Genomic DNA, 56017 nt, shown 5'->3' with positions numbered 1-56017 from the left:
CGGAACCCGGCTGCCTGCGGTCAGGGCGCTGGCGGAGCAGCTCGATGTGGCACCCCATACGGTGGCGAGGGCGTATAAGGAACTTGAGGCGGCCGGCGTCGTGGCCACCCGGGGGAGGAACGGCACCGTTGTGTGCGCCAGGGACGAACGGCTCGGCGGCCTGTCGGCCGCGGCTGCCACGTATGCTGCAGCCGCGAAAGCCCAAGGCGCCTCCTTTGCGGAAGCCGTGCAGCTGCTCGCTGCAGCCTACGACGGCACGTGAGGATCACCGCGTGGGTGTTCGAAGAAGTTTTCGATTAGCATTAGTGGGTGCCTAAAGCCGTAGCTGAAGAATCTGACCTCCAATCCGTTGAAGTTTCGCTCGCCCCATCCGCAGCGCCCAAGCGTCCGGACCTGTCCCGCCTTGTGGTGAAGGGGGCGCGGGAGCACAACCTGCGCAACGTTGACCTGGACCTGCCGCGCGACGCCATGATCGTCTTCACCGGGCTGTCCGGCTCCGGCAAATCATCCCTCGCCTTCGACACCATCTTCGCCGAAGGCCAGCGCCGCTACGTGGAATCGCTCTCCGCGTACGCCCGCCAGTTCCTGGGGCAGGTGGACAAGCCGGATGTCGACTTCATTGAGGGACTCTCCCCGGCCGTCTCCATCGACCAGAAGTCCACCAGCAAGAACCCCCGCTCCACAGTGGGAACCATCACCGAGATCTACGACTACATGCGCCTGCTGTGGGCCCGCGTAGGCCGGCCGCACTGCCCTGTCTGCGGTGAGCCGGTAGCCAAGCAGACGCCGCAGCAGATTGTGGACCAGTTGCTGGAACTGGACGAGGGCACCCGTTTCCAGGTCCTGGCCCCCGTGGTGCGCGGCCGGAAGGGGGAGTTTGTTGACCTCTTCAAGGAACTCACTGCCAAGGGCTACTCGCGCGCCCGCGTGGACGGCAACCTGGTCCAGCTCAACGATCCGCCCAAGCTGGGAAAGCAGTTCAAGCACACCATCGAGGTGGTGGTGGACCGACTGGTGGTCAAGGAGGGCATCAGCCAGCGGCTCACCGACTCCATCGAAACAGCCCTGGGCCTGGCCGAGGGCAGGGTCCTCGCCGAATTCGTGGACCTGGAAGCCGTCGATCCCCACCGGCTCCGGGCCTTCTCCGAGAACCTGGCGTGCCCCAACGAACATCCGTTGGCCATTGACGAAATCGAGCCCAGGTCCTTTTCCTTCAATAACCCCTTCGGCGCCTGCGCGGCCTGCAGCGGCATTGGCACCAAGCTCGAGGTGGACGAGGAACTGATTGTCCCCAACCCCGAGCTTTCGCTGTCGGAGGGCGCCATCGCTCCCTGGTCCCTGGGCACGGCCACCACCGAATACTGGAACCGGCTCCTCGAAGGCCTGGCGAAGGAACTCGGGTTCTCCATGGATACGCCGTGGGAAAAGCTGGGCAGTGATGTCCGGCAGACAGTGCTGCACGGCAAGGACCACAAAGTGGTGGTGCAGTACAAGAACCGGTTCGGCCGCGAACGGAAATACAGCACCGGCTTCGAAGGTGCCATCCAATACGTCCACCGCAAGCACGGCGAGACGGACTCCGAGTGGGCCCGCGACCGCTACGAAGAGTACATGCGGCAGATCCCCTGCCCTGCCTGCAACGGCGCCCGCCTCAACCCGGCCTCCCTGTCGGTGCTCATCAACGGGAAGTCAATTGCCGACGTCGCCGCCCTCCCCATGCGGGACTGTGCCGACTTCCTGAACAACCTGGTGCTCACGGGCCGCGAAGCGCAGATTGCGCACCAGGTGCTGAAGGAGATCCAGGCGCGGCTGACCTTCCTCCTGGACGTCGGGCTGGAATACCTGAACCTCGAGCGGCCGTCCGCCACGCTGTCCGGCGGCGAAGCACAGCGTATCCGGCTGGCCACCCAGATCGGTTCCGGGCTGGTAGGTGTCCTGTACGTGCTGGATGAACCGTCCATCGGACTGCACCAGCGGGACAACCGCCGCCTGATCGACACCCTGACCAGGCTGCGCGACATGGGCAACACGCTCATTGTGGTGGAACACGACGAAGACACCATCCACGTGGCCGACTGGGTGGTGGACATCGGACCCGGCGCCGGCGAACACGGCGGCCAGGTGGTCCACTCCGGGTCCTACAAAGAGCTGCTCGAGAACACCGCTTCACTGACCGGGGACTACCTGTCCGGGCGCAAGAAGATCGAGGTCCCGAAGAAGCGCCGGAAATACGACAAGAAACGTGAACTAAAGGTCATTGGCGCCCGGGAAAACAACCTCGTGAACGTCGACGCTGCGTTCCCGCTCGGTCTTTTCACCGCCGTCACCGGTGTCAGCGGGTCAGGGAAGTCCACCCTGGTCAATGAAATCCTGTACAAGGTGCTGGCCAACAAGCTCAATGGCGCCAAGCAGGTTGCCGGCCGGCATAAAACCGTGCAGGGCCTGGAACACCTGGACAAGGTGGTGCACGTTGACCAGAGCCCCATCGGCCGGACACCGCGTTCAAACCCGGCCACCTACACCGGCGTCTTTGACAACATCCGCAAGCTCTTCGCGGAAACCACTGAAGCGAAGGTCCGCGGATACCTTCCCGGACGCTTCTCCTTCAACGTCAAGGGCGGGCGGTGCGAGGCATGTTCCGGTGACGGCACGCTGAAGATCGAAATGAACTTCCTGCCGGACGTTTACGTGCCCTGCGAGGTGTGCCACGGAGCGCGCTACAACCGCGAAACGCTGGAAGTCCACTACAAGGGCAAAACCATCGCGGATGTCCTGAACATGCCCATCGAGGAGGGCGCAGAGTTCTTTGCGGCGTTCTCTCCGATCGCCCGCCACCTGAACACCCTCGTGGACGTGGGGCTTGGGTATGTCCGGCTGGGCCAGCCCGCCACCACGTTGTCCGGTGGCGAGGCCCAGCGCGTCAAACTGGCCGCCGAACTGCAAAAGCGGTCCAACGGCCGCAGCGTCTACGTCCTGGATGAGCCCACCACGGGCCTGCACTTCGAGGACATCCGCAAGCTGCTGATGGTGCTGCAGGGCCTGGTGGATAAGGGCAACACCGTGATCACCATCGAGCACAACCTGGATGTCATCAAGAGCGCCGACTGGATTGTGGATCTCGGGCCGGACGGCGGTTCTGGCGGCGGCCAGATTGTTGCAGCCGGCACGCCGGAGCAGATCTCAAAGTCAACCACCAGCCACACGGCGGCCTTCCTCGCAGAGATCCTGCCTTAGGCAGCCACCCTGGCAGGGGAAATATTCCGTGTCGGGAATGCGAGTTTCAGGCATCAGTGCTGTCATGAGAAACTAACCCGGTGACTCAAACAACAGTGCCCGTGATCTTTGACCTGGACGGCACTCTTGTCGATCCGGCCGGTGGAATAACCGATGGAATTGCTTCAGCCCTTCAGGCGCTGAGTCTTCCGGTTCCCGGCCAGGACCTGCTCGAAGCGATGATCGGCCCGAAGCTGAGCGACTCGCTGCTGAACGTGGCCAAGGTCCCGGCGGATCTGCTCGACGAAGTAATCCGCCGCTACCGCGAGTACTACGTGGCCACCGGCATCGGCCAGAGCCGCCTGTACCCGGGTATCCGCGAAGTCCTCGAGTCATTTGCGGCGGCGGGCCGGCCGGTGGCCGTTGCCACGCAGAAACCCCAGGGCCTGGCCCGGACGGTCTTGGGGCACCACGGCATCGATGGACTTTTCCAGGCCATCCACGGCTCAGCGGACGACGAGTCCGCGGTAGACGGGGTTCCAATCGGCAAGACCGGGATCATCGCCGCCGCGCTGAAGGACCTTGGCACGCAGCATGCCTTGATGGTGGGGGACCGGGCACAGGATGTTGCGGGTGCCGTTGCCAACGGCCTGGACTGCATTGGCGTGGCCTGGGGGTTTGCCCCGGACAACGAACTGGAGAATGCCGGAGCCGTTGCAGTGGTGGCCACCGCGGACGAGCTGGTGACCACCATCGACCGTCTTGAGTCCGTCCACGCGGCCGCCATGAGCGAGGTGACCAACGATGGAAATGTTTGAAGCAGTCCGCTGGACCACGCGGAGCCTGATTGCCGGCACCTGCCGGCCCACTGTCGTCGGCATCGAGAACGTGCCCGCCGACGGGCCCTTCATCGTGGCACCCAACCACCTGTCGTTCTTTGACAGCGTCATCGTCCAGGCGCTGATGCCCCGTCCCGTGGCATTCTTCGCCAAGGCCGAGTACTTCACCACCGGCGGCGTCAAAGGCAAGGTCATGAAGGCCTTCTTCGAATCCGTGGGTTCAATCCCGGTGGAGCGCGGTGAACAGGCCGCCAGCGTCCAGGCGCTCAAAACCCTGATGGACATCCTCGAGTCCGGCCGGGGAATCGGAATCTACCCCGAAGGCACCCGATCCCGGGACGGCATCCTTTACCGCGGCCGCACTGGCGTGGGCTGGCTGGCTCTGACCACCGGAGCCCCTGTGATCCCGGTGGGCCTGATCGGGACTGAAAACCTGCAGCGCGCGGGTGAGAAGGGGGTCAGGCCGCAGCACTTCACCATGAAGGTGGGGGAGCCCCTGTACTTCGACAAGACCGGACCGGACCATTCGCTTCCTGCCCGGAGGGAAGTCACGGACCGCATCATGGACGCCATCGCCGAACTCAGCGGCCAGGAACGCTCCGGCAGCTACAACCAAAGCAAAATCGCCGAGTAGCGGGCCTCCGGAGGTGCTGGCCCGCACATCCTCCCGTGCCCTGAGGACCATCGCACCCTGCGCGCCTCAGTAGACTGGATAGGTGGCAAATCCAGCAAGTTACCGCCCGCAAACCGGCGAGATCCCCACCAATCCCGGGGTGTACCGGTTCCGTGACCCGAACGGACGGGTCATCTACGTGGGCAAGGCCAAAAGCCTCCGGTCCCGGTTGAACTCGTACTTCGCCAACCCGGCCGGGCTCCTGCCCAAGACCTATGCCATGGTCCATGCGGCCAGCAGCGTGGAATGGACAGTGGTGGGCAGCGAACTGGAATCGCTGCAACTGGAATATACCTGGATCAAGGAATTCAAGCCCCGGTTCAACGTTGTTTTCCGGGACGACAAGACCTACCCCTACCTCGCCGTGACCATGGGCGAAAAGTATCCGCGGGTCCAGGTGATGCGCGGAGACAAGAAAAAGGGCACGCGCTACTTCGGTCCGTACACCGCGGGGGCCATCCGGGAAACCATGGACACCCTCCTCCGCGTCTTTCCGGTCCGCAGCTGCAGTGCGGGCGTGTTCAAGCGCGCCGAGGCCAGCGGCCGGCCCTGCCTGCTGGGCTACATCGACAAGTGCGCCGCGCCCTGCGTCAGCAGGATTTCGCCTGATGACCACCGGGCCCTGGCCGAGGATTTCTGCGCTTTTATGGGCGGCGAAGCCAAGCGCTTTATCAGCAAGCTGGAAAAGCAGATGGCCGAAGCCGTGTCCGAGCTGAACTACGAACGGGCGGCACGGCTGCGCGATGACATCAGCGCGCTTCGCAAGGTCTTCGAACGCAACGCGGTGGTCCTCGCCGAAGACACCGACGCCGATGTCTTTGCCCTCCATGAGGACGAACTGGAAGCCGCCGTCCAGGTGTTCCATGTCCGGGGCGGCCGGATCCGCGGCCAGCGTGGCTGGGTGGTGGAGAAGGTGGAGGACTCCACCACTCCTGATCTGGTGGAGCACCTCCTGCAGCAGGTGTACGGGGATGAGGACCAGAGCCATGGGAGGCTGCCACGGGAAGTGCTGGTGCCCGTCGCACCCAGCAATGAGGCGGAGCTCACGGTATGGCTCAGCGGAATGCGCGGCGCCAAGGTGGACATCCGGGTGCCGCAACGCGGGGACAAAGCCGCGCTGATGTCCACTGTCCGTGAAAACGCCGAACATGCCCTCAAGCTCCACAAGACCCGCCGCGCCGGTGACCTCACTGTCAGGTCCCAGGCGCTGCAGGAACTCCAGGAGGCCCTGGACCTGCCCGTGCCGCTGCTGCGCATCGAATGCTTTGACGTTTCGCACGTGCAGGGCACCAACGTGGTGGCCTCCATGGTGGTGGTGGAGGACGGGCTGCCCAAGAAGTCCGACTACCGGAAGTTTTCCATCACCGGTGCCGCGGCGTCCGATGACACCGCAGCCATGCATGACGTCCTGACCCGGCGGTTCCGGCACTACCTGAAGGACAAGTCGGCGCAGGTGGACGAATCGGTCCTCAACGCGGGCGGGGCAACTGACGATGCAAACGCGGCAGGGGCGGAACTGGTCCAGGCAGAATCCGGCCAGACAGAACGGGCCAAGGCAGAACCCGGCCTGGCAGCCGTCCCGGAGGACAGCGCCCTGCTGGACACCACCACGCCGGCGCCGCGGGCCAAGTTCGCCTATCCGCCCAACCTCGTGGTGGTGGACGGCGGCAAACCCCAGGTCAATGCAGCGGCACGCGCACTCGAAGACCTCGGCATTGATGACGTGTACGTGGTGGGCCTGGCCAAACGGCTGGAGGAAGTCTGGCTGCCGGACAGCGATTTTCCGGTGATCCTGCCCCGGACGTCCCAGGGGTTGTACCTGCTGCAGCGGATCCGCGACGAGGCCCACCGGTTCGCCATTTCCTTCCACCGGCAAAAGCGTGGAAAGGCCATGACGGTTTCCGCGCTGGACGGCGTGCCGGGACTGGGCGCCTCCAAACGCAAGGCCCTGCTCGCGCACTTCGGCTCGGTCAAAGGCGTCAAGGCAGCGTCGGCGGCCGAACTGTCGGAAGCGAAGGGCATCGGTCCAGCCCTGGCCAGCGCCATCGTGAACCACTTCTCGGGGAGCGGACCGGAAGCGTCGCCGGTGCCGGCCATCAACATGACCACCGGTGAAGTCCTCGAAGGCTGACGGAGGACACCGGCACGCCGAAATGCGCAAAACTCAAGAGGATCAACCAAAATCCGGCCGCGTCTGCTGAAACTTGGCGGACTCCACCGATTCTTAGCTAGGGTTGGGGAGGGGTGCGGGCCAACGCGGGCCGTCCCCACCAGGCAACTGAAGAAACGGGGCGGACTTAATGGCAGACACAACGGCGGAATCCGGAGCAGGCGAAGACGGGATGCAGCCCGTCAAGCCGCTCGAAGCGGAACTGCTGGTGGTCACCGGGATGTCCGGAGCGGGGCGGAGCACGGCTGCTGACGCGCTGGAGGACCACGGCTGGTATGTCGTGGAAAACCTGCCGCCCCAGATGCTGGGCACGCTCGCCGAGCTCGTCTCGCACGCCCCGCAGTCCATCCCGCGGCTTGCCGTGGTCATCGACGTCCGCAGCAAGGGTCTTTTCGCAGACATCCGGGCGGCGCTGGGAGCACTGGCGGCCAGCGGCGTCACCTTCCGCGTCCTCTTCCTCGACGCCAGCGACAACGTGCTGGTCCGCCGCTTCGAGCAGGGCCGCCGGCCCCATCCGCTCCAGGGCGGCGGCCGGATCCTCGACGGCATCGCTGCCGAACGGGAGCTGCTGCAGGAACTTCGCGACAGCTCCGACGTCGTGCTGGACACGTCGGGCTACAACGTCCACGGCCTGGCCAACGCCATCACCGAGCTCTTCAGCGAGACCGGCCCCGTGGCCCTGCGGCTGAACATCATGAGCTTCGGTTTCAAGTACGGGCTGCCCGTCGACGCCAACTATGTGGCGGATGTCAGGTTCATTCCCAACCCGCACTGGGTGCCCCAGCTCCGCCCGCATACCGGCTTGGACAAGGACGTCAGCGACTACGTCCTCGAAGCCGAAGGTGTCAAGAACTTCGTGGACCGCTACGTGATGGCGCTGGAACCGGTCCTGGACGGCTACCGCCGCGAGAACAAGCATTACGCCACCATCGCCGTGGGCTGCACCGGCGGCAAACACCGCTCGGTGGCTGTCGCCGTCGAACTGTCCAAGAAGCTGGCCCAGTTCCCGCGCGTCACCGTGACCACCACGCACCGGGACCTGGGCCGGGAGTAATGTCGCTGTTCACCGGGGCCCTGCCGCTGGTTCCGCCTGCCGGAACGGCGGCCAACCAGCAGGACAAAGGGCGCAATGTTGTGGCACTCGGCGGCGGCCACGGCCTGTCGGCCTCCCTCTCGGCGCTGCGCCTGCTCACCAGCGAGCTCACCGCCATCGTCACTGTAGCGGACGACGGCGGATCTTCCGGGCGTCTGCGCGACGAGTACGGCGTCCTCCCGCCCGGGGATCTGCGCATGGCCTTGTCCGCCCTGTGTGACGACACGGACTGGGGCCGCACGTGGCGGGACGTGATGCAGCACCGCTTCCGTCCCGGCAAGGGACCGGGCGGCTCCCTGGACGACCACGCAACCGGCAACCTGCTGATTGTCACCCTGTGGGAACTGCTCGGCGACGCAGTTGCGGGGCTGCGGTGGGCGGGGGCGCTGCTCGGTGCCCGCGGCCAGGTCCTGCCCATGTCCACCGAGCCGTTGACCATCGAAGGCGATGTCCGGGTCACCGCGGCGGACGGCACCTCGCAGCTCCAGACGATCCACGGCCAGGCGCGCTGCGCCGTTGCCGGGTCCCTGGAAGCGGTGCGGCTGCTGCCCGAAGCGGCCCCCGCCTGCGTTGAAGCACTTTCGGCCATCGAACTGGCGGACTGGGTGATCCTTGGCCCCGGATCCTGGTACACGTCGGTCCTGCCGCACCTGCTGCTCCCCGAGATGCGCCAGGCGCTGTGCCACACCCCGGCCAAACGCCTCCTGACCATGAACCTGGCCACGGACACTAAGGAAACCTCCGGCATGACGGCCGCCGACCACCTCCACGTCCTGCGGCGCTACGCTCCCGATTTCAGCATTGATGTTGTCCTGGCCGACCCCGCCTCGGTTCCCGACCTGCCGGAGTTCGAGAAGGCCGCCGCGATGATCGGAGCCGAGGTGGTCTTGGGTAAAGTAGGGGCGTCGGGCCGCCGACCCGTCCATGACCCCCTCCGTCTGGCAACGGCGTACCACGACATTTTCGGGAACAGTTAGGAAGGTGCCATGGCACTGACAGCATCAGTCAAGGAAGAACTTTCCCGTCTGGACATCAAAAAGTCATCAGTCCGGAAGGCGGAAGTCTCAGCCATGCTGCGCTTCGCCGGCGGACTCCACATCATCTCCGGCCGGATCGTGATCGAAGCCGAAGTGGACCTGGCCTCCACAGCCCGCCGCCTTCGCGCGGCCATCGCCGAAGTCTACGGACACCAAAGCGAAATCATCGTTGTCTCAGCCGGGGGTCTGCGGCGCGCCAGCCGCTACGTGGTCCGTGTTGTGCGCGACGGCGAGGCGCTGGCCCGGCAGACGGGCCTCCTCGACGGCCGCGGCCGGCCGGTGCGGGGGCTGCCCTCCGCCGTCGTCAACGGCTCCGCAGCCGATGCCGAAGCGGTGTGGCGCGGCGCGTTCCTGGCCCACGGCTCGCTCACGGAGCCCGGGCGGTCCTCTTCGCTGGAGGTCACCTGCCCCGGCCCGGAGTCCGCGCTGGCACTGGTGGGCGCGGCCCGCCGGCTGGACATCCAGGCGAAGGCGCGCGAGGTCAGGGGAGTGGACCGCGTGGTCATCCGGGACGGCGACACCATCGCAGCCCTCCTTACCCGCATGGGCGCCCACGACGCCCTGATGGTGTGGGAGGAGCGCCGGATGCGCAAGGAAGTCCGGGCAACGGCCAACCGGCTCGCCAACTTCGACGACGCCAACCTGCGCCGCTCAGCCCAGGCTGCCGTGGCCGCCGGCGCGCGGGTGGACAGGGCGCTGGAAATCCTCGGCGACGACGTCCCCGAGCACCTGAAGTACGCCGGCGAACTGCGGGTCGCCCATAAGCAGGCCAGCCTCGACGAACTGGGCCGCCTGGCGGATCCGGTGATGACCAAGGACGCCATCGCGGGCAGGATCCGCCGGCTGCTCGCCATGGCGGACAAACGTGCCCTTGACCTGGGCATCCCCGGAACGGACGCCAATGTGACGCCTGAAATGCTGGACGAGTAACAGGCCCATAGAATCAAAAAGATTCCGGGTGCCAGATGCCCGGATGCACAATCCGAGATGTACCAACCGGACCGAGTGTCCACGATGATGGAGGATTTTGTGACCGAGTACGTACTGCCTGAACTCAGCTACGACTACGCCGCCCTGGAGCCGCACATTTCTGCGCGGATCATGGAGCTGCACCACAGCAAGCACCACGCCGCTTACGTGGCCGGCGCCAACAACGCCCTGGCCCAGCTGGCCGAAGCCCGCGAGAAGGGCGACTTCGCGAACATCAACCGGCTCTCGAAGGACCTCGCGTTCCACACCGGCGGACACGTCAACCACTCCGTCTTCTGGAACAACCTCTCCCCGGACGGCGGCGACAAGCCCGAAGGTGAGCTCGCTGCGGCCATCGACGACGCTTTCGGTTCCTTCGACGCATTCCGTGCCCAGTTCTCCGCGGCCGCCCTCGGCCTGCAGGGTTCCGGCTGGGGCTTCCTGGCCTACGAGCCCATCGGTGGAAACCTGGTCATCGAGCAGCTGTACGACCAGCAGGGCAACACGGCACTGGGCACCATCCCGCTGCTGATGCTGGACATGTGGGAGCACGCCTTCTACCTGGACTACGTCAACGTCAAGGCCGACTACGTCAAGGCGTTCTGGAACATCGTGAACTGGGCCGACGTCGCCAAGCGCTTCGAGGCTGCACGCACCAACGCCACGGGACTCATCACCCTCCCGTAGTGATCAGCGCTACACGCGCCTGTAACAAACTTCACATTCGGACTTAAACCAACCGCAATGTGGACCGTCCGCCCCCGCACTTGCGGGGGCGGACCCAGTTAAACGTAAGATAGGTCACGGAAGGCGGTTAGCCTTCAGCAATGAGGCTGGTCGCCCTCCGTCTGTAAATCATCTCTGCCCAATGGCGTGCGGGATCTGTTAGTTGGCTTGAACGCCCGCTCAACTAGTTGTGCTTCTCAAAGCACCAAGGAGACTGAAAAAGTGACGACCCGTATTGGTATCAACGGCTTTGGCCGTATTGGCCGCAACTACTTCCGCGCAGCCCTGGCACAGGGCGCGGACCTGGAGATCGTTGCAGTCAACGACCTCACCAGCCCCGAGGCCCTCGCCCACCTGTTCAAGTACGACTCCGTGGGCGGCCGCCTGAAGGAAACCATCGAGGTCAAGGACGGCAACATCGTCGTCAACGGCAACGTCGTCAAGGTCCTGGCAGAGCGCGATCCCGCCAACCTCCCGTGGGGCGAGCTGGGCGTGGACATCGTGATCGAATCCACCGGCTTCTTCACCAAGGCCGCCGATGCGCAGAAGCACATCGACGCCGGCGCCAAGAAGGTCCTGATCTCCGCCCCGGCATCGGATGAGGACATCACCATCGTGATGGGTGTCAACCACAACCTGTACGACAACGCGACGCACCACATCATCTCCAACGCGTCCTGCACCACCAACTGCCTTGGCCCGCTGGCCAAGGTGGTCAACGACGAGTTCGGCATCGAACGTGGCCTGATGACCACCGTCCACGCCTACACCGCAGACCAGAACCTGCAGGACGGCCCGCACAAGGACCTGCGCCGTGCGCGCGCCGCAGCCGTCAACATGGTGCCCACGTCCACCGGTGCAGCCAAGGCCATCGGCCTGGTCCTCCCCGAGCTCAAGGGCAAGCTGGACGGCTACGCCATCCGCGTTCCCGTCCCCACCGGCTCCGCCACCGACCTCACCGTCACCGTCTCCCGCGAGACCACCGTGGAGGAAGTCAACGCCGCCCTCAAGCGTGCCGCTGAATCCGAGGAACTGCAGGGCTTCCTGACCTACACGGACGAGCCCATCGTCTCCTCCGACATTGTCGGCGACCCTGCCTCGTCCATCTTCGACTCCGGCCTCACCAAGGTGATCGGCAACCAGGTCAAGGTTGTTTCCTGGTACGACAACGAATGGGGCTACTCCAACCGGCTCGTTGACCTTACGGAGCTTGTCGCGTCCAAGCTGGGCTAGGGTTAGACACATGACATCTCACACCCTCAACGAACTGATCGCTGAAGGTGTCCGCGGGCGGTACATTCTGGTTCGAAGTGACCTGAATGTGCCGCTCGACGGCTCTACAGTGACTGACGACGGCCGGATCAAGGCCTCACTGCCAGTCCTGCGAAAGCTCACGGACGCCGGTGCCCGCGTGCTGGTAACAGCCCACCTCGGCCGCCCCAAGGGCGCCCCGGAGGAAAAGTACTCCCTCAAGCCTGCGGCCTCCCGCCTGGCCGAACTGGCCGGCTTCAAGGTCACGCTGGCCGGGGATACCGTGGGCAGCTCCGCCAAGGAAGCTGCCGCCTCCCTCCAGGACGGTGAAGTGCTGGTCCTGGAGAACGTGCGCTTCGATGCCCGCGAAACCAGCAAGGACGACGCCGAGCGCGGCGCCTTCGCTGACGAGCTGGTGGCCCTGACGGGCGATAACGGAGCCTACGTGGACGACGCCTTCGGGGCCGTGCACCGCAAGCACGCCAGCGTCTACGACGTCGCCACCCGGCTGCCGTCCTACCTCGGCGACCTCGTGCACACCGAGGTGGAGGTTCTGCGCAAGCTCACCGCGGACACCCAGCGCCCCTACGTGGTGGTGCTCGGCGGGTCCAAGGTCTCGGACAAGCTGGCTGTCATCGACAACCTGCTCGGCAAGGCAGACACCATCCTGGTGGGCGGCGGCATGCTGTTCACGTTCCTTGCCGCGGCCGGGCACAAGGTTGGCTCCAGCCTCCTCGAAGAAGACCAGATCCCCGTGGTCCAGGACTACCTGAAGCGGGCAGCGGATGCCGGCACCGAATTTGTGGTGCCCACGGACGTGGTGGTGGCGGAGAAGTTCGCCGCCAACGCCGCCCACGAGACCGTCGCCGCCGACGCCATCGAGGGCAGCAGCTTCGGTGAGCAGGGCATCGGCCTGGACATCGGACCCGACTCGGCAGCCGCTTTCGCCGACCGGATCAAGGGTGCCAAGACCGTCTTCTGGAACGGCCCCATGGGTGTGTTCGAATTCGAGGCGTTCTCCGCCGGTACCCGCGCCATCGCGCAGGCCCTCACCGAAACCGGAGCTTTCACGGTTGTGGGCGGTGGCGACTCAGCCGCCGCAGTCCGCACCCTCGGGTTCGCCGATGACCAGTTCGGCCACATTTCCACCGGTGGCGGCGCCAGCCTGGAATACCTCGAAGGCAAGGAACTCCCGGGGCTCAGCGTCCTGGATCGGTAGAGCGTCAATGCTCTTTCGTCCTCCGGCCGGCAGGTTGCCCCGCGGCAGCCTGCCGGCCGCACACTTATTCTGACTTTTTTGGAGAACACGTGACATCGTCAACGAACGGCGCTTTTGACCGCAAGCCCTTCATCGCGGGCAACTGGAAAATGAACATGGACCACGTCCAGGGCATCACCCTCCTGCAGAAGCTTGCCTGGACCCTCTCGGATGCCAAGCACGACTACAGCCGGGTGGAGGTTGCCGTCTTCCCCCCGTTCACCGATCTCCGCGGCGTGCAGACCCTGGTCCAGGGCGACGACCTGGATGTCGCCTACGGCGGCCAGGACCTTTCCCAGTTCGACTCCGGCGCCTACACCGGCGACATCTCCGGCCAGTTCCTGAACAAGCTGGGCTGCAAGTACGTCCTGGTGGGCCACAGTGAGCGGCGGACCATCCATAAAGAATCTGACGACGTCCTCAATGCCAAAGTCAAGGCTGCCTTCAAGCACAACCTCGTTCCCGTGCTCTGCGTGGGCGAAGGCCTGGAGATCCGACAGGCAGGCACGCACGTCGAGCACACCCTTGCCCAGCTCCGCGCCGGCGTCGCCGGGCTGAGCCCCGAGCAGGCCGCCGAGCTTGTGGTGGCCTACGAGCCCGTCTGGGCCATCGGAACGGGCGAAGTTGCCGGGCCGGCAGATGCACAGGAAATGTGTGCCGCCATCCGCGCCGAGCTTGAGTCCCTGTTCGATGCCGCAACTGCTGCCAAGACGCGTCTCCTGTACGGCGGTTCGGTCAAGGCCAACAACGCCGCCGCCATCCTGAAGGAACGCGACGTGGACGGCCTGCTGGTGGGTGGCGCGAGCCTCGATCCGGCCGAGTTTGCTAATATTGTCAGGTTCGAGAGTCACCTGGTGACGGACTAGTCCGTCCCGGCGCGCACACTCCCGTCATTCCAACTTTCTGAAAGGCCGTCGTGGACGTTCTTCATGTCATTCTGCAGATCCTCCTTGGCATCACCAGCCTCCTGCTGACGTTGCTGATCCTCCTCCACAAGGGACGGGGCGGCGGACTGTCCGACATGTTCGGTGGCGGCATGAGCTCTGGCTTGAGCTCCTCAGGCGTGGCAGAGCGCAACCTGAACCGGTTCACCATCATCCTCGGCGTCACGTGGGGCATCGTGATCATCGCCCTGGGACTGATCATGCGCTTCACCGGCAGCGGCGACTCCTGATTCCCGCCTAAAAGGTTCGGCGCGGGCACTGCCGCGGCGCCGGTCCGCGAACTAAACTGTGGCTGTCGGTTCTCCGGCAGCCACAGTTCTGTTTAACACAGGCAGGAGTCTCGATGATTCATCCAACATCAGGTTTCCGGGGCACCCGGGCGGGCGCAACGGCGGGAACAGGGACCAGCCTGGAGACCGGAGCCCACGGGAACGACCTTCCCCGCATCCGGATCTCGTACCTGTGCGCCAAAGGACACGAAACGCAGCTCGTCTTCCTCAAACTCCCCGAGGACCAGATCCCGGCCGTGTGGGACTGCCGGCACTGCGGGACGGCTGCAGCCCGGGACGGCGTGGCTCTTGCTGACACGGACATCCTGGAGGACGGCTACAAGAGCCACCTGGAATACGTTAAAGAGCGGCGCTCCAGCCAGGACGCCGAAGACCTCCTGGCTGGAGCGCTGGAAAAGCTACGCGCCCGCAGCGTCCTTCCGGACGAGCTGATGCGGGACGCGTGAGGCGGCGTTTTCGTCGATCAGCCACAGGGTTCGTGATGTGCCACGCGGACCGGCAGCGGGAACCTGGACGGGATTGGCGCCGGCAAGGGCCAGCCCCACAGCGCCGGCCTTGTCCTCACCGGCCACCACCATCCATACTTCGGCAGCCGTATTGATGGCCGGCAGTGTCAGGGACACACGCAGCGGAGGGGGTTTGGGCGAATTGCGGACGCCCACCACGGTGCGGGTTTTCTCCCGGATGCCGCCCTGCTCGGGGAAGAGTGACGCGATGTGTGCGTCCGGTCCCACGCCCAGCAGGACAACGTCCAGGCGGGGGAGCGCGGAAGGCTCCTCCGGCCGGTCATCGGACATGTCGGATGCGTGTTCCTCGGCGGCGGCCTCGCGCAAGCGGCGCGCATAGTCCTCCGCTGCCTCCTCCGGGCTGCCGAACTGGTCGGCTGAGCCGGGCTCGTGGACACGGTCAGGGTCCACCGGGATGTGCGAGAGCAGCGCGTCGTACGCCTGTTTGGTGTTCCGGTCAGCATCATCCGAGGCGACGAACCGCTCATCTCCCCACCAGAAATTGACCTTCGACCAGTTGACTGCGGGAGCAGCCGGAGAGTCAGCAACAGCCTTCAGCGTGCCGATGCCCACCGTGCCGCCGGTCAGCACCACGGTGGCTTCACCGTACTTGTCCTGAACATCAACAAGCTTGGTAATCAGGCGGGCCGCAATGGCCGCCATCAGCACCGACGAATCCGGATGGATGCTTACTCTTGGCTCAACGCTCACTGGGTCGGACGCTCCTTAGATTGGTTCGTGGCAGTCCCATAGTAATCACTTCGCCGAAGACTTCGTCCGGGTCCAGGCGTCGCAGCTCCTCGGCCAGGCAGTCGCGGAGGCTGCGGCGCGGCAGCGAGATCCGCTGGGCGGGCTGGCCCGGCTGGGTCAGCTCGGCCACGGACAGTCCCGGGCGGAAGAGCTGGACGTCGCCGCCGGGGCGAGTGAGCCGGACCCGGCGGATACCGGTTCCGGCGGGGTCCGCCACGATGGTCACCGGCGCCTCCAGGGCAAGGGTGAGCCACGCCGCGAGGAGGATGGTGGACGGGGAGTCCGAGGCACCCTCGACGGCGACCGCGGTCACCGGCGAGGAGTCCACTTCGTCCAGGGCCGCCGCGAGCTGGATCCGCCAGTTGGTCAGGCGGGTCCAGGCCAGGTCCGTATCACCGGCCCGGTAGGTTTTGTGGATCCGGGCGAGTGCCGCCTGCGGGTCGGGTTCGTTGGCGGAGTCGGTGATCCGGCGGTGCGCGATCCGCCCGATGGAGGTTTCGCAGGCGTTTTCCGGGGCGCCGTGCGGCCACCAGGCCACGATCGGCGCGTCCGGGAGCAGCAGTGCCGCAACCAGGGACTCGGACTCGTGGGAGAGCTGGCCGTAGCCGCGGAGCACGATCACCTCGGACGCGCCGGCGTCACCGCCCACCCGGATCTGGGCGTCCAGCCGGTCTTCGGCGTCGGCTCCAGCGTCGGCGAGAACGATGATCCGGCAGGGGTGTTCCCGGCTGGCATCGTTGGCCGCCTCGATTGCTTCTTCTTCGAGGCCGGACTTGGTGACCACCACGAGGGTCAGCACCCGGCCCAGGGCGATCACGCCGCCCTGCTCGCGCAGCGCCATCAGCTTCTTGGACACGTTGGAGGTGGTGGTGTCCGGCAGGTCTACGATCATGGCCTTCTCCAGGTTCGTCCGTCGCGGGCCAGCAGCTCATCGGCGCTGGCCGGGCCCCAGGAGCCGGGGGCGTAGGGTTCGGGCTGTTCGTCCAGGGTGGCCCAGTAGTCCTCGAACGGGTCAAGGATCTTCCAGGACAGCTCCACTTCCTCATGCCGCGGGAACAGCGGCGGCTCGCCCAGGAGCACGTCCAGGATCAGCCGCTCATAGGCCTCGGGGCTGGATTCGGTGAAGGAGTGGCCGTAGCCGAAGTCCATGGTCACGTCGCGGACTTCCATCTGCGTGCCCGGCACCTTGGAGCCGAACCGGATGGTCACACCTTCATCGGGCTGGACCCGGATCACCACGGCGTTCTGGCCGAAGTCATCCTCCCCGTGGTCACGGAACAACAGGTTGGGTGCACGCTTGAAGACCACCGCGATCTCGGTCACGCGCCGGCCCAGGCGCTTGCCCGCGCGCAGGTAGAACGGCACACCGGACCAGCGGCGGGTGTGGATGTCCACCCGGATCGCCGCGAAGGTCTCGGTGGTGGAATCGGCCGGGATGCCCTCTTCCTCCAGGTAGCCCTGGACCTGCTCGCCGCCCTGCCAGCCGCCGGTGAACTGGCCGCGCGCCGAGTGCGTGGACAGGTCCTCGGGGAGCTTGACGGCGGCGAGGACCTTTTCCTTCTCCGCGCGCAGGTCATCGGCGTTGAACGAGATCGGCTCCTCCATCGCCGTCAGCGCCAGCAGCTGGAGCAGGTGGTTCTGGATCACGTCCCGGGCCGCGCCCACGCCGTCGTAATAGCCTGCCCGGCCGCCGGTGCCGATGTCCTCGGCCATGGTGATCTGGACATGGTCCACGTAGTTCGCGTTCCACAACGGCTCGAACAGCTGGTTCGCGAACCGCAGCGCCAGGATGTTCTGGACCGTTTCCTTACCCAGGTAGTGATCGATCCGGAACACCGCATCCTGCGGGAACACGGACTCCACAATGTCGTTCAGCTTCCGCGCCGACTCAAGGTCGTGCCCGAACGGCTTCTCGATCACCACGCGCCGCCACTTGTCCCCCTCGGCCTGCGCCAAGCCGTGCTTGGACAGCTGCCGGCAGACCTGCTCGAATGCCTTCGGCGGGATCGACAAATAGAACGCATGGTTCCCGCGGGTACCGCGGACGTCGTCGAGTTCCTTGATCGTCTCGCCCAGACGCTCAAAGGCTCCGTCGTCGTCAAACTCACCCTGGACAAAACGGATGCCCTCGGACAGCTGGTTCCACACCGCCTCATCAAAAGGCGTGCGCGCGTAGGACTGGACGGAGGCCTTCACCTGGCCGGCGAAATCCTCATCAGTCCACTCCCGGCGCCCAAAACCCACCAGTGCAAAGCTCGGCGGCAGCAGCCCGCGGTTGGCCAGGTCATACACAGCCGGCATGAGCTTCTTGCGGGCAAGGTCACCGGTAACTCCGAAGAGCACCAGCGAGGACGGGCCGGCAATCCGGTTCAAACGGCGGTCACGGGGATCCCGGAGCGGATTACGCAGCGTTTTGCCGGGACGCGTCCCGGGCGACCTGCCGTATTCAGTTTCTGGCATGTTGCTTTGTGCCTTAGCTTTCGGTGACGGAGGCTGACCTGGCGGACAGCGCAGCAATGATGTCCTGCAACTGTGCCACACCGGCTGCCCGGTTCGTCAGGTGCAGGCGAAGCACGGGACGTCCGTGCTCGCTGAGGACCTGGGCATCGCCCGCGGCCTGCGCGGCAATCAGTTCCCCGAAGGTGAAGGGACGTTCCGGGATGGCAAGGTCCTCCGCCGCAGCAGCGGTGACCTGCAGGAATACACCGATCGCCGGACCGCCTTTGTGGAACTGGCCGGTGGAGTGCAGGAACCGGGGGCCCCAGCCGAACGTCACGGGACGTCCAGTGACGGCAGCGAGTTCGTCGCGTACACCTTCCAGCTCCGCGAATGCCAGACGGTCAAAGTAGGCCTGGACACTGAGGTAGCTGTCCGCCTCGAGCGTATCCAGCAGCGCCTTGACGGCACCCTCCGCAGTGGAAGCATTGCCGAGCCACTCGCCGCCACGAACCTCGATGGCACCGTCAACGAAGGCTGCCGGCGTGGGCTCCGGCTGTGCGTCCAGCAGGCCGCGGGCGGCTACCTTGGCGGCCTCCACGTCCGGCTGGTCGAACGGGTTGATCCCCAGCAGGCGCCCGGCCACGGCCGTGGCAAACTCCCAGACCATCATCTGGGCGGCGAGCCCGCCGGCGATGGCAACCTGGTTCTCACCGAGTTCGACGTCGGCATCCGCGGCCACCAGGCGCACCACCAGCACGTCATCGGCGCCCGTGGTCACCTCCGGCGAGTTGGGACCAGCCACCACCGGCAGGACACCGGTGCCGAGCTTGCCCGTGGACTCGGCGATCAGCTGCTCGGCCCAGTCGGCGAAGCCCACTATGCCCGAACCGTCCTCGGCGATGACGATCTTGTTGCGCAGCGGGCTGGTCCCGCCCAGCGCGGTCCCCAGTGCCAGGCCGATGTTCTCGGGAGCATCCTCGTTGAGGACCTCGGCTGCTTCCTCGGCCTCGTCCAGGAAGGCCTGGATGTCCACGCCGGCCAGGCCCGAAGGCACCAGGCCGAACGCGGTCAGTGCGGAGAAGCGGCCGCCCACGTTGGGGTCGGCGTTGAAGACGGCCCGGTAGCCGGCCTCGCGGGAGGCCTTGTCCAGCGGGGAGCCCGGATCGGTGACGATGATGATCCGGCTCGGGGCGTCGATGCCGGCGTCGTTGAACGCCTTCTCGAAGACCCTCCGCTGGGAATCAGTCTCGACGGTGGAACCGGACTTGGAGGAGACCACTATGGCGGTCTCTTCCAGCCGGTCCGCCAGGGCAGCACGGACCTGGTCCGGGTCCGTGCTGTCCAGCACAGTCAGCTCGACGCCGGCGGTGCCGGCGATGACCTCCGGAGCCAGCGACGATCCGCCCATGCCGCAAAGCACAATGCGGGTCACCCCCTCGGCCCGGAGGGCGTCACGCAGTTCCAGGATCTCGTTCACCAGCGGCTGCGAGACGCTGGCCGCCTCAACCCAGCCGAGTCGGATGGCCGACTCGGATTCGGCGTCGGGACCCCACAGGGTATGGTCCTTCGCGAAAATCCGGGTGGCGATCCGGTCCTCCACCAGGGCGGGAAGGTGCTGTTCGAGTGCCTGCTGTGCGGCACCGGTGGCTTCGTAGCTGAGTGTGCTCATTGTTGGTTAGGAGGCCTTCCGTGCAGAGGCGAGGGCGCCCTCGACGTCGCCGAGCAGTTCCTTCCAGCTGGCCACGAACTTGTCCAGGCCTTCGGATTCGAGGATTGCGACGACGTCGTTGTAGGAGATGCCGAGCTTCTCGAGCGCGTCGAGGGTTGCGTTGGCTTCATCGTAAGTGCCGGTGACGGTATCACCGGTGACCACGCCGTGGTCGAAGGTGGCGTCCAGCGTCTTCTCGGGCATGGTGTTCACCACGCCGGGAGCAACGAGCTCGGTGACGTAGAGGGTGTCCGGGTAGGCCGGGTCCTTGACACCGGTGGAGGCCCACAGCGGGCGCTGGGGGAGCGCGCCGGCTTCGGCCAGCAGGGCCCAGCGTTCGGTGGAGAAGAGTTCTTCGTAGACCTGGTAGGCGAGGCGGGCGTTGGCCACGCCGGCCTTGCCCTTGAGGGCCTTGGCTTCATCGGTGCCGATGGCGTCAAGGCGCTTGTCGATCTCGGTGTCCACGCGGGAGACGAAGAAGGACGCCACGGAGTGGATCTTGGAGAGATCGTGGCCGTTTTCCTTGGCCTGCTCCAGGCCGGCCTGGAAGGCGTTGATGACGGCGCGGTAGCGCTCCAGCGAGAAGATCAGTGTCACGTTGACGCTGATGCCCTCGGCCAGGGTTGCGGTGATCGCCTCAAGGCCCTCAAGCGTGGCCGGGATCTTGATGTGGACGTTGTCCTTGTTGACCTTCTTGTACAGGTGCTTGGCTTCGGCGATGGTGCCGGCGGTGTCCCAGGCCAGGCGCGGGTCAACTTCGATGGACACGCGGCCGTCAACACCCTTGGTGGCTGCTGCCACGGGAGCGAAGAGGTCGCAGGCGTCGGCGACGTCGGTGGTGGTGATTTCGAAGATGGTGTCCTCGACGCTGGCCCCGGCTGCTGCCTGGGCGGCGATGGTGGCGTCGTAGTCCGTGCCGGAGGTGATGGCGGCGTGGAAGATGGACGGGTTGGTGGTCACACCAACCACGTTCTTCTCTTCGATGAGCTTGGCCAGGGTGCCGGTTTCGAGGCGTCCGCGGGAAAGGTCATCGAGCCAGATGGAAACTCCGGCTTCGGAGAGCTGCTGTGTGGGAGTAGTCATGATGTTTTTCTCCTCAGAAATTGGTTGTTAGGCCTGCAGGCCTGCGAGGGAGTCCTTGGCAGCGGCGGCAACTGCTTCCGCGGTGATGCCGAACTCCTGGAAGAGGCGCTTGTAGTCGGCGGAAGCGCCGTAGTGCTCAAGGCTGACGGAACGGCCGGCGTCACCGACGAATTCCTTCCAGCCCAGGGCCAGTCCTGCTTCAACGGACACGCGTGCCTTGACGGCGGCGGGCAGCACTGACTCGCGGTAGGCGGCGTCCTGCTTGTTGAACCATTCCACGCACGGCATGGACACAACACGGGCGGCGATCCCCTCGGCCTGCAGGGCTTCGCGGGCCTGGACGGCCAGCTGGACCTCGGAACCCGTGGCGATCAGGATCACGTCGGCCGGGACGGTGGCGCCGTCCTTGGCCGCTTCGGCCAGGACGTAACCGCCTTTGGCCACGCCGGCAACGGAACCGAACGTGTCGCCGTCGGCTGCGCCCTCGCCGCGCTCCCAGGTGGGGATGTTCTGGCGGGTCAGCACGATGCCGGCGGGGTTGCTGTGGTTTTCCAGCATCGTCTTCCAGGCAACAGCCACTTCGTTGGCGTCACCGGGGCGGACCACGTCCAGGCCCACGATAGCGCGCAGCGAGGCGAGCTGTTCCACCGGCTGGTGGGTGGGGCCGTCTTCGCCCAGGCCGATGGAGTCGTGCGTCCAGACATACAGGGACGGAACACCCATCAGGGCGCCAAGGCGGATGGCCGGGCGCTGGTAGTCACTGAAGATCAGGAACGTGCCCGAGAAGGCACGCGTGCGGCCGTGCAGGCTGATGCCGTTCACGATCGACGCCGCGGCGTGCTCACGGATGCCGAAGTGCAGGACCCGGCCGTAGGGGTTGCCCTTCCAGGCGTCCGTCTGCTTCGAGGCGGGAACGAACGACGGCGAACCCTCGATCGTGGTGTTGTTCGACTCCGCGAGGTCCGCGGAACCGCCCCACAGTTCGGGCAGGACGGGGCCCAGTGCGTTCAGGACCTTGCCGGATGCGGCGCGGGTGGAGACGTCCTTGCCGGCCGGGAAGACCGGAAGGGCGGAGTCCAGGTCTTCGGGAAGTTCCTTGGCCTCGATGCGCTGCAGCAGGGCCGCCCCTTCGGGGTTGGCTGCCTGCCAGGCGTTGAAGGACTCTTCCCATTCCTTGCGGGCGGCGGCACCGCGGTCCACCACGGCGCGGGCGTGGGCCAGGACGTCCTGGTCCACGTCGAAGGACTTGGCCGGGTCGAAGCCCAGGACCTCCTTGAGTGCTGCGACTTCCTCGGCACCGAGGGCAGAGCCGTGGATCTTGCCGGTGTTCTGCTTCTTGGGGGCCGGGTAGCCGATGATGGTGCGCAGCGAGACGATGGAGGGCTTGGAGGTTTCAGCCTTGGCGGCCAGGAGCGCGGAGTAGAGCTCCTGCACGTCTTCCTTGTATTCGCCGGTCTTGGTCCAGTCCACGCGCTGGACGTGCCAGCCGTAGGCCTCGTAGCGCTTCAGGACATCTTCGGTGAAGGCGATGTCGGTATCGTCCTCGATGGAGATGTGGTTCTCGTCGTAGACAACAACGAGGTTGCCCAGTTCCTGGTGGCCGGCCAGCGAGGACGCCTCGGACGTGACGCCTTCCTGCAGGTCGCCGTCGGAAGCGATCACCCAGATGGTGTGGTCGAACGGGCTGGTCCCCGGGGCGGCGTCGGCATCGAACAGGCCGCGCTGGCGGCGCTGGGAGTACGCGAAGCCAACAGAGGACGCAAGGCCCTGGCCCAGCGGGCCCGTGGTGATTTCCACACCGGCGGTGTGCTTGTACTCCGGGTGGCCCGGGGTCAGTGAACCCCAGGTACGGAGCGCCTCAAGGTCCTTCAGTTCCAGGCCGTAACCGGAAAGGAACAGCTGGATGTAAAGGGTGAGTGAGGTGTGGCCGGGTGACAGGACGAAACGGTCACGGCCCAGCCACTCGGGGTTGCGGGGATCGTGGCGCATCAGCTTCTGGAAGAGAAGGTATGCGGCCGGCGCCAGGCTCATGGCCGTTCCGGGGTGTCCGTTGCCCACCTTCTCCACCGCATCCGCAGCCAGGACGCGGATGGTATCCACCGCGCGCTGGTCCAGGTTGGTCCAAGACAGTTCTTGCTCTTCCAAATGTGGCACGAAAACCGGGCCCCTCTCTGTGCTGATGGCAGGCGGCACACCGGGTCCGTTTGAACGCGCGCCGCGTGGCGCCCGCTGCGGTGTGTACCAGCCGTTCACCATCGAAACGTTGATCTTTCACTCAGCCACTGGCCAACTGGGAATGCGTTTTCCACCGCTTCCTGCTGCGTGCTGATCTGTTTGACAGCTTAGCTCCATTCCATTCTCCGGGCGGCCCAAATCTCACGTTGTGGACGCAATTTCCGCTTATTTGAACCCCCCTGAAGTGAGGTTGAGTTAATCTGCTCGAATCGGTGCGCGCGCAATCACCAGCACCAATTCCGGGACGATTGCCGCGGCTGCATGAGGGACCGTTGGGAGGGGAGCGGCACGGTATGATATTTGGAGGCCAGCGCCGGGTTGCAGACCTTTGTGGCCGCCCGGGGACTCCCGGCCCCGGCGCGCGGATCACCTGATAACGGTTCCGCCGGCGCCCGGACGGGCAGGGCCGCATGACACAGCTGGACAGCCAGACAGAACTGCCAACAGAACGGGTGACTGCCACCGTGAGCACAACAGATACGCCGCTGAACGCATCCCGGACAAGCGCCGGGATTGCCCGTAAAGCAAAGGCGTATCTCGCCCTCACCAAGCCCCGCGTGATTGAGCTGCTGCTCGTCAGCACACTGCCCACCATGATCTATGCCGAACGCGGCTTTCCGTCCATTGGGCTGATACTGGCCACATTGGTGGGCGGTGCGTTTGCAGCAGGCAGCGCAGGAGCCTTCAACTGCTACATCGACCGCGACATCGACAAACTGATGCACCGCACCGAGAACCGGCCGCTGGTTACCGGTGAGGTCACTCCGCGTGAAGCCCTGGTCTTCTCGTGGCTCCTCGGCGCGGCCGCCATCGCCATCCTGTGGTTCGGGGCCAACCCGCTGTCCGCCTGGCTCGGACTGGGCGCCATCTTCTTCTACGTGGTGATCTACACGATCATCCTCAAGCGGCGCACCGCGCAGAACATCGTGTGGGGCGGCGCCGCCGGCTGCTTCCCCGTCCTGATCGCCTGGGCCGCTGTCACCAACTCGGTGGAATGGCCCGCCGTGATCCTCTTTATGGTGATCTTCCTCTGGACACCGCCGCATTACTGGCCGCTGTCCATGCGTTACGGCGAGGACTACCGCAACGCCAACGTCCCCATGCTTGGCGCCATCGCCGGCGCCAAGGTGGTTTCGGTCCAGGTGGTCCTCTACGCATGGGCCATGGTTGCATGCTCGCTGCTCATGGTTCCCGCCGGCGGGGCGGGCTGGGTCTACACCGTCACGGCTGTCCTGGCCGGCGCCTGGTTCCTGTACGAATCACACTCCCTCTATAACCGGGCCCAGCGCGAGGATATCTCGGACAAGCGCGCCATGAAGGTCTTCCACGGTTCCATCAGCTACCTCACCCTGCTCTTCATCGCCTTGGCGGTTGACCCGTTCATCGGCCAGGCGGTCATGGCCGGCTAGTCCGCGTCACTCGTCACTGCCGCTGTCCCCCTGCACACCGGCCGCGTTGCCGCTGGTGGGCCGGCGTGGCAGGTGCAATAGTGGCGGGGTGATCAACCAACAAGAACTTTGGGATGCCGACGCTGCCGCCCGGTACGATACGCCCGGAGTGGGAATGTTCTCCCCGGAGGTACTGGGCCCCACGGTGGAGGTCCTGTCACAGCTTGCCGGTTCCGGTCCTGCCCTCGAATTCGCCATCGGCACGGGTCGGGTTGCCATCCCCCTGTCCGAGGCAGGGGTCCAGGTCACCGGCATCGAACTGTCGCATGCAATGATCGCCGGCCTCCGCGGGAAGGCGGATGAGCGCCGCATTCCGGTGGTTCAGGGTGACATGACCGACGCATCGGCCGGGAACAACTTTTCGCTGGTGTTCCTGGTGTTCAACACCATCTCCAACCTCCTGACCCAGGACGAGCAGGTCCAGTGTTTCCGCAACGCCGCACTTCACCTCGCACCTGGCGGACGCTTTGTCATTGAGCTCTGGGTGCCCCAACTGCGGTCGCTTCCGCCCGGGCACGGCGGGACTGTCGAGGTGAGCCAGCCAGGCTATTTGCTGGTGGACACCTATGACGTGCTCCGGCAGCACGTGACATCCCACCACGTGCAGTTCGGCCCTGAACTGGGGGCCGGGCGTATTGCGCGAATCGACCGGACACCCCACCGCTATATCTGGCCCGCAGAGCTCGACCTGATGGCACGGCTGGCGGGACTCGAGCTGGAATCCCGGTGGGCCGACTGGGACCGGAGCGAATTCACAGCCGACTCCCGCAGCCATGTGTCCGTCTACCGGCTGGCGGGCTAATAACGGGCGCGGCCGAGAAAAGGTTCCGCAGCTAAGACCATGATGTGACTGACTTGTCATATCCGTCACGTTTCCTGTCAGTCCGCGTGACTCCGTGCTTACCCTTGGATGGATCCTGCCCGCGAGCAAAGGAAAATCCATGGCACAGGCGCCCGATCCATCCACCGTCCCCACTGCGGTCCACAGCCCGCCAGCCGCAGGAAGGAGCACCAGCAGATTCCGGCGGCCGGGCTTCCTCAAGCATCTCGGCAGCGATATCCCGGCCTCTTTGGTGGTGTTCCTTGTTGCCCTTCCACTTTCCCTCGGCATAGCCGCAGCATCCGGGGCGCCCATCATGGCGGGGCTGATCGCAGCCGCCATCGGCGGCATCATTGCCGGCAGCCTGGGCGGATCCCCGCTCCAGGTCAGCGGACCCGCTGCCGGGCTCACCGTCGTTGTGGCCGGACTGGTCCAGGAGTTCGGCTGGCAGGTGACCTGCGCCATCACCGCTGCAGCCGGCGTCGTCCAGCTGCTGCTGGGCATCAGCCGCGTGGGACGTGCCGCGCTGGCCGTCTCGCCCGTGGTGGTGAAGGCGATGCTCGCCGGCATCGGCATCACCATCATCCTGCAGCAGATCCAGGTCCTGCTGGGCGCCGAACCGGCCGGCTCAGCGCTGGAAAACCTGGGTGCGCTGCCTGCGGCCATTACCAACGTCGAACTGCACGCAGCCCTGCTGGGGCTCACCGTTGTCGGCATCCTGCTGGGCTGGAAGTACCTTCCCGCCGCAGTCCGCCGCGTTCCCGGGCCATTGGCCGCCGTCGCTGCCGGCACCGCGCTTTCAGTTGCTTTCGCCCCGGCCGTGCAGCGCATCTCCTTTGAAGGCTCCATTTTCGACGCCGTGGCGTTGCCGCAGCTGCCGGAGGGCAACTGGCGTGCCGTCGTCTTCGCCGTCATCTCCATGGCCCTGATCGCCAGCATCGAATCGCTGCTTTCCGCGGTTGCCGTCGACAAGATGCACACGGGGGCTCGTACCAACCTCAACCGTGAGCTCGTGGGCCAGGGAGCGGCCAATATCGTTTCCGGTTCTCTGGGCGGCCTGCCGGTGACCGGCGTGATTGTCCGAAGTGCCACAAACGTCGAGGCCGGCGCCGCCACCCGTGCTTCTGCCGTCCTCCACGGCATCTGGGTCCTCGCGTTCTCAGCCATCTTCGCCGGACTGATCCAGCTGATCCCGCTGTCCGTCCTGGCCGGCCTGCTGGTGGTCATTGGTGCCCGCCTCCTTAAGGTTGCCGACGTCCGCACCAGCCTGCGCACGGGCGACCTCCTGATCTATGTGGTGACCCTCCTTTGCGTGGTGTTCCTGAACCTCCTCGAAGGCGTCATGATCGGGCTGGCACTGGCCGCGGCCAGCGTGCTGTGGCGCGTGCTCCGGGCGGGAATCCACGCACACCAGCCCGTCTCGCCGTCGGACCCCTGGCGGGTCACCATCGCCGGGTCCTGCAGCTTCTTCGCCTTGCCGCGGCTGAACCGCGTGCTCCACTCAGTGCCCGCGGGAACGGCCGTTGTGGTGGAGTTGAACGCAGACTATGTAGACCACGCCTTCCGCGAAGCCCTGATCGCGTGGCAGAAGCAGCACGAAGCGGCCGGCGGCACTGTCCGCCTTGAAGAACACGGAAACACCCTCTTCCAGGACGCGGCACACCGGACCCCGCAGCGGCAGGAAGCCCGGGAACTCCCGCTTCCGCCCAGGACCTCATGGCAGTCCGCCGGGCCCTCAGGGAATGGAGCCGTTGATTCAGCCGGCGGGGCGGACAGCCAGCTCGGATCCCTCCTGGCGGGGATCAACAAATACCACCGGCGCTTCGCCGACCAGGTCAAGCCCCTGGTCCAGGACCTGGCGGACGGCCAGGACCCGGACACGTTGTTCGTTGCCTGCGTTGATTCCCGGGTGAACCCCAACCTGATCACCAGCAGCGGCCCGGGCGATCTCCTGACCCTGCGGAACATCGGCAACGTGGTGTGCCACGAAGGCCAGGATGCCTCGATCGACTCGGCCCTGTCCTTCGCCGTCAAGGGCCTCAACGTGCATTCGATCGTCATCGGCGGGCATTCCAACTGCGGTGCGATGAAAGCAGTGATCGAGGACGCCGCGGGGAACGGCAACGCTCCGCTCGGCGCAGGCTTCGATGCGTGGCTGAACCACGCACGGCCCAGCTACCGCGAACTCGCCCACCATCCCGTGGCGCTGGCCGCGGAGGCTGCCGGCTACAACCAGGTGGACCAGTTGGCCATGGTGAACGTCGCCGTCCAGTTGCACAAGCTGGAGTGCCATCCTGTGGTTGGCCCTGAACTCGCCGCCGGCAGGGTGCAGGCGACCGGCCTGTTCTATGACATCGCCACGGCCCGTGTGCTGCTGGTGGAACGGGGCGGCATCCGGTTCCTCGATCCCGCCCAGGCCGCAAAAGCTGCTGCCCCGACGCTTATGCGGTGACAGGCAAGGTTTACATCTGCGGTTAGCGCAGCAGTGCCCCCGGTTCGAACCGAACCGGGGGCACTGCTTTTGCGGGACGAAGCTACTCCACGGGGCTCGCTTTCGCGAGATCCCAGGCGTTGGTTGAGGCCACCATCAGCAGCGCGGCGCCGAGCATGTGGGCGGCCACCAGGAGGGCCGGGATGCCGTTGTAGTACTGGGTGAAGCCGATGATGGCCTGGAGGATTGTCACACCGAGGAGCCCGATCACGGCGGTGCGGAAGGGGCCCCGGATCCGGCGCAGGAACACGAGCGCAAGTGCCACAACGGTTCCCGCTGTCACCAGGTACGCGGGCACGGCATGGATGTGGGAGAACAGGTCCCAGTCCAGGCCGTTGCGGGGAGCATCGGCGTCGCCGGCGTGCGGGCCCGCTCCGGTGACCACCACGCCAAGCATTACGGCCATGGCGGAAAAAAGTGCGACGGCGGCCGTCACCGGCCGCATGCTCCCGGGCAGGGCCGGGTGCCGGGCAGCCACAAAACGTCCGGTCCGGCCGAAAGCGCGGTTGACCAGCAGCGTGGCGAACACCACCAGTGCCATGGACACCAGGAAGTGCAGGCCCACCACCCAGGGATTGAGGTTCGTGAGTACCGTGATGCCGCCGATGATGGCCTGCGCCGGGATGCTGGCCAGGAGGCCCAGGGCCAGCAGGAAGAGGTCGCGCCGCTCCTTGCGGAGGTTCCACAGGTACACCAGCATCAGGGCTGCCACTGCCGCCAGGGCGAAGGTCAGGAGCCGGTTACCGAATTCGATGAACCCGTGGATCCCCATTTCCGGGGTGTTCACCAGGGAGTTATCGGTACAGCGGGGCCACGTGGGGCAGCCCAGGCCTGATGCCGTCAAGCGGACCGCGCCGCCGGTTACCACCAGGAGGGTCTGCCCAATGAGCGAGGCAACGGCAAGGCGCCGCACCCTGACGTCCACGGTGCGCGGCAGCCGGGATGACAGGCGGTTGACGAACTGGGGGAGGCGTGACGCCGTGCTCACGGATATCTCAATTCCACTTGAACCAACGGATGGCAGCTGCCCCGGCGATGACCGTCCAAAGCAGCAGGATAAGGGCGGCGGCGCCGTTGAGCGTGCCACCGAGGAAAGCTCCACGCAGGGATTCACCCAGGGCGCCGGAGGGCAGGAAGTGCACCACTGACTGCGGGCCGGCGGGCAGCCGTTCGGCCGGGATGACAATTCCGCCCAAGGCGCCCAGGAGGATCCACAGCAGGTTGGTGATGGCCAGTGTCGCTTCGGGCCGGACCGTCCCGGCCACCAGCAGGCCGAGCGCGGTGAAAGCAGCGGCACCCAGGGCCAGGAGAAGCAGGCCGGGCAGCCACCCGGCTGCCTCGGGCCGCCAGCCCAGCGCAAAAGCCACTGCACTGACGACGGCGACCTGGAGGCACAGCACAGCCAGGACTGAAAGTGCCTTGCCGGCGATCAGTCCACCGCGGCCCAATGGCGTGGTGGACAGGAAACGGAGGACGCCGTAGCGGCGGTCGAACCCGGTGGCGATGCCCTGGCCGGTAAAGGCGGTGGACATGGCGCACAGCGCCAGTATGCCCGGTACGGCAACATCTATGCGGCTGCCGCCCATCCCGTCGAGGAACGGCGTCACCGTCAGGCCAACCAATGCAAGGAGCGGCAACACTACCGCCAGAATCAGTTGCTCGCCGTTGCGGAGCATGGCAAGGGCCTCGTATTTGCCCTGCAGCAGCACCCGCCGCAGCAACGATGCAGGCCGCTGGGATCCTGCCACTCCGCCCAAAGCGGCGATGGGTGCATTGCTTGCACCGGCGCCGGCACCGGCAGCGCCGGACGCGGTCCCATTCATCGGATGTCCTTTCCCGAGATATCCAGAAAGACGTCTTCAAGGCTACGCGCCTGCAGGCTCATCGAAGCGGGCATGATGTTATGCGCTTCCCACCACCGTGCCAGGGCTGCGAGGTGGGCCGGGGTAAGGCTTCCTGTGACGGAGTAGCTTCCTGCACGGGCCTCGGACACGGCAATGCCGGCCGGGAGGACGCCGTCGAAATCCAAACCCGGGGCTGCCTCGAACTCCAGGGTACGGATGTGTTCCGCGCCGGCCTCCACTCCGGGATTGCGCTGGAGCAGTTCCTGGACGGTCCCCTCGGCGACGTTCCGGCCGCCATCAATGATGTAGACGTAGTCGGCCAGGCGCTGGGCGTCGTCCATGAGGTGGGTGGTAAGGATGATCCCCATCCCCGCGTCCCGGAGTTCAGCGATCAGGTCAAACACCAGCTGGCGGGACTGCGGGTCCAGGCCTGCGCTCGGTTCGTCAAGGAACAGTACTTCCGGCCTGCCGATCAGTGCGGCGGCGAGGGCGAGGCGCTGCTTCTGCCCCCCGGACAGGCGCCGGACGGTGGTGCGGCTGAAGCTATCGATGGCCAGACGCTGGATGAGGTCCTCCACGGGCCACGGTGTTTCGTAGAGTCCCGCGATATGCCGCAGCAGCGGAATGGGCCTGGACGACGGCGGCAGCCCGCCGTCCTGGAGCATCACACCTACGCGGGAGCGAAGCTCAGCCCCGGCCGAGGCAGGGTCCTGCCCCAGGAGCGAAATGGTGCCGCCGCTGCGCTTCTGGAGGCCCTGGGCACACTCGAGCGTGGTGGTTTTTCCGGCGCCGTTGGCGCCAAGCAGTGCTGTCACCTGGCCGCGCTCGGCGACGAGGGAGACCCCGCTGACCACCCGGAGCATTTTTCCGTCCAGGCTGGCAAGCGGGCCAACATCCTTAATGAGCCCGCTGATGGACAGAACGGGGGATTGGGGGGATCGCACCCGAGTATTCTACGGGATGTAGTATTTACCGCCGGCCTCCGGTGCCCCACTCAGGTCAGCCTGTCCTTACTGGATTGCGGGACTAAATTACGACAACATTGTGTTGTGTATTCCATGAGCAATGCTACTGCTGTGCCCTTTGCCGGGCAGGGAGCCTCCGAGGCTCCCGCAGACCGTGGCCGGCCGGCCACCGGTCCGGTGGCTGACGCCGATGAGCGCACCAGGGACCGGGTCCTGTCCGCCGTCCTGGAGCACGGACCTGTCAGCGCCGCCGAGCTCGGGGACCTGCTGGGCTTCACGCCTGCGGCCGTGCGGCGGCACCTGGACCATTTGTCCCGTGCCGGTGTGATCGAAGTCAAGCGTGTGGCCAGGGCCGGCGCAGGGGCAGGCCGTCCCGCACGCCGTTATGTCCTCAGCTCGCAAGGTCAGTCGAGCCTGGGCAACGACTACCTCGATATCGCCGCACTTGCCCTCCAGCAGCTCCAGAAAATGGCGGGCCCGGACGCCGTGCGGGCCTTCGCCGTCGAGCGCTTCGCTGACATGGAGCGCCGCTACGCGCCGGAGATCGACAAAGCCGGACCGGACATTGCAGACCGCGCCAAAGCGCTGGCCGAGGCCCTGAGCCGCGATAATTTCGTTGCCTCCGCAGCCTCCATCGAAGCCAAGGCGCCGCTCCCGGCCGCCCTTTCCAGTGTTCAGCTGTGCCAGGGGCACTGCCCCATCCAGCAGCTCGCTGCCCGGTTCCCGGTGTTTTGCGATGTGGAGACCGAGGTCTTTTCCAGGCTCGTGGGCGTGGACGTCCGCCGGCTCTCCACGCTGGCCCGCGGCGGGCACGTCTGCACCACCCATATTCCTACAGGCAGGCTGTCTGCCCGGGTGCCCACAAGGCTCCCGGCAGCCCCCGCCAGCCTGAATGAAGTAAACAACCATCAGCAAGAAAGGCCGTGATGACGGACCAACTATCAGAGAAAGCAGTCGCCGAAAACACTGTGATCTCGGAGATTCTGGAAAAGAATCCCGAGCTCCACGGCATCGGCACCTACGAGTACGGATGGGCCGACAAGAACGACGCCGGCGCCAACGCACGCCGTGGGCTCAACGAAGAGGTAGTCCGGGACATTTCGGCGAAAAAGAGCGAACCGGAATGGATGCTCGACCTTCGCCTCAAGGGCCTGAAGTACTTTGACCGCAAGCCCATGCCCACCTGGGGCGCGGACCTGTCCGGCATCGACTTCGACAACATCAAGTACTTTGTCCGCTCCACCGAGAAGCAGGCAGCCACGTGGGAGGACCTCCCCGAGGACATCAAGAACACCTACGACAAGCTGGGCATCCCCGAAGCCGAAAAGCAGCGCCTGGTTTCCGGTGTCGCCGCCCAGTACGAGTCCGAGGTTGTCTACCACCAGCTGCGTGAGGACCTTGAGAGGCAGGGTGTCATCTTCCTGGACACCGACACCGCCCTGAAGGAACACCCGGAGATCTTCCAGGAGTACTTCGGCACCATCATCCCGGTGGGCGACAACAAGTTCGCCTCGCTGAACACGGCCGTATGGTCCGGCGGATCGTTCGTGTACGTGCCCAAGGGCGTCCACGTGGATATCCCGCTGCAGGCATACTTCCGCATCAACACGGAAAACATGGGCCAGTTCGAGCGCACGCTGATCATCGCCGACGAGGACTCCTACGTCCACTACATCGAAGGCTGCACCGCGCCCATCTACACCTCGGACTCCCTGCACTCGGCAGTTGTGGAAATCATCGTGAAGAAGGGCGCCCGCGTCCGCTACACCACCATCCAGAACTGGTCCAACAACGTGTACAACCTGGTGACCAAGCGTGCCATCTGCGAAGAGGGCGCCACCATGGAATGGGTCGATGGCAACATCGGTTCCAAGGTCACCATGAAGTACCCGGCCGTGTACCTCGTGGGTGAGCACGCCAAGGGCGAGACCCTGTCCATCGCGTTCGCCGGCGAAGGCCAGCACCAGGACACCGGCTCCAAGATGGTCCACATCGCGCCGAACACCAAGAGCTCCATCATTTCCAAGTCGGTGGCCCGCGGCGGCGGCCGTGCAGCCTACCGCGGCCTGGTCCAGGTCCGCGAAGGCGCCAAGCATTCCGCCAACACGGTCCGTTGTGACGCGCTGCTGGTGGACACCATCAGCCGTTCGGACACCTACCCCTACATCGACATCCGCGAGGACGACGTTGTGATGGGCCACGAGGCAACTGTTTCCCGGGTCAGCGAAGAGCAACTCTTCTACCTGATGTCCCGCGGCATGCGCGAAGACGAAGCCATGGCGATGATCGTCCGCGGCTTCATCGAGCCGATTGCCCGCGAGCTCCCCATGGAGTACGCACTTGAGCTGAACCGCCTGATTGAACTGCAGATGGAAGGGTCCGTCGGATAACGATGACTGAAATCACTACTGAAAAGGCACGTATCGGCGCGCCCTCAGCCCAGCCGTTTATTAACGGCTTCACTGAAGAAGGCGAGAGCCTCTCACCCATCAACGCGGGCACCAAGGCACCGCTTGCCGGGGATTCAGCCAAGAGCCACTCCCACGGCGGCGGCGTCGGTATCCCGGACAGCTCCCGCGCCGGACGCCTCACGTCCTACAAGCTGGCCGACTTCAAGCCGCTCACCGGCCTGGAGGAAGACTGGCGCTTCACCCCGCTCAAGCGTCTCCGCGGGCTGCACTCCGAGGTCCTGTCCGGCGCCGCACCCACCGTGGTGGTTAACGGCCCCGAGCAGGTCACCGTTGAAAGCGTCGGCCGCGATGACAAGCGCATCGGTACCGCCGGCATCCCCGAGGACCGCGTGTCCGCCAATGCGTGGGAGAACTTCGCCGGGGCCACCGTGGTGACCATCCCGTCCGAGTTTGAGGCGACGACGGAGATCAGCGTCGACATCGAAGGCACCTCCCTGGAGGCCGCCGCCCAGCACCTGGTGATTGTCGCCGAGAAGTTCTCCAAGGCAGTTGTGGTCCTGAACCACAAGGGTTCCGCCGTGGTCTCGGAGAACGTGGAGATCATCGTCGAGGACGGCGCCAGCCTGACGGTCATCACGCTCCAGGAATGGAACGACGACGCCGTCCACGCCTCCTCCCAGCAGGCAAAGATCGGCCGCGACGCCAAGCTCAAGCACGTAATGGTGAGCCTGGGCGGCGACCTGGTCCGCGTCACGCCGTCGGCCCGCTTCACCGCCCCCGGCGGTGAAGCTGAAATGTTCGGCCTGTACTTCGCCGACGCCGGCCAGCACCTGGAGCAGCGCCTCTTTGTGGACCACGCAGTGGCCAACTGCAAGTCCAACGTGCTCTACAAGGGCGCACTGCAGGGGCGCAACGCCCATGCAGTCTGGGTTGGCGACGTCCTGATCCGCAAGGAAGCCGAAGGCACCGATACCTACGAGGCCAACCGCAACCTGCTGCTCACCGACGGCGCCCGCGCCGACTCCGTGCCCAACCTCGAAATCGAGACCGGCCTGATCGAGGGCGCAGGCCACGCCAGCGCCACCGGCCGCATGGACGACGAGCACCTGTTCTACCTGATGGCCCGCGGCATCCCCGAGGACGTTGCCCGCCGCCTGGTGGTCCGCGGCTTCCTGAACGAGATCATCCAGCAGATCAAGGTCCCCTCCATTGAGGAGCGGCTGACCGACGCTGTTGAACACGAACTCGCACTGACGGACAACTAGAAGGCACGGAGCACGGGTTTACAAATGACTGACCAGCCAAAGGGCGAGCTTGTCTGCAAGGTGGATGAAATCCAGCTGAAGCAGGCGTTGCGGATCCTGATCGACGACTACCCTGTGGCCATCGTCAAGGACTCCATGGGGGAGATCCACGCCATCGGCGACACCTGCTCGCACGCGGACATTTCACTGTCCGAGGGCGAAGTGGAGGGATGTGCCATCGAGTGCTGGGGCCACGGCTCCCAGTTCGACCTGCGCACCGGCGAACCGCTGCAGCTGCCGGCCTATGATCCCGTGCCCGTCTTCGCCGTCGAGATCAGGGGCGATGAGGTCTACGTGGACTTCACCAGCGTCCTCAACGGCGCCGAAGCACCCAACTTCAGCTAGCACCACAGAATTACGAACCAACTTCCAGACAGAGACCGCACCGCCGCCGCCAGGCACGGTGCAGAGGAGAACAAGACATATGTCTACTCTTGAGATCAAGGACCTGCACGTCAGCATTGAGACGGAACAGGGCACCAAGGAAATCCTGAAGGGCGTCAGCCTGACCATCCGGACCGGCGAAACCCACGCCATCATGGGCCCCAACGGCTCCGGCAAGTCCACGCTGGCCTCCACCATCGCAGGCCACCCGCGCTACAACGTCACCAGCGGCTCCATCACCCTGGACGGCGAAGACGTCCTGGAAATGAGCGTCGACGAGCGCGCCCGCGCCGGCGTCTTCCTGGCCATGCAGTACCCGGTGGAGGTCCCCGGCGTGAGCATGACCAACTTCCTGCGCACCGCCAAGACGGCCATCGACGGCGAAGCCCCCAAGCTGCGCACCTGGACCAAGGACGTCAAGGCAGCCATGGAACAGCTGCGGATCGACGCTGACTTTGCCCAGCGCAACGTCAACGAAGGCTTCTCCGGCGGCGAGAAGAAGCGTGTGGAGATCCTCCAGCTCGAACTCTTCAAGCCCAAGTTCGCCGTCCTGGACGAGACCGACTCCGGCCTGGACGTTGACGCGCTGAAGGTTGTCTCCGAAGGTGTCAACCGCGCCCACGCCGACGGCAACATGGGCACGCTGCTCATCACCCACTACACGCGCATCCTGCGCTACATCAAGCCTGACTTCGTGCACGTGTTCGTGGACGGCCAGGTTGTTGAGGAAGGCGGCCCCGAGCTCGCCGACCGCCTGGAAGAAGAAGGCTACGACCGCTACGCCAAGGGTGCCGGCGCCGCCGCCGCACCTGCCGCTGCACAGGCCTAGTTAGGACTTCGCCATGACCGAAATCAACGCGTCCCGCACCAGCCTGGAGGACGTTGAAGAAGCGCTCAAGGATGTGATCGATCCTGAGCTCGGCGTCAACGTGGTGGACCTCGGCCTGCTGTACGGACTGAAGTACTCCGATGACGACGGCGCCCTGCTGATCGACATGACCCTGACCACGGCCGCCTGCCCCCTCACCGATGTCCTCGAGGAGCAGGTGGGCAAGGCCCTGGACGGCGTGGTTGACGACTGGCGCCTGAACTGGGTCTGGATGCCGCCATGGGGTCCGGAACGGATCACCGACGACGGCAAGGACCAGATGCGGGCCCTCGGCTTCAACATCTAGTCCCCACCGCCTCCCTGGCCTCGCTTCGCTTCGGCCAGGGAACCCTCGGCGGCGTGGGCCCAAGTACGACGACGGCGGGTCACCTTTCCCAGGAAAGGTGACCCGCCGTCGTCGTTCCCGAATTAGAGGCTGGGAGCCGAGAAAGTATCGCACTGGTTGATGTCGCCCGTTTGGTAGCCCTGCGCAAACCACCGCTGCCGCTGTTCGCTTGACCCGTGCGTCCAGCCTTCGGGGGAGACACGACCCGTGGCAGCTTGCTGGATCCGGTCATCGCCCACGGCTGACGCTGCCGAGAGGGCGTCGTTGATGTCCTGCTGGGTCAGCGCTTCGAGGTAGGGCTGGCCGGTCTTGGGATTCGGGGTGGTTGACGCGTATTTGGCCCAGAGCCCGGCATAGCAGTCAGCCTGCAGCTCGGTGCGGACAGCGCCGGATTCCGGTCCCTGCGGATCCTGTTGTGCGCGGTCCAGGTTGCCGAGGACGTTCTGGATGTGGTGCCCGAACTCGTGGGCCACCACGTACTCCTGCGCCAGCGGGCCGCCGGAGGAACCAAACCGGTCCACCAGCTCCTGGAAAAAGCCGGGATCGAAGTAGGCCGTGGTGTCGGTGGGGCAGTAGAAGGGGCCCACCTCGGAGGTGGCAGCACCGCAACCGGTGTTGGTGCCCCCGGTAAAGATCACGGCCTCCGGCCGCGGGTACTGCACGTTGTACTGCTGCAGGTAGCCGGGCCAGAACGCGTTCAGGCTGTTCACTGTTCCTGTGATACGGCAGTCCACCCGGGCGTCGGCGTCGGCTCCGGTTTCGCATGCAGGAGCCGTACCTTGGCTTTGTGGCTCCTGCCCCGCCCCGGTCAGGCCCTCAAGCAGTTGGGGATTTACGCCCAGGAGCGTGGCGATGAGCAGGAGGAGCCCGCCGCCGATGCCACCGCCAACCAACACCCCACGGCCACCGCCGCGCCGGTCCTGGACTTGTGATGGATCCAGCTGCACATTGTCGTTGAAGCTCATAAAGTCACAATACCCGCGGGCCCCGACTTCAACCGGTGCCCGCCGGTAAAGTTGATCTGATGCCTTTCCTTAACCACATCCAGCGCTGGGCCGAAGAGCGGCCGCACCACACCGCCGTCGTCGTCGCCGGTCAGCGCCTCACGTGGGCGGAGCTCCGCGATGCCGCAGCAGCCCTGGTTCCGGATACCAAGGCGGTGACGTCACTGTGCGAGGCGAACTCGGCCGGGTTCGTCGCCAGGTTCGCCGCCGCGGTTGCCGGCGGACGCCAGTGCGCCGTCCTTGATCCCACCTGGCCGGCACCGCTGCAGGAGGATATTGTCCGCCGGGTTGAATCGTCCGCCCGGCCGGCGGCCGTGTCCGCGGAGGATGAGCTGGCCGACGGCGGGCCGGAGGCTACCTTCCTGATTGGCCTCACGTCCGGCACCACTTCTGTCCCCAAGGCCTTCACGAGGTCACGGCGGTCCTGGCAGGAGTCCTTCGAAGCGTCCATTGAGTTCTTCGGGCTTGTAGAGGACGATGTAACGCTTGCGCCGGGCCCGCTGGCGGCGAGCCTGAACTTGTACGCCTTGTCCGAGTGCCTCTACGCAGGTTCCGAATTCCAGACACTGGAGACGTTCGACGTCGGAGAAGTCCATGCGGCCATCACCTACGACCGTGTCACCCGGCTGGTGCTGGTGCCCACCATGCTGAGGATGCTCAGCGAACGTGGACTGACAGGGTGCGTGGACGCTTCCGGGCTGCGCACCATCATCTGTGCCGGGTCCAAGCTCGACGCCCGGACCCTGGAAGCTGCCCGCCGCTGGGCGCCCAACGCCACTATTTACGAGTACTACGGCGCCTCCGAGCTGAGCTTTGTCTCGGGCGCGGGCCTGCCCGCCGGGGAAACGGCCGCCATGGGCGGGACGGGCATTGGGCGGCCTTTCCCGGGGGTGGACGTCAGGATCCTCAACGATTCGGGCGAACCGGTTCCGGACGGAGCCGCGGGCAACATCAGCGTGCGCAGCGGGATGGTCAGCAACGGCTACCTGTGGGGCGATGACGGGCAGGCCCTCAGATCCTTTGGCGGCTGGTTCACGGTGGGGGACCAGGGCTACCTCGAAGCGGGGGAACTGCATATCCTGGGCCGCCGGGCGGACATGATCCTCACAGCTGGCAAGAACGTGTACCCGCATGAAGTGGAACTGGCGCTGGCGGCCGTGCCCGGCGTGGCTGCAGCGATGGCCGCCGGCATGCCGGACGACCTGCGGGGCCAGCGGGTGGTGGCCGCAATTGTTCCGTCTGCGGGTGCTGTTACCGCCACCCAGTTGAAGGCGGGGCTGGAAACCATCCTGGCCCGCGACAAGTGGCCCCTCCAGTACTATGCGGTCACCGAATTGCCCACCACGGACCGCGGCAAAGTCAGCCGAAACGTCCTGCTGGACTGGATCAATGCCGGTGACTCCCGGATCCGCACCCTTGGCGCCTGAACTCCTGCCGCCCAATCGGCAGCCCGTCATCATCGCGGCGCGGCGCACTCCCGTCTGCCGGACCAACGGTGCGTTGCGGACGCTTCGCGCCCACGAGCTGCTGGCCCCGGTCCTGCGCGAGCTGGCGGCTTTCCCCGGGATCGAACCGGGTGATGTTACCGACGTGGTGATCGGCAACGCCGTCGGTGGCGGCGGAAATGTAGCACGGCTTGCCCTGCTGGAGGCCGGCCTGCCCGTCAGCGTGCCCGGACTCACTGTGGACCGGCAGTGCGGTTCCGGCCTGGACGCGATCGTCCTCGCTTCTGGGCTGGTGGCGGCCGGCGGCAATCCCCTGTACGTGGCCGGTGGAGTGGAGAGCACCAGCACCGCGCCGCTGCGGGCGCATCGAAGGGACGACGGCGGCCCGGAGTTCTACCCGCGCGCCCAGTTTGTGCCGGAGGCCTTTGGCGACCCGGACATGGGTGTCGCAGCCGAAACTGTGGCCCATAGGTTCGGCATCAGCCGGGACCGGCAGGATGGGTTTGCGCTGCTGAGCCACCAAAAGGCCCTCGCGGCAGCTGCGGCAGGATACTTCGACGACGAACTGGTCCCGCTGGTGAATGGTGCGGGAACCGTTGCTGTGGATGATGGCCCGCGCCGGGGGCTGGGCGCGGCGGTGATGGCGCGGTTCCCGGCCGCATTCGTGGACGGGGGAACCGTCACCGCCGGAAACTCCTGCTTCGACGCCGACGCCGCCTCCGCCGTCGTCATCACTTCCCTGCAGCGGGCCCGGGACTTGGGGGTGCCCGACGGTCTGCTGGTGCTCGGCACCGGCACCGCCGGGGTGGAACCGGACGTGCTCGGCATTGGTGCGGCCGCTGCGGCACGGGAAGTGCTGGCTGCTGCAGGAGTGACCGCTGAGGAGCTGGAGCTGGTTGAGTTCAATGAGGCGTTCGCGTCGCAGACGCTGGCCTGCCTCGACGAACTGGGGATTGATCCTGCCCGGGTGAACCTCGACGGCGGCGCCTTGGCTTTGGGCCACGCGTATGGTGCATCGGGCGCTGTCCTCGTGACGCGGCTGTTGGCCCAAGCGCGCAGGAAGGGAACACCGGGAAGCCTTGCACTCGCCATGATCAGCATCGCCGGCGGCATGGGGACCGCCGCATTGCTGCGGTACGAACGCTTCTAGCCGCGTCTTCCGGCGCTTCAGTCCTCCGCTTCGCCCAAACCGCGGGCGGCGAGTGCTTCGCCAGTCTGCCGGGCGAAGGCCACGGAAGTGATGAACACGGGCAGGATCAGTGCCCGGGGGTTGCGCTCCAGTCCCCGTGCCCGGGCGGAATCGCGGACGTCAGCGAAGGTGCCCGCGATGTAGGGGATGCTGCGCAGCATGATCCCGATGGTCAGGGCAAACCGCTCGGGGTCCGCGCCGAATCTTTTGAAAGGCCTTGCTGCTTTGACCACACCGTCCAGGAGCTTTTGGACGGGGGTGGTGGCGGTGAGCAGCGATGCCGCCACCACGCACACCAGGATGTTAAGGACGATCCGCGCCGCAGTGGGCGCGCCGAGCTGCCACCACTGGAAGAGCCCGATCACCAGCAACACCGCGGCCAGCGGGCGGACGGCGCGCCAGAGCCGTTTCAGGCCGGCGCCGGTGAGCAGGAAAAGGCCGCAGAGTACGGCGAGTACTGCCGTCGAGATGCGCCAGTCCTGGATGATGAACGACGCGAGGCCGCAAGCGAAGACCAGGAGGAACTTCAGGGCCAGCGGTGAACGGTGGATCAGCGAGTCCCCGGGCACGTAGTTGGCCAGGAGGAAACCATGTCCTCTCACCGCGGGCTCGGTTCCGTGGTGTGCAGCCCGTCCATGCAGAGGGTGCGGTAGGCGGCCACGGCCTCTGCGGGAGCGCCGTCGAGGGCGACCCTGCCTTGTTCGATGACCAGCACACGGTCCATTTCCAGGGCCAGGTCAAGGTCGTGGGTGGACATGATGATCTGCTGGTCCAGCCCGGCCAATGTCCTGCGAAGGAGTTCGCGGTTGCGGAGGTCCAGGAGGGTGGAGGGCTCGTCGAGTACCAGGACCTTGGGGCTGACCGCCAGCACGGCGGCGAGGGCCATCAGCTGCCGTTCGCCGCCGGAAAGCTCGTAGATACTCTGGTCCGCCAGGTGCAGGAGCCCCAGTCGCCGCAGCGCCGCTTCAGCCTGGCTCCGCCGTTCGGTGCCGTTCTTCACCGAGCGGCGGAGGGAGAGTTCCACGTCCTCCCTGCCGGTGGGCATCACCAGCTGGGACAGGGGATCGGTGAAAACAAAGCCCACGTTCCTGCGGACCCTGCGGACGGCACCGACTGTATCGTCGCCGTCGACCGCTACAGTGCCCGAGGTTGGCTGGACGAGGCCGTTGACCAGCCGCAGGAGGGTGGATTTCCCCGAGCCGTTGGCGCCGATGACGCCGACGCGCCTTTCCGTCAGGCGGAGGTCGACGGCGTCAAGGAGCACTTTGGGCTCCGGCGAGTCATCAGTTTCGACGGCGACCGTTACCTGGTCAAAGGTCACTGCGGGCATGGGGGAGATCCTAGGCCTTGGTGGTCTGGCTGGTAGCGGCTTTGGCGGCGGTGCGGCGGACGCGGCGGACCAGGATGTCCGGGAAGGCGCGGTGGAGGGCGACGGCGATGACCGCGGCGAGGATGTTTTTGATGATGTCGCCCGGGTAGAACACCAGGTCGCTGAGGAAAGCCTGGCCCAGGGTGGCCTTGGTGTTCAGGGCGATGCCGGCGACGCCGAGCGAGTGCACCACCACCACGCTGGTGACTGTTGCGGCCAGGAAGAGCCACAGGGCGCGGGTTTTGGTGGTCCGGCGGATCACCACGGTGGCGAGCCAGCCGACCACCAGCGCGGCGATGGGGAAGGCAATGATGTAGCCGGCGGACGGTCCGGCGAGGATGCCCAGGCCGCTGCGGCCCTGGCTGAAGATGGGAAGGCCCGCGAGGCCCAGGAGGGTGTACAGCCCGACGGCGGCGAAGCCCCGTCCCGGGCCAAGGACCAAGCCGGTGAGCATCACAGCGAGGGTCTGGAACGTGATGGGGACGCCGAAGCCGTTAACGGCGAGGCCTGGGACAAGCGCTGCGCCTGCGACGAGGGCGGCGAAGACGGCGATCAGGCCGAGGTCGGTGGCGTTCCAGCTGCGCCTGGCCTTGGCGGCGTTCGAGACGGCTGTGTTGGCGTTGCTCATGGGAAGTCCTGTCGGGGTTGTACAAGCGGAATCTAATGTACCGCTGACGTTACCGGGGTGCTATGGACCCCATTTTGTAGGGGGCCTACTAAAGCTGGGGGTGGCCGCTGACGGCAGGGCACAACCGGCCGGCATTGCCGTCCCTGCGGCGGGTTCCCCCACCGCCTAGTAGGTCTTGGATCTGACGTAGGCTTGCAGCGTCCTTCTTGGACGAGAGCATTTTGGGGGAAAGAAATATGAATATCGTCCTGGCTTTGGTGTTTGCCGCCATCTTCTTTTACATCCTTTACGGGGTCATCAGGGCGGCGACACGGGATGGCATCCTGGCAGCACAGCAACAGCTGGCGCCCGACGTCGCCGAGGATGACCAGGAAGTGAGACGTGACGGGTCTCCAGCGTGACCCGTGGCCTCAACGACGTGCACCTCACCAGTCGCTCGTTTCGGTGCGTCACGCTGTTACTGCCCGGGAATCGGCTCACCCGCAAGATGCTGATTGCGCGTCTCGATCAAGTTCTGAAGGTATCGGGCCAACACCAGTTTCTCCACCAGTCGTCCCAGGAGTCCGAATGGGGCCGAGAATTCAATGCGGTCCACCATCACTGTTCCCTCTGAATCCTGCCGGAATTCATGAACGTGCCGGAACCGGCGAAACGGGCCTTTGACCTGCTCATCCACAAAATAATCAGGTGGGTGCATCTCGGTAATCCTGCTGGTCATCTGCCGCGGCAGGCCAAAATGCCAGGCCCGCCACGTCACTTCCTCGTCCAAAGAGATCAGGCCGCTCGTCACGCCAGCGACGGCTTCTTCACGGGACTTTGCCATCGAGTTTTTGTGGACGTCGATGTTTCGGGCAAGGTCGAACAACTCGGATTGCCGCCTATTTGTCCGCGTTATGCACTCGAAGTAGACAGCCATGGTCAGAGTATTGCATCCTCGAGCCGGGGTTACCTCCCTTGTTCGTGATCGTCGCGCTCTTGTCGGGCGCCCCCGGCGAACTCCGGTTGATCGGTAGTGTGGGCGGGTGGACTTTTCCTGTGAGCTTGCCGATGGGGTTGTGCTGCGCCCAGTCCAGGTGTCGGATGCTGCGGAGCTGGCAGCGGCGGTTCAAGCAAACCGGTCTTACCTGGCTCCCTGGGAGCCGATCAGGCCCGAGGAGTTCTACACACTTGAGGGTCAGCGAGAGGTGATTGAACGACGCCGGGCCGAGCTCGATGCGGGGACAGCGCTTCCCATGGTTCTGTCCGCGAAGGGCAGCATAGTCGGTCTGCTGACCCTCAGTTCGATCGTGCGTGGTGCCTTCCAGAACGCCCACGTAGGCTACTGGCTCGCGCAAACGGCCCAAGGAACAGGCCTCATGACTGCGGCGGTCGGCAGTGCCATAAAGGTCGCAAGGGACCACCTCGGTCTGCACCGGCTCGAAGCCGCAACTCTGGTCCACAACGTCGCCTCCCAAAAGGTGCTTGAGAAGAACGGCTTCGAGGCCTACGGCACGGCCCATGCCTACCTTCGAATAGCCGGCCTGTGGCAGGACCACCGCATGTATCAGCGAATCCTTTAGACATCGGCTCCTTTAGACATCGGCCGACTCCTGTTCCCAGGACCATTGCCCTGCCAGCGCGCCGCGTGGCAGTATCCCGACATGACGAAATACCTCATTTCCTTCCCAAGTGAGGCCATGGTCCTCACCGACGAGGAGTTCCCAATCGTCTCCGCTGACTCCCACGCTGTGATTCAGGATGCGAAGGACGCCGGAGTCTACGTATTCGGCGGCGGGATCAACGAGGAGGTCGATCCGGTGCTGGTCTCCGCCGACGGGTCGGTGAGCTCCGGGACCTATCCGGGCTCCAGGGTCAAGGGTGGATTCTGCGTTTTGGAGCTGCCCACGCGAGAGGACGCTGTGGAATGGGCCCGGAAGATCGCCGTCGCCTGCCGTTGCTCCCAGGAACTCCGCGAATTTGGCTACGACCCGGAAAGCTAGCTGCGTTCACCTGACGCGCTGCACATCGCCTAATGCCTCGTTGACGCGCGGCTGACATGGCGCAGCAGGGTTGCCTGGGAGCCTTGGCTCAGATATCGAGTGTCCGGCGTTTGGCCGCCACAAACTCTTCCCGGGTAAGAGCACCCTGCGAATAGAGGTTTGCTATGAGGGCAAGCTGGGACGCTACCGATTCTTCCTCCCTCACTTTGCCTGCTTTCATAACGCGGTGCTTTCCCGCATGGGCAGGAGCGCCGAAGGGCCTCGCTTTGTTCGCGCTGAATGCCTGCACTAAGAGCACCAGGGCGCCGAGAACCCCTGCCGCAATTCCCAAGGGCACGGACAGCAAAGACTGGGACGCGATCCCTATGACCACGATTGCCAGCCCGGCGCCGGACAGACAGACACCGGCTGCCCATCGCGCTGTATCACGCAGGGGCCGCTTTCCTCTGAACTCAAACAGATAGCCGCCAACCTCGCGCGGAACCGCGTGCTCGTTCATGCGTTGAAGGATATACCCGGGCCAGAGCATTGAACATCCGGTGCCCAGGAGCTGCCCGACGGCCAATCCGAAACGCGGACTGTCCCTGATTGCGAAAGGGTAGTTCAGCCCTGGGCCTGGGGCAGCACCAGCAGGTAGCCGGCCGGGAGTTCGCTGCTCCACCGCCGCGGCTCGCGGACCACAAACTGCGTGGCCAGCTGCTCGGGAGTGAGCAGGCTGTTGGGTTCGGGGGAGGGGCCCCATTGCCCGCTGCCATAGGGATAGAGGGGATCCAATACGCGGACGCCGGTGACTGAGAACTCCGGGAACTGGGCCGGATCGCCGACCGACTCGAAGCCACTCATCACCCAGGCGTGGCGGCCGCTCCACATAACGAGCCCAACGGGCCGGCCCGTCTCGGTCATCGTCCGCGCCGCGGTCTGCAGGGCGTCCCCGTAGTCGGGAACGCTGACCACGGAATATGGCCCCATCCCCACCTCGGTGAGGACCTGCGCCCAACCGAACGGATTGGCTCCGTTGAACGAGTTGGATGAATGCGCCCGGGCCATCTCCCACAGCTCACCCTGCTGGCCGGCGTCGGTCCAGCTCCCACCCCGTGTGTCGTCGACGAGGTTATGTGCCATCTGGATGCTCGCTGCAACACACCAGTCGAAGGTGTACTGCGGAACGAAGTCGCCCTCCTGGTAGAGGTTGAGGGCAAACGGCTGGGGGACGGCAACCGGCGCCGGGGCGTCGGTTGTGGGGATCTGCTGAGGGGCGACGGCGGTTTCGGTGGCTGGGGCAGTCGCCGTGGCGGCCGCCGTCGGCTGTTCCGTCGCTGCGGCGTCAAGGCCAACAGTGGGTGTACAGCCCGCGATGAAGCCCGCCAGGACTATGAGCCAGGCCAGAAGTCGGGTACGGGCACCGATCATGATGGTCCATTTTACCGCGGCGTGCAGGACTGCCCGGGAAAGATTTTTAGGCAGAGCCACCAGGGCAGGGGCCTGGCTTCACCGGTAGAGAGCGTAAAACAGAAGTGCCAGGCCGGGACCAAGAGATTGCCCGATGGCGCTGGCCAGGAGGCGCTTCTCCGTGATCCACAGCCAGATGCCGAGGAGGAAGTGGCTGGCGCAGCAGAAGATCACGATTGCTGACCCGCCAGCAGCATTGCCGGCAGAGTTCAGCATCCACAGACCTGTAACGATGCCCAGCCCGAAGGCGATGTTGTAGGCGCCAACGTTCATGGCCCACATGCGGACGGCTGCGACATCTTCAGGTTTGACCAAAAAAATCCTGTAGAAGCGGCGATCGCCATGAAAGAAAATCTCCAGCGGGCCGACGGCGATCAGGGCCAAGGCAGTTATCCCTGCGAAAATCTGGCTCAGTAGATTCATTCCAAATCCTCCCCAGGGCAAGGCCGGAACACCCTGCTGCCTCCCGTGCAGGATAGGGCTCGAACGGGACCGCCTTCAAGCGTCCGCCAGTCGGCGATGCCTGCTTCCGCGCATGCTGGGGTCGAACCGGCAGGCGAAGCCGTTACGACGGCGCCGCTAACCTCTGAGTTTCAGAAGGCGTAGCGGACGCGGCAGTAAGGGGCGATTTCCTCAATGAGTGCGGTCAGTTGCCGGACGTAACGGGCTTTCGTTCCTGAACGGTAACGGACATTGGTGAAGCCGTTGGAGGAGACCTTGGATTCCTGCAGCTCCGGACGCCACAGCACCTGCTCGGCCTGCGGATGCCACCCCAGATTGACCTCATGCAGGCGCTCGTTGTGCGTCAGGAAGATCACCTCTGCCGCGAGCTGGGCCTTCGCAGCGGGCGTCAGGGTGGCGTCGAGCTGACGCAGCAGCCCCTCCCAATCCTTGAGCCAGGTGTCGGTAATGACAACGGGCGAGAAGTTCACATGCACTTCATAGCCGGCATCAACGAAATCATTGATGGCAGCCATACGTTCGGCCACCGGAGAGGTCCGGACGTCAATCGATTTCGCAAGCTCAGCGGGCATCAGGGAGAAACGGATCCTGGTGTGCCCGCCGTGGTCCCAGCCCAGCATCGCCGGGTTCACGTACTTGGTGGCAAAGGACAACTTGGCAGTCGGCAGATCGCGGAAGAGCGTGACAAGATCCTGCACATTGTCACTGAGAAGCGCGTCCACGGAGCAATCGCTGTTTTCACCGATGTCATAGACCCACAGCTCAGCGTCACACTGGTTGGGCTCGAGCTTCATGCCCTGGCGGGTGGCATGCCGTTCAAGGGTGCCGGCAATCTGGTCGATGTTCGCAAACACAGTCACAGGGTTGCTGTAACCCTTGTGGCGGGGGACGTAGCAGTAGGCGCAGGCCATGGCGCAACCGTTCGCGGTTGAGGGCGCAATAAAGTCGGCGGACCTGCCATTAGGTTTGACCGTCAGCGCCTTCTTGACCCCCAGGACCAGCGCCTCAGTCTTAATCCGGGACCACCGTGGCACGTTCGTTTCATCCCCATGTACCTCCGGGATGTTCCAGTGGTTCTCAACCGGCAACACCTCGGCGTCAGGCCACCGTTCGACGATCTCCTTGCCCCGGGGAAACTCCAACGCGGCAGGCTGCGCATAGATGCGCCGGATCTGCAGCAGCCGGTTGAATTCCATGCCTACATTCTTCCAAGCCGCGGAAGTCACCCACCCCGGTTAAGCCCACGGCCTATTCACGGCTTTCTTCCCGCACTGGCTTCAGGTGCTCGGGGGCTCCTCCGGCGGAGAGGGCGGGAAAGGTGCAGGTGAACTCGCCGCGGTATCCGAAAAGGAATCCAAGGAGCGGGTTCCGCACCTGCATCTGGATTGTGACACCGCTCGCCGAAGCATGATCGGCAGGCAACAGCCGTCCACGCCCCAGCACCACCGGGTGGATGTACCGGTATTTGTCGATCAGCCCAAGCCGGCGCCTACTCCGCGGTTGGCCGCCGGCGTTGCTGCTTCGTTGTTGACCGCTGCTTCTTGGCTGAGAGGCGGCGGCGGGCCGAGCCACGGGTTGGTTTGGTTGCCCGGCGTTCGGGCGCAGGCGGTGCAAGGGCTCCTGCCACAACATCGGCAAGCTTCACCATGGCAATCTCACGATTGCGCAGCTGGGAGCGCTCCTCGGACGCAGTCACGGTGATCACCCCGTCCACCAGGCGTTGACCGAGACGGGAAAGCAGGATCAGCCGCTGGCTTTCGGAAACCGCCAACGAGGCGCTGACGTTCCACGAGAGCTCGACGCGGGTGTCTGTGGTGTTGACGTGCTGCCCGCCGGGTCCGGACGCACGCGAAAACCGCCAGCCGAGTTCGGACGCCGGAATCGTGAGCGTGGGCAACACCTCCAAATGCATGCAACCAGCGTTGCATGCCTCCCACGCTTTCACGAGGCGGCAAAGCTCATCTTCCGGATCCTGGGTGTTCCTTTCGTGAGGCCAGTCTCCAAGTACCGGTATATGCGCCGTTCACCGGTAGACTTGGATGGGCCGTTCTGTCGGCCATTGCCGCCCACGCCCGCCACAGATGCTTTGGGCTGCGGCTAATCCCTGCTGTGAAAGGCTTTACCTGCTGTGATTACTGTCCAGGATCTTGAACTGCGTGCCGGCGCCCGGCTCCTGATGGACCAGGTGAGCTTCCGCATCGACAAGGGAGACAAGATCGGCCTGGTGGGCCGCAACGGTGCCGGCAAAACCACCCTCACCCGGGTTCTTGCTGGGGAGGGGCTGCCCGCTGCCGGCAAGGTGACCCGCAGCGGTGAGATCGGCTACCTGCCCCAGGACCCGCGCACACCGGATATGGAACAGTTGGCACGCGACAGAATCCTGTCAGTCCGCGGCCTGGACATCGCCGTCGGAAAACTCCGCCAGGCCCACGATGAAATGGCCAGCGAGGACGCAGCGGTCCAGCGCAAGGCCATGAACCGCTACGACCGGCTCGAGTCCGAGTTCCTGGCGGCCGGAGGATATGCCGCCGAGGCCGAGGCCGCCGCGATCTGCTCCAACCTCGCACTGCCGGACCGCCTCTTGAACCAGCCCCTCAAGACCCTGTCCGGCGGCCAGCGCCGCCGTGTGGAGTTGGCCCGGATTCTGTACTCGGATGCCGAGACCATGCTCCTGGACGAGCCCACCAACCACCTCGACGCCGATTCCATCGCCTGGCTGCGGGACTTCCTGAAAAACCATCAGGGCGGACTGATCGTCATCAGCCACGACACGGAACTGCTCGAAGCCACCGTTAACAAGGTCTTCCTGCTTGACGCCAACCGCGCGCAGATCGACTTCTACAACATGGACTGGAAGCGCTACCTCACCCAGCGCGAAACCGACGAGCGCGCCCGCAAGCGTGAACGTGCCAACGCCGAAAAGAAGGCCCAGGTCCTGATGGACCAGGCCAACAAGATGCGTGCCAAGGCCACCAAGGCAGTCGCCGCACAGAACATGGCCAAGCGTGCCGAGCGCCTCCTGAGCGGTCTTGAAGCCGTCCGCGAGCAGGACCGCGTGGCAGCACTGCGCTTCCCGGATCCGTCGCCGTGCGGCAAGACCCCGCTGACTGCCGAAGGGCTCAGCAAGTCCTACGGTTCGCTCGAGATTTTCACGGATGTGGACCTCGCCATCGACCGCGGCTCCAAGGTGGTTATCCTTGGCCTCAACGGCGCCGGCAAGACCACCCTGCTGCGGATGCTGGCAGGCGTGGACACACCTGACACGGGTGACGTCATTGCCGGGCACGGCCTGAAGGTGGGCTACTACGCCCAGGAACACGAGACACTCGACGTGGACCGTACGGTTCTGGAAAACATGCGTTCGGCGGCCCCGGACATGAAGGACGCCGAAGTCCGCGGCATCCTGGGCTCGTTCCTGTTCTCCGGCGACGACGTGGACAAGCCCGCCGGTGTCCTCTCCGGCGGTGAGAAGACCCGCCTCGCCCTCGCCACCATCGTCGCTTCCAGCGCAAACGTGCTGCTCCTGGACGAGCCCACCAACAACCTGGACCCAGCCAGCCGTGCCGAGATCCTGGGCGCCCTCAAGAACTACAGCGGCGCCGTCGTCCTGGTCAGCCACGATGAAGGGGCGGTGGAGGCACTCAACCCGGAGCGCGTTGTCCTGCTGCCCGACGGCGTCGAGGACCACTGGAACGAAGACTACCTGGACCTGATCACGCTGGCCTAGGCCCTGCGGGCCGCCGTGGCGCTGCGGGCCGCCGTGGTGCTGCTGGCATCAGTCTTTCTTGAGGTTCTCCGCGAGCATCACCAGGATTCCGCTGGGACCGCGGAGGTATGTGAGTTTGTAGATGTCGCCGTAGGTGGCCACGCCCCGCAGCGGATGGCACCCATGCTTCGCGGCTATCTCAAGGGCGTCGTCGATGTCGTCAACCGAGAAGGCCACGCGGTGCATGCCGATGTCGTTGGGACGGGTTGGCTCCCTTTCGATCGCCTGCGGATGGATGTATTCGAAGAGCTCCAGCTGGCCATGGCCGTCCGGGGTCTGGAGCATCGCAATCCTGGCGTGATTGCCATCCAGTCCGACCGCGGTGTCGGTCCACTCGCCGCTGACCGTGTCGCGGCCCACCACCGTGAGCCCGAGGTCGGTGAAAAAGGCGATGGCTGCTTCGAGGTCGCGAACCGCGATACCGACATTCTCAAGTTTGATGGCCATGCGTTGAAGCTACCAAGGTGGAGCGGTTAGCTCCAGTGGCGGTCCGGCCCCGGACCGAACAAGGTACGGAACCCGCGCCTCAGAACCCTTGCGCGTCCAGGAGTGCGTCTTCCTCTTCTTCGGCGGTCGCCTTCTTCCGCTTCCGGGGCGGGGACGGACGACGGCGGGCTGCCGCGGCAGCCGAGTGCAGGGCACCCTCGGGGGACTCGTCGTCGTCCTCGGCGTCAATGGCGGCGTTGCGCGCCTGCTGGCGGGCGGCGTAACCGAAGCCGACGAACATCAGCACGCCGAACGCGAACCACTGCAGTGAGTAGGACAGGTGCGTGCCTTCCTCGGTGGACGGCTTCGGGAACGCCATGGGCATCTCGGCCGCCGGGGGAGTCTCGGAGGCGAGCTGCCCGTAGGCACCCGTCAGCAGGGGATAGCCGAGCTGCGCGGAGTAGGCCGCGAGGTCAATGGACGCCAGCTGCCCTTCCGGGGCGCCGCGCTGCAGTTCAGGCTCAGGATGCTTCAACCGCACGACGGCGGTCACGTCACCCGGGGGAGGTGCCGGCACTGAATCGGGGCTGCCGGGATTGTTGTTGCCGATGGGGAGCCATCCGCGGTCGATGACCACGGTTTCGCCTGTCCGCAGCCGGAACGGGACCACCACTTCGTAGCCGGGCTGGCCGTTCAACGGCCGGTTCCGGACGATGCGCTGCCCGTCCACAAGGTATGAGCCTTTCAGCTCAACCTGCGTCCACTCCCGGGCAGGGTCCAGCTGACTGAACTCTTCGCGGACATCCGCAAAGGGGACAGGCGTGGCCGAGTAGTTGGTCACCACGCGGTTGATTTCTGCCAGGGTTTCGGCGCGGCGGTCCATCTGCCAGCGGCCCAGGAAAACACAGGCGGAGGCGAAGATTGCGGCCAGCAGGAGATAACCCAGCCATTTGCTGGAAAAGAGGAACCGGTACATTCAGCTGTCCTGCTCCAGGGCACCGGATACCCGGCCGTCCTCGAGCGGCACAGTTTCCTTCCACAGGCCGCGTGTTTGAAGGTAATCCTCAAGCCACTCGCGGTGGTCTCCACACGCAAGCCAGGTCTTGCGGCGCTCCGGGGTGTGGATCTTCGGGTTGTTCCACAGGAGCTGCCACGAGGCCTGGGACCGGCATGCCTTCCGGGAGCAGACAGCGGCAGATTCACCCATTGTGGGATCGGTTCCCGCAGCGAAGTCGAAAATACTCATGATGCCCTCCGCTCCTGCTCAGTCGGTGTTTCGTCGTCGTCGTTAATGAGCTCGCCCTGCAGTACCTCGCTGCCATGCCCGTCGTCGGCAGTGGGCGCCGGCGGGCTTTCTATTTCGGCAAGCGGCGCGGAATCCAGCAGCAGGTCGCTGTGCCCCTCAGCCTTGTCGTTGCCGTTCGCAATGACCACCGCAATCCACGGCAGGAAGACCGCTCCGGCAACCATCACAATCTTAAACCAGCCATCCACCACGAAGATCATGATCAGACACACCATGCGGATGCCCATAGCCAGCGCGTACTTGACCATGCGCTGGTGCATGTCCTCGGAGTGCGCGCCCGCGGCTTCCGTGATTCTGTGGACTTCGGAATCGCCGGAGAACCGCCCGGGTTCTCCGGGCGCCGATTGTCCCGCATGGTTTTCAAGGGTCACGGTGGCTGATCACGCTCCAAAGGCTTGCATCAATTCTCTCACCATCGGCAGTGGCGCCCAAACCCTTGCCGGGGCGGGGCGCTAAGATCAAAGTCAGCCAAATCACCCCCTTCCACCGCGGTGCACCATGCCGCAGAATTCCGGAGCCTTTACATGACTGAATCAGCCACCGCCCCCCGCAGCGTCCTTGTCACGGGCGGAAACCGCGGCATTGGACTTGCGATTGCCGAAGCGTTTCTCGCCAATGGCGACAAAGTGGCCGTGACCTACCGCAGCGAATCGAAGCTGCCGGAGGGGATCCTGGGCGTCAAGGCCGACGTCACCGATGAGGCCTCCGTGGACGCGGCCTTCAAAGAGGTGGAAGCCGCCCACGGTCCCGTGGAGGTGCTGGTGGCCAACGCCGGCATCACCAAGGACACCCTGCTGCTGCGCATGAGCGAAGACGACTTCACCTCAGTCATCGATACCAACCTCACCGGCGCCTTCCGCGTCATTAAGCGGGCTTCGAAGGGCATGATCCGCCTCCGCAAAGGCCGCGTTGTCCTGATCTCCTCCGTGTCCGGCCTGTACGGCGCCCCCGGGCAGATCAACTACTCCGCTTCCAAGGCGGGCCTGGTGGGCATTGCCCGATCCCTGACCCGCGAGCTTGGCTCCCGCGGCATCACCGCCAACGTGGTGGCCCCCGGCTTCATCAACACGGACATGACCGCCGAGCTCCCCGAAGCCACCCAGAAGGACTACCTGTCCAGCATCCCCGCCGGCCGTTTTGCCGAGGCCAGCGAAGTAGCCAACGTGGTCCGCTGGATCTCCAGCGACGAGGCAGCCTACATCTCCGGCGCCGTGATCCCCGTTGACGGCGGCCTTGGAATGGGCCACTGACCCTTTCAGCACACTAGGTGTGCGGTGCTTCTTTGTGGGGGTCGCACAAGCGAATCACCAACACCCGCTGGCATGATGGACAGCAGACCATCAGCGATTTAGACGTTTCGAACAAAGGGAGCTCGTATGGGACTGCTCGACAACAAGACGGCCATCGTCACCGGATCATCACGCGGCATCGGCGCTGACGTAGCCAAGAACCTCGCCGGCCAGGGTGCCGCCGTGGTGGTCAACTATCGCCAGAAGGCTCCGCGCGCCAACAAGGTGGTGCAGGGGATCGAAGCTGCCGGCGGCCGCGCCGTTGCCGTAGGTGCGGACCTCACCACCCAGGAAGGCGTGCAGGCGCTGGCCTCCGCCGCCATGGAGAACTTTGGATCCCTGGACATCCTGGTGCTCAACGCCTCCGGCGGCATGGAAACCGGCATGGGCGAGGACTACGCCCTCAAGCTGAACCGCGATGCCCAGGTCAACATGCTCAACGCCGCCGTGCCGCTGATGAAGGAAGGCTCCCGCGTGGTGTTCGTCACCAGCCACCAGGCCCACTTCATCAACACAGTGCCCACCATGGAGGCCTACGAGCCCGTTGCCCGCAGCAAGCGCGCCGGAGAGGACGCCCTGCGCGATCTCATCCCGAACCTGGCCGAAAAGGGCATTTCCCTGGTGGTGGTGTCCGGCGACATGATCGAAGGCACTGTCACCGCAACGCTGCTGGACCGCTCCACCCCCGGCGCTATCGAGGCGCGGCGGGCTGAAGCCGGCAAGCTGTACTCGGTAGAGGAGTTCGCGGAGGTAGTAGCCAGCATGGTGACGGCCGACGTCGAATCCGGCCACACCGAATACGCTGGCGGTGCCGACTACTTCGGCAAGGGCGCCCAGCCCGCAAGCTAGGCTCTGCATATCGCGAGAAGGGCCCACGCCGCAAGGAATTCCTGCGACCGTGGGCCCTTTCCCTTTAAGAGTTAAGAGTCGCTAGACCCCGGCCACGTGCCGGACTGCGTCCAGGTACGGCATGTTGATGGCAGCATCAGCCACGGCGCGCACTGCGGGTTTGGCATTAAACGCGACGCCGATGCCGGCCGCGCCGAGCATGTCCAGGTCGTTCGCGCCGTCCCCGACCGCCACGGTGTGCTCCAGGGCGATACCTTCGGCGGCCGCCCATTCGCGCAGGTACTTTTCCTTCGCTGCGCGGTCCACCACGGCACCGAGCACTTTGCCTGTCAGGGCTCCGTCCACGATCTCCAGTTCGTTCGCCTGCCAATGGTCCAGGCCCAGCTCGGCCGCAATGGGTTCCAGGATCTGGTTGAATCCGCCGGACACCACGGCCACCACGTGACCTGCCGCCTTGAAGGCCGCCACGAGGACAGCTGCCCCTTCGCTGAGTTTCACTTCCTCACGGACGGACTGGACGACGTCGGCCGGCAGCCCGGCGAGCACCTGCACCCGGGCGTGGAGGCTTTGAGTGAAGTCCAGTTCCCCGCGCATGGCGGCTTCGGTCACAGTTGCCACCTCCTCGCGCTTGCCGGCGTAAGCGGCGAGGAGTTCGATGACCTCCTGCTGGATCAGGGTGGAATCAACGTCCATGATCAGGAGCTTGCGTTCAGCTGTACGGAGGCCGTTCGGGACCAGGGCAATATCGAATCCGCTGATCGAGGCCTCGGCCACCGCACGGCGCAGCCCGGCGAGGCCTGCGGCGGTGGCATCGGGAAGCTCCAGCTCAGCCACATGGACCCCGTAGCGCTCGTCACCGAGGCGGTTTTCCGAAAGCACCTTGGCGCCACGGGCAGTGAGGACGGAACGCAGCTGCTCCAGCCCGGTAGGGGTCACATTCAGGCCATAGCTGACCGCAGTCACGTTCGAAGTCATGCCTGCAATCTTAGCGAGCGGGGGTGCGGTCCCTTGAATTCATTGCGCCCCCTGCAACTGTAGAAGTCAGCTCAGGCAGAGGCAGAACGGGTGGCCGGCTGGGTCAAGGAAAACCCGGAAAGTGGTTCCCGGCTGGTGTTCGTGCTTGGTGGCACCAAGTTTGAGCACCTCTGCTTCGGCGGCATCGAGGTTGTCCACCACAACGTCGAGGTGCATCTGCTGCGGTACCTCCTGGCCCGGCCATTGCGGCGGCCTGTAGGAGTCCACCTTCTGGAAACTCAGGGCATCGCCGTGATCGGCTTTGACGGACCACCAGTCCTCGCCCTCTTCGATCTTCCAGTCGAGCAGGGCGGCATAGAACTCTGCGAGTATTTTCGGGTCGGGGCAGTCGAGAACAACGACAGGAAAGCGTGCGATAGCCATAGCCAACACTCTAGGTGCGGCTCCCGGGACCGCCTACAGTTTTGCGGGCTTGAATTTGCGTTGTCGGGCTGGTCACACCAGTTATCAGTCGGTATGTATTTTGTCCTAGTGTCTACTCCTATGAGTGATGTTCTGGAACTGGACTCCGTCAGCGTTGTCCGAGGTAAAAAGACCCTGCTGGACAAGGTTGACTGGCAGGTCAACGACGGCGAACGCTGGGTGATTCTGGGCCCGAACGGCGCCGGCAAGACTACCCTCCTCCAGATTGCTGCCGCCCGTATGCACCCGAGCAGCGGCACGGCAGGCATCCTTGATGAAATCCTGGGCCGGGTTGACGTCTTTGAACTCCGTCCCCGCATCGGGCTTTCCTCAGCCGCCCTCGCCACCCAGATCCCCGAGCACGAGAACGTCCTCAACGTGGTGGTCACGGCCGCGTACGGTGTGACGGGCCGTTGGCGCGAGGGATACGAGCGCGACGACGAGCGGCGGGCCTTCCGCCTCCTGAACGACTGGGGGATGGGCCCCCTGCTGAACCGGACCTTCGCAACCTTGTCCGAGGGGGAGCGAAAGCGCGTGCAGATTGCCCGCGCACTGATGACCGATCCTGAACTGTTGCTGCTGGATGAGCCGGCAGCCGGCCTGGACCTCGGCGGCCGCGAGGAACTCGTCCACAAACTGGGGGAACTGGCCAGGGATGAGGCCGCTCCCGCCATGGTCCTGGTGACCCACCACCTGGAGGAAGTCCCGCCGGGCTTCACCCATGCCATGCTGCTGCGCGACGGCGGCGTGGTGGCCGCGGGCCCCATCACTGAGGTGCTGACAGCCGAAAACCTCAGTGAGACCTTCGGTCTGGACCTCGACGTGACCGAGAACGCCGGCCGTTACACCGCCGTCGCCCGCCGCTAAGGCGGCACCGCAGCACCTTGGATCTCCTCAGCAGTATTTTTGTGTCCATCGCCGGCCTCTGGGCCGGCACTATCAACGCCGTGGTGGGCTCCGGCACCCTGGTAACGTTCCCCGTCCTCATTGCCCTGGGAGTCACCCCGGTGGTTGCTTCGATGAGCAATGCGATGGGCCTCGTTTTCGGGACGGCTGCCGGAGCGTTCGGTTACCGACGGGAATTGAAGGGCCGCGGCCGCCAGCTGCTGCGGCTGCTCCCGGCGTCCCTGCTCGGCGGCATCTCCGGCGCCTGGCTGCTCCTGCACCTGCCGGAAAAGGTCTTCCACTACGTGGCCCCGGTGCTGCTGGTACTGGCCCTGCTGATGGTGGTATTCCAGCCCCGCATGCAGGCCTGGGTGCGCAACCGCGAGGAGAACCCGGAACACGCGGTGCGGGACAAGCGGCACGCTGTCCTCCTGGTGGTACTGGTCTACCTTGCCGGCGTTTACGGCGG

General features: G+C 65.2%; 58 protein-coding genes (2 of these 58 cut by a window edge). 33 read left to right on the top strand and 25 right to left on the bottom strand.

Going from position 1 to position 56017, the window contains the following annotated elements; all coding sequences use genetic code 11:
* From QRN11_RS17760 to QRN11_RS17695, 14 genes are all read left to right on the top strand, one after another.
* Positions 1-262: the 3' portion of a GntR family transcriptional regulator gene (locus QRN11_RS17760; protein WP_091418766.1), read on the top strand. The gene continues 116 nt to the left of window position 1, outside the view; the window shows 262 of its 378 coding nt (coding positions 117-378); its start codon lies off the left edge, out of view; it ends in the stop codon at positions 260-262.
* A gap of 47 nt (positions 263-309) precedes the next feature.
* Positions 310-3234: an excinuclease ABC subunit UvrA gene (gene uvrA / locus QRN11_RS17755; RefSeq protein ID WP_285313843.1), complete on the top strand. Its 2925-nt coding sequence runs from the start codon at positions 310-312 to the stop codon at positions 3232-3234.
* 80 nt (positions 3235-3314) lie between these two features.
* Entirely contained in the window at positions 3315-4031 is a 717-nt protein-coding gene (locus tag QRN11_RS17750; protein ID WP_285313842.1) for an HAD hydrolase-like protein, read from the top strand.
* Entirely contained in the window at positions 4018-4686 is a 669-nt protein-coding gene (locus tag QRN11_RS17745) for a lysophospholipid acyltransferase family protein (protein ID WP_091418769.1), read from the top strand. Before QRN11_RS17750 ends, QRN11_RS17745 begins: the two co-directional genes overlap by 14 nt.
* Before the next feature lie 82 nt (positions 4687-4768).
* Complete coding sequence (gene uvrC, locus QRN11_RS17740; RefSeq protein WP_285313841.1) at positions 4769-6856, top strand: excinuclease ABC subunit UvrC; 2088 nt, start codon at positions 4769-4771, stop codon at positions 6854-6856.
* A gap of 169 nt (positions 6857-7025) precedes the next feature.
* A complete protein-coding gene (gene rapZ, locus QRN11_RS17735) occupies positions 7026-7949 on the top strand; it encodes an RNase adapter RapZ (protein WP_285313840.1) in 924 nt (307 codons plus the stop codon).
* Entirely contained in the window at positions 7949-8965 is a 1017-nt protein-coding gene (locus tag QRN11_RS17730; RefSeq protein WP_091418772.1) for a gluconeogenesis factor YvcK family protein, read from the top strand. Before rapZ ends, QRN11_RS17730 begins: the two co-directional genes overlap by 1 nt.
* Before the next feature lie 9 nt (positions 8966-8974).
* Positions 8975-9955, top strand: a complete 981-nt coding sequence (gene whiA / locus QRN11_RS17725; protein ID WP_050055346.1) for a DNA-binding protein WhiA — start codon at positions 8975-8977, stop codon at positions 9953-9955.
* Between the two features lie 99 nt (positions 9956-10054).
* Positions 10055-10681 (top strand): superoxide dismutase, encoded by a 627-nt coding sequence (locus tag QRN11_RS17720; protein ID WP_091418932.1) that lies wholly within the window; start codon positions 10055-10057, stop codon positions 10679-10681.
* Between the two features lie 261 nt (positions 10682-10942).
* Entirely contained in the window at positions 10943-11953 is a 1011-nt protein-coding gene (gene gap / locus QRN11_RS17715) for a type I glyceraldehyde-3-phosphate dehydrogenase (RefSeq protein ID WP_050055344.1), read from the top strand.
* A 10-nt stretch (positions 11954-11963) separates the two neighbouring features.
* Complete coding sequence (locus tag QRN11_RS17710; protein ID WP_091418773.1) at positions 11964-13190, top strand: phosphoglycerate kinase; 1227 nt, start codon at positions 11964-11966, stop codon at positions 13188-13190.
* 89 nt (positions 13191-13279) lie between these two features.
* Positions 13280-14095, top strand: coding sequence for a triose-phosphate isomerase (gene tpiA / locus QRN11_RS17705; RefSeq protein ID WP_285313839.1), 816 nt, complete (start codon positions 13280-13282; stop codon positions 14093-14095).
* A gap of 50 nt (positions 14096-14145) precedes the next feature.
* Positions 14146-14403, top strand: a complete 258-nt coding sequence (secG, locus tag QRN11_RS17700; protein ID WP_050055341.1) for a preprotein translocase subunit SecG — start codon at positions 14146-14148, stop codon at positions 14401-14403.
* A 113-nt stretch (positions 14404-14516) separates the two neighbouring features.
* Complete coding sequence (locus tag QRN11_RS17695; protein ID WP_091418775.1) at positions 14517-14909, top strand: RNA polymerase-binding protein RbpA; 393 nt, start codon at positions 14517-14519, stop codon at positions 14907-14909.
* Here QRN11_RS17695 and pgl read toward each other — a convergent pair.
* Genes pgl through tkt form a run of 6 tightly spaced genes read right to left on the bottom strand, consistent with a single transcriptional unit; the run spans position 14862 to position 23094 of the window.
* The gene (gene pgl, locus QRN11_RS17690) at positions 14862-15680 is read right to left on the bottom strand and encodes a 6-phosphogluconolactonase (RefSeq protein ID WP_285313838.1); all 819 of its coding nucleotides are present in this window, start codon (positions 15678-15680) and stop codon (positions 14862-14864) included. The two genes, QRN11_RS17695 and pgl, sit on opposite strands and share 48 nt — an antisense overlap.
* Positions 15670-16611: a glucose-6-phosphate dehydrogenase assembly protein OpcA gene (locus QRN11_RS17685; RefSeq protein ID WP_285313837.1), complete on the bottom strand. Its 942-nt coding sequence runs from the start codon at positions 16609-16611 to the stop codon at positions 15670-15672. Before QRN11_RS17685 ends, pgl begins: the two co-directional genes overlap by 11 nt.
* Positions 16608-18179, bottom strand: coding sequence for a glucose-6-phosphate dehydrogenase (gene zwf / locus QRN11_RS17680; protein WP_285313836.1), 1572 nt, complete (start codon positions 18177-18179; stop codon positions 16608-16610). The genes QRN11_RS17685 and zwf overlap by 4 nt, the downstream gene beginning before the upstream one ends.
* Positions 18180-18192: 13 nt before the next feature.
* Positions 18193-19827: a phosphoglucose isomerase-related protein gene (locus tag QRN11_RS17675; protein ID WP_285313835.1), complete on the bottom strand. Its 1635-nt coding sequence runs from the start codon at positions 19825-19827 to the stop codon at positions 18193-18195.
* Positions 19828-19833: 6 nt separating this feature from the next.
* Positions 19834-20949, bottom strand: coding sequence for a transaldolase (gene tal, locus QRN11_RS17670; protein ID WP_285313834.1), 1116 nt, complete (start codon positions 20947-20949; stop codon positions 19834-19836).
* Between the two features lie 27 nt (positions 20950-20976).
* Positions 20977-23094 (bottom strand): transketolase, encoded by a 2118-nt coding sequence (gene tkt, locus QRN11_RS17665; protein WP_285314021.1) that lies wholly within the window; start codon positions 23092-23094, stop codon positions 20977-20979.
* Positions 23095-23636: 542 nt separating this feature from the next.
* On the opposite strand from tkt, the gene QRN11_RS17660 reads away from it, so the two are divergent.
* The 3 genes from QRN11_RS17660 to QRN11_RS17650 all read left to right on the top strand — a co-directional run bounded on the left by QRN11_RS17660 (position 23637) and on the right by QRN11_RS17650 (position 27904).
* Complete coding sequence (locus QRN11_RS17660) at positions 23637-24593, top strand: heme o synthase (protein ID WP_091418936.1); 957 nt, start codon at positions 23637-23639, stop codon at positions 24591-24593.
* Between the two features lie 88 nt (positions 24594-24681).
* On the top strand, positions 24682-25434 hold the full coding sequence (locus tag QRN11_RS17655; protein WP_285313833.1) for a class I SAM-dependent methyltransferase: 753 nt from the start codon (positions 24682-24684) through the stop codon (positions 25432-25434).
* Between the two features lie 139 nt (positions 25435-25573).
* Positions 25574-27904: a SulP family inorganic anion transporter gene (locus QRN11_RS17650; protein WP_285313832.1), complete on the top strand. Its 2331-nt coding sequence runs from the start codon at positions 25574-25576 to the stop codon at positions 27902-27904.
* An 82-nt stretch (positions 27905-27986) separates the two neighbouring features.
* Here QRN11_RS17650 and QRN11_RS17645 read toward each other — a convergent pair whose 3' ends face one another.
* The 3 genes from QRN11_RS17645 to QRN11_RS17635 are packed head-to-tail and all read right to left on the bottom strand — an operon-like array spanning position 27987 to position 30731.
* On the bottom strand, positions 27987-28931 hold the full coding sequence (locus QRN11_RS17645; protein ID WP_285313831.1) for a COX15/CtaA family protein: 945 nt from the start codon (positions 28929-28931) through the stop codon (positions 27987-27989).
* A gap of 7 nt (positions 28932-28938) precedes the next feature.
* Positions 28939-29766, bottom strand: a complete 828-nt coding sequence (locus QRN11_RS17640) for an ABC transporter permease (RefSeq protein WP_502935048.1) — start codon at positions 29764-29766, stop codon at positions 28939-28941.
* Positions 29763-30731 carry an ABC transporter ATP-binding protein gene (locus tag QRN11_RS17635; protein WP_285313830.1) on the bottom strand — a complete coding sequence of 323 codons (969 nt, stop codon included), beginning with the start codon at positions 30729-30731 and terminating at the stop codon, positions 29763-29765. Before QRN11_RS17635 ends, QRN11_RS17640 begins: the two co-directional genes overlap by 4 nt.
* Before the next feature lie 114 nt (positions 30732-30845).
* Here QRN11_RS17635 and QRN11_RS17630 point away from each other — a divergent pair, with 114 nt between their 5' ends.
* The 6 genes from QRN11_RS17630 (at position 30846) to QRN11_RS17605 (ending at position 36026) form a co-directional block, all read left to right on the top strand.
* Positions 30846-31679, top strand: coding sequence for a helix-turn-helix transcriptional regulator (locus tag QRN11_RS17630; protein ID WP_091418939.1), 834 nt, complete (start codon positions 30846-30848; stop codon positions 31677-31679).
* Positions 31679-33142: a Fe-S cluster assembly protein SufB gene (gene sufB / locus QRN11_RS17625; protein WP_091418785.1), complete on the top strand. Its 1464-nt coding sequence runs from the start codon at positions 31679-31681 to the stop codon at positions 33140-33142. Before QRN11_RS17630 ends, sufB begins: the two co-directional genes overlap by 1 nt.
* Positions 33143-33144: 2 nt before the next feature.
* Positions 33145-34428 carry a Fe-S cluster assembly protein SufD gene (sufD, locus tag QRN11_RS17620; RefSeq protein WP_091418786.1) on the top strand — a complete coding sequence of 428 codons (1284 nt, stop codon included), beginning with the start codon at positions 33145-33147 and terminating at the stop codon, positions 34426-34428.
* 24 nt (positions 34429-34452) lie between these two features.
* Positions 34453-34812 carry a non-heme iron oxygenase ferredoxin subunit gene (locus tag QRN11_RS17615; RefSeq protein WP_091418787.1) on the top strand — a complete coding sequence of 120 codons (360 nt, stop codon included), beginning with the start codon at positions 34453-34455 and terminating at the stop codon, positions 34810-34812.
* A gap of 79 nt (positions 34813-34891) precedes the next feature.
* A complete protein-coding gene (gene sufC, locus QRN11_RS17610; protein ID WP_091418788.1) occupies positions 34892-35680 on the top strand; it encodes a Fe-S cluster assembly ATPase SufC in 789 nt (262 codons plus the stop codon).
* Positions 35681-35693: 13 nt separating this feature from the next.
* Complete coding sequence (locus QRN11_RS17605) at positions 35694-36026, top strand: metal-sulfur cluster assembly factor (RefSeq protein WP_091418789.1); 333 nt, start codon at positions 35694-35696, stop codon at positions 36024-36026.
* 122 nt (positions 36027-36148) lie between these two features.
* Here QRN11_RS17605 and ypfJ read toward each other — a convergent pair whose 3' ends face one another.
* On the bottom strand, positions 36149-37030 hold the full coding sequence (ypfJ, locus tag QRN11_RS17600; RefSeq protein ID WP_142058903.1) for a KPN_02809 family neutral zinc metallopeptidase: 882 nt from the start codon (positions 37028-37030) through the stop codon (positions 36149-36151).
* Between the two features lie 59 nt (positions 37031-37089).
* Between ypfJ and QRN11_RS17595 the strand changes: the two genes are divergently transcribed.
* A complete protein-coding gene (locus QRN11_RS17595; RefSeq protein WP_285313829.1) occupies positions 37090-38496 on the top strand; it encodes a class I adenylate-forming enzyme family protein in 1407 nt (468 codons plus the stop codon).
* Complete coding sequence (locus QRN11_RS17590; RefSeq protein WP_285313828.1) at positions 38459-39664, top strand: thiolase family protein; 1206 nt, start codon at positions 38459-38461, stop codon at positions 39662-39664. The genes QRN11_RS17595 and QRN11_RS17590 overlap by 38 nt, the downstream gene beginning before the upstream one ends.
* A 17-nt stretch (positions 39665-39681) precedes the next feature.
* Here QRN11_RS17590 and QRN11_RS17585 read toward each other — a convergent pair whose 3' ends face one another.
* Genes QRN11_RS17585 through QRN11_RS17575 form a run of 3 tightly spaced genes read right to left on the bottom strand, consistent with a single transcriptional unit; the run spans position 39682 to position 41700 of the window.
* Complete coding sequence (locus QRN11_RS17585) at positions 39682-40305, bottom strand: energy-coupling factor transporter transmembrane component T family protein (protein ID WP_285313827.1); 624 nt, start codon at positions 40303-40305, stop codon at positions 39682-39684.
* Positions 40302-41033: an energy-coupling factor ABC transporter ATP-binding protein gene (locus QRN11_RS17580; protein WP_285313826.1), complete on the bottom strand. Its 732-nt coding sequence runs from the start codon at positions 41031-41033 to the stop codon at positions 40302-40304. Before QRN11_RS17580 ends, QRN11_RS17585 begins: the two co-directional genes overlap by 4 nt.
* 10 nt (positions 41034-41043) lie before the next feature.
* Positions 41044-41700 carry a biotin transporter BioY gene (locus tag QRN11_RS17575; RefSeq protein ID WP_285313825.1) on the bottom strand — a complete coding sequence of 219 codons (657 nt, stop codon included), beginning with the start codon at positions 41698-41700 and terminating at the stop codon, positions 41044-41046.
* Between the two features lie 236 nt (positions 41701-41936).
* Between QRN11_RS17575 and QRN11_RS17570 the strand changes: the two genes are divergently transcribed.
* The gene (locus QRN11_RS17570) at positions 41937-42101 is read left to right on the top strand and encodes a hypothetical protein (protein WP_170850753.1); all 165 of its coding nucleotides are present in this window, start codon (positions 41937-41939) and stop codon (positions 42099-42101) included.
* A 56-nt stretch (positions 42102-42157) separates the two neighbouring features.
* On the opposite strand, the gene QRN11_RS17565 is transcribed toward QRN11_RS17570, so the two are convergent.
* The gene (locus QRN11_RS17565; RefSeq protein WP_285313824.1) at positions 42158-42616 is read right to left on the bottom strand and encodes an SRPBCC family protein; all 459 of its coding nucleotides are present in this window, start codon (positions 42614-42616) and stop codon (positions 42158-42160) included.
* A 106-nt stretch (positions 42617-42722) separates the two neighbouring features.
* On the opposite strand from QRN11_RS17565, the gene QRN11_RS17560 reads away from it, so the two are divergent.
* Together QRN11_RS17560 and QRN11_RS17555 are read left to right on the top strand one after the other, a co-directional pair.
* Positions 42723-43259, top strand: a complete 537-nt coding sequence (locus tag QRN11_RS17560) for a GNAT family N-acetyltransferase (RefSeq protein ID WP_285313823.1) — start codon at positions 42723-42725, stop codon at positions 43257-43259.
* 81 nt (positions 43260-43340) lie between these two features.
* Positions 43341-43679 carry a YciI family protein gene (locus QRN11_RS17555; RefSeq protein WP_285313822.1) on the top strand — a complete coding sequence of 113 codons (339 nt, stop codon included), beginning with the start codon at positions 43341-43343 and terminating at the stop codon, positions 43677-43679.
* 88 nt (positions 43680-43767) lie between these two features.
* Here QRN11_RS17555 and QRN11_RS17550 read toward each other — a convergent pair whose 3' ends face one another.
* The 5 genes from QRN11_RS17550 to arfB all read right to left on the bottom strand — a co-directional run bounded on the left by QRN11_RS17550 (position 43768) and on the right by arfB (position 47502).
* Positions 43768-44178, bottom strand: coding sequence for a hypothetical protein (locus QRN11_RS17550; RefSeq protein WP_285313821.1), 411 nt, complete (start codon positions 44176-44178; stop codon positions 43768-43770).
* A gap of 104 nt (positions 44179-44282) precedes the next feature.
* Positions 44283-45089, bottom strand: a complete 807-nt coding sequence (locus QRN11_RS17545) for a hypothetical protein (RefSeq protein ID WP_285314019.1) — start codon at positions 45087-45089, stop codon at positions 44283-44285.
* A gap of 78 nt (positions 45090-45167) precedes the next feature.
* On the bottom strand, positions 45168-45512 hold the full coding sequence (locus tag QRN11_RS17540; RefSeq protein WP_285313820.1) for a DUF1304 family protein: 345 nt from the start codon (positions 45510-45512) through the stop codon (positions 45168-45170).
* A 209-nt stretch (positions 45513-45721) separates the two neighbouring features.
* The gene (locus QRN11_RS17535) at positions 45722-46786 is read right to left on the bottom strand and encodes a spore photoproduct lyase family protein (protein ID WP_285313819.1); all 1065 of its coding nucleotides are present in this window, start codon (positions 46784-46786) and stop codon (positions 45722-45724) included.
* Positions 46787-47079: 293 nt separating this feature from the next.
* Positions 47080-47502: an alternative ribosome rescue aminoacyl-tRNA hydrolase ArfB gene (gene arfB / locus QRN11_RS17530; protein ID WP_285313818.1), complete on the bottom strand. Its 423-nt coding sequence runs from the start codon at positions 47500-47502 to the stop codon at positions 47080-47082.
* Between the two features lie 216 nt (positions 47503-47718).
* Here arfB and QRN11_RS17525 point away from each other — a divergent pair, with 216 nt between their 5' ends.
* Positions 47719-49317, top strand: a complete 1599-nt coding sequence (locus tag QRN11_RS17525) for an ABC-F family ATP-binding cassette domain-containing protein (protein ID WP_091418804.1) — start codon at positions 47719-47721, stop codon at positions 49315-49317.
* 48 nt (positions 49318-49365) lie between these two features.
* Here QRN11_RS17525 and QRN11_RS17520 read toward each other — a convergent pair whose 3' ends face one another.
* The 4 genes from QRN11_RS17520 to QRN11_RS17505 form a co-directional block, all read right to left on the bottom strand.
* Entirely contained in the window at positions 49366-49803 is a 438-nt protein-coding gene (locus tag QRN11_RS17520; protein ID WP_285313817.1) for a VOC family protein, read from the bottom strand.
* 79 nt (positions 49804-49882) lie between these two features.
* Entirely contained in the window at positions 49883-50758 is an 876-nt protein-coding gene (locus QRN11_RS17515) for an SURF1 family cytochrome oxidase biogenesis protein (protein WP_285313816.1), read from the bottom strand.
* Complete coding sequence (locus QRN11_RS17510; RefSeq protein ID WP_285313815.1) at positions 50759-51028, bottom strand: hypothetical protein; 270 nt, start codon at positions 51026-51028, stop codon at positions 50759-50761.
* The gene (locus QRN11_RS17505; RefSeq protein ID WP_285313814.1) at positions 51025-51459 is read right to left on the bottom strand and encodes a DUF3099 domain-containing protein; all 435 of its coding nucleotides are present in this window, start codon (positions 51457-51459) and stop codon (positions 51025-51027) included. Before QRN11_RS17505 ends, QRN11_RS17510 begins: the two co-directional genes overlap by 4 nt.
* 153 nt (positions 51460-51612) lie before the next feature.
* On the opposite strand from QRN11_RS17505, the gene QRN11_RS17500 reads away from it, so the two are divergent.
* Both QRN11_RS17500 and QRN11_RS17495 read left to right on the top strand, forming a co-directional pair.
* Complete coding sequence (locus QRN11_RS17500; protein ID WP_285313813.1) at positions 51613-52338, top strand: beta-ketoacyl-ACP reductase; 726 nt, start codon at positions 51613-51615, stop codon at positions 52336-52338.
* A gap of 126 nt (positions 52339-52464) precedes the next feature.
* Complete coding sequence (locus tag QRN11_RS17495) at positions 52465-53226, top strand: SDR family oxidoreductase (RefSeq protein WP_091418818.1); 762 nt, start codon at positions 52465-52467, stop codon at positions 53224-53226.
* A gap of 81 nt (positions 53227-53307) precedes the next feature.
* On the opposite strand, the gene serB is transcribed toward QRN11_RS17495, so the two are convergent.
* Both serB and QRN11_RS17485 read right to left on the bottom strand, forming a co-directional pair.
* Entirely contained in the window at positions 53308-54201 is an 894-nt protein-coding gene (gene serB, locus QRN11_RS17490; protein WP_285313812.1) for a phosphoserine phosphatase SerB, read from the bottom strand.
* A gap of 66 nt (positions 54202-54267) precedes the next feature.
* On the bottom strand, positions 54268-54624 hold the full coding sequence (locus QRN11_RS17485) for a VOC family protein (RefSeq protein ID WP_285313811.1): 357 nt from the start codon (positions 54622-54624) through the stop codon (positions 54268-54270).
* 120 nt (positions 54625-54744) lie between these two features.
* Here QRN11_RS17485 and QRN11_RS17480 point away from each other — a divergent pair, with 120 nt between their 5' ends.
* Together QRN11_RS17480 and QRN11_RS17475 are read left to right on the top strand one after the other, a co-directional pair.
* Complete coding sequence (locus QRN11_RS17480) at positions 54745-55530, top strand: ABC transporter ATP-binding protein (RefSeq protein WP_050055299.1); 786 nt, start codon at positions 54745-54747, stop codon at positions 55528-55530.
* Between the two features lie 17 nt (positions 55531-55547).
* Positions 55548-56017, top strand: partial view of a sulfite exporter TauE/SafE family protein gene (locus QRN11_RS17475; RefSeq protein WP_091418823.1) — the 5' portion only. Its footprint extends 316 nt past the window's final position; only the first 470 of its 786 coding nucleotides appear in the window; it begins with the start codon at positions 55548-55550; the stop codon falls past the right edge of the window.

The sequence above is a fragment of the Pseudarthrobacter sp. fls2-241-R2A-168 genome (assembly GCF_030209335.1).
GTDB lineage: Bacteria > Actinomycetota > Actinomycetes > Actinomycetales > Micrococcaceae > Arthrobacter.
The sequence above is the reverse complement of the archived record's forward strand: the minus strand, read 5'-3'. Positions and strand labels throughout refer to the sequence as shown.

Excerpts from the sequence above, each read along its gene's own strand:
- QRN11_RS17745 (WP_091418769.1), top strand. The coding sequence starts at position 4,018 with ATGGAAATGTTTGAAGCAGTCCGCTGGACCACGCGGAGCCTGATTGCC.
- rapZ (WP_285313840.1), top strand. The coding sequence starts at position 7,026 with ATGGCAGACACAACGGCGGAATCCGGAGCAGGCGAAGACGGGATGCAG.
- QRN11_RS17730 (WP_091418772.1), top strand. The coding sequence starts at position 7,949 with ATGTCGCTGTTCACCGGGGCCCTGCCGCTGGTTCCGCCTGCCGGAACG.
- whiA (WP_050055346.1), top strand. The coding sequence starts at position 8,975 with ATGGCACTGACAGCATCAGTCAAGGAAGAACTTTCCCGTCTGGACATC.
- QRN11_RS17710 (WP_091418773.1), top strand. The coding sequence starts at position 11,964 with ATGACATCTCACACCCTCAACGAACTGATCGCTGAAGGTGTCCGCGGG.
- QRN11_RS17695 (WP_091418775.1), top strand. The coding sequence starts at position 14,517 with ATGATTCATCCAACATCAGGTTTCCGGGGCACCCGGGCGGGCGCAACG.
- QRN11_RS17685 (WP_285313837.1), bottom strand. The coding sequence starts at position 16,611 with ATGATCGTAGACCTGCCGGACACCACCACCTCCAACGTGTCCAAGAAG.
- zwf (WP_285313836.1), bottom strand. The coding sequence starts at position 18,179 with ATGCCAGAAACTGAATACGGCAGGTCGCCCGGGACGCGTCCCGGCAAA.
- QRN11_RS17675 (WP_285313835.1), bottom strand. The coding sequence starts at position 19,827 with ATGAGCACACTCAGCTACGAAGCCACCGGTGCCGCACAGCAGGCACTC.
- tal (WP_285313834.1), bottom strand. The coding sequence starts at position 20,949 with ATGACTACTCCCACACAGCAGCTCTCCGAAGCCGGAGTTTCCATCTGG.
- QRN11_RS17650 (WP_285313832.1), top strand. The coding sequence starts at position 25,574 with ATGGCACAGGCGCCCGATCCATCCACCGTCCCCACTGCGGTCCACAGC.
- QRN11_RS17640 (WP_502935048.1), bottom strand. The coding sequence starts at position 29,766 with ATGAATGGGACCGCGTCCGGCGCTGCCGGTGCCGGCGCCGGTGCAAGC.
- QRN11_RS17630 (WP_091418939.1), top strand. The coding sequence starts at position 30,846 with ATGAGCAATGCTACTGCTGTGCCCTTTGCCGGGCAGGGAGCCTCCGAG.
- sufB (WP_091418785.1), top strand. The coding sequence starts at position 31,679 with ATGACGGACCAACTATCAGAGAAAGCAGTCGCCGAAAACACTGTGATC.
- sufD (WP_091418786.1), top strand. The coding sequence starts at position 33,145 with ATGACTGAAATCACTACTGAAAAGGCACGTATCGGCGCGCCCTCAGCC.
- QRN11_RS17615 (WP_091418787.1), top strand. The coding sequence starts at position 34,453 with ATGACTGACCAGCCAAAGGGCGAGCTTGTCTGCAAGGTGGATGAAATC.
- sufC (WP_091418788.1), top strand. The coding sequence starts at position 34,892 with ATGTCTACTCTTGAGATCAAGGACCTGCACGTCAGCATTGAGACGGAA.
- QRN11_RS17605 (WP_091418789.1), top strand. The coding sequence starts at position 35,694 with ATGACCGAAATCAACGCGTCCCGCACCAGCCTGGAGGACGTTGAAGAA.
- ypfJ (WP_142058903.1), bottom strand. The coding sequence starts at position 37,030 with ATGAGCTTCAACGACAATGTGCAGCTGGATCCATCACAAGTCCAGGAC.
- QRN11_RS17595 (WP_285313829.1), top strand. The coding sequence starts at position 37,090 with ATGCCTTTCCTTAACCACATCCAGCGCTGGGCCGAAGAGCGGCCGCAC.
- QRN11_RS17590 (WP_285313828.1), top strand. The coding sequence starts at position 38,459 with ATGCCGGTGACTCCCGGATCCGCACCCTTGGCGCCTGAACTCCTGCCG.
- QRN11_RS17580 (WP_285313826.1), bottom strand. The coding sequence starts at position 41,033 with ATGCCCGCAGTGACCTTTGACCAGGTAACGGTCGCCGTCGAAACTGAT.
- QRN11_RS17575 (WP_285313825.1), bottom strand. The coding sequence starts at position 41,700 with ATGAGCAACGCCAACACAGCCGTCTCGAACGCCGCCAAGGCCAGGCGC.
- QRN11_RS17570 (WP_170850753.1), top strand. The coding sequence starts at position 41,937 with ATGAATATCGTCCTGGCTTTGGTGTTTGCCGCCATCTTCTTTTACATC.
- QRN11_RS17565 (WP_285313824.1), bottom strand. The coding sequence starts at position 42,616 with ATGGCTGTCTACTTCGAGTGCATAACGCGGACAAATAGGCGGCAATCC.
- QRN11_RS17555 (WP_285313822.1), top strand. The coding sequence starts at position 43,341 with ATGACGAAATACCTCATTTCCTTCCCAAGTGAGGCCATGGTCCTCACC.
- QRN11_RS17550 (WP_285313821.1), bottom strand. The coding sequence starts at position 44,178 with ATGAACGAGCACGCGGTTCCGCGCGAGGTTGGCGGCTATCTGTTTGAG.
- QRN11_RS17545 (WP_285314019.1), bottom strand. The coding sequence starts at position 45,089 with ATGATCGGTGCCCGTACCCGACTTCTGGCCTGGCTCATAGTCCTGGCG.
- QRN11_RS17535 (WP_285313819.1), bottom strand. The coding sequence starts at position 46,786 with ATGGAATTCAACCGGCTGCTGCAGATCCGGCGCATCTATGCGCAGCCT.
- arfB (WP_285313818.1), bottom strand. The coding sequence starts at position 47,502 with ATGCATTTGGAGGTGTTGCCCACGCTCACGATTCCGGCGTCCGAACTC.
- QRN11_RS17520 (WP_285313817.1), bottom strand. The coding sequence starts at position 49,803 with ATGGCCATCAAACTTGAGAATGTCGGTATCGCGGTTCGCGACCTCGAA.
- QRN11_RS17515 (WP_285313816.1), bottom strand. The coding sequence starts at position 50,758 with ATGTACCGGTTCCTCTTTTCCAGCAAATGGCTGGGTTATCTCCTGCTG.
- QRN11_RS17510 (WP_285313815.1), bottom strand. The coding sequence starts at position 51,028 with ATGAGTATTTTCGACTTCGCTGCGGGAACCGATCCCACAATGGGTGAA.
- QRN11_RS17500 (WP_285313813.1), top strand. The coding sequence starts at position 51,613 with ATGACTGAATCAGCCACCGCCCCCCGCAGCGTCCTTGTCACGGGCGGA.
- QRN11_RS17495 (WP_091418818.1), top strand. The coding sequence starts at position 52,465 with ATGGGACTGCTCGACAACAAGACGGCCATCGTCACCGGATCATCACGC.
- serB (WP_285313812.1), bottom strand. The coding sequence starts at position 54,201 with ATGACTTCGAACGTGACTGCGGTCAGCTATGGCCTGAATGTGACCCCT.
- QRN11_RS17485 (WP_285313811.1), bottom strand. The coding sequence starts at position 54,624 with ATGGCTATCGCACGCTTTCCTGTCGTTGTTCTCGACTGCCCCGACCCG.
- QRN11_RS17480 (WP_050055299.1), top strand. The coding sequence starts at position 54,745 with ATGAGTGATGTTCTGGAACTGGACTCCGTCAGCGTTGTCCGAGGTAAA.